Raw genomic sequence first — 57,671 nt, 5'->3', positions numbered from 1 at the left:
CAGACACCTTGGACGGGCACAAAGTCGCGAAAAGCGATCTGCAGGCCGTACAATGGCGCATACTGGAAAATACCAAGATACAAAAGCGCCGGCAGTAAAAATAAATACAACGTGCGATTTTTAAGAACTTGCCGCAGCAGCGGGCGTTTCTTAGGAACAGAACCTTCGATCATGAGTTGAATCCTCCCTTGCAAGCGATTTCATCGATGTCTTACTTATTATACCGGGGGAGCTCGCCGGGCTTGTATGGATTCGACTCAGCCTTTTTTGTAAAATACTCATATTTGAATACGGGATTGTCCAACGTTTCCGGATTACTCGTACATACGGTTGGTTTTGCGATAAACAGACGGAGAGACGCCGACTAGCCTGCGGAAGGTCGCCTTAAAATGGCTATAATCTTCAAATCCGACTTCGCCGGCGATATCGGCAAGCGAGGCTTCCGTTGCGAGCAGCAGCTCTTCGGCTTTTTCGATCCTTACCCGCAGCAAGAAGCGATAAGGAGATATGTTCATGCTATTGCGGAAAAGCAAGCGTAGATGTCCTTCGCTCGTATTGACGACGCCCGCCATATCGGATAGTCGAATCGGGCTTGCATAAGCGCCCCGGATATAAGCGCATACCCGCCGAACCCGCTCATCGATGACCGGATCTGTCGTAACCATATGCGGCTCCATCCATGCCATGAGATGAGATAGCCAGCTCAAACAGACGGCCTGCATTTTCAATTGCTCAGTCACTTGCCGAATAGATAACGAATCTCTTGTGTTATCCTTGTCGCTTGCCGCTTTAGTCCGCTCCCATGAGTAAACAAGCTTCTTCCAGCTTTTGGTCAGCTCGGCGGCTTGCGACTCCGAAGCAGACCTGCAAAGCTTAGGAAGACCGTATAATTCGGACCACTCAATACCGTGCACATACACAGCGACACATGCGGACAAATAATGGAACGGCATACGCTGACCTCTGCTCCAATGTGTTGTAAATGCCGCGTTCGGAGGAATAACGGCCAAGTCGCCAGCCTTAAGCTCGTAAGCTTGTCCATTGACGATCAGACTGCGGGCGCCATCCAGCACATACCAGAACGTAACATTCGGGTTGCTGTATACAGGGGAGTTCCATTCCGCATTCCTTTGCCATTCGAAGGCGAACCTGATCGTCGCTTTGCAATTATCGCCTAAGCTCACTGCTGCACCACCCTTTATACAAGCCGAGTCATGTTCGTTTTTTACTAGAATATCATTATTCTCTCCCTATTTGCCAAGCATGCGCTGCGTTACCATTTAGGAGAAGGCCACTATTAACGGAAAGCGATGGTGCTTATATGAGAGCGATAATGGTTATGTTTGATACGCTAAACCGGCATATGCTGCCTCCATACGGCTGCGATTGGACGCACCTGCCTAACTTTAGCAGGCTGGCCGAAAAAACGGCTGTCTTTGATCGCAGTTATATCGGAAGCATGGCTTGCATGCCAGCCCGCAAGGACTTGCAAACCGGGCGCTACAACTTTCTTCATCGCAGCTGGGGTCCGATGGAGCCGTACGATGACTCTATGCCCGAGCTTTTAAAAACCAATGGCGTACATACCCATCTGGTGACGGACCATCAGCACTATTGGGAAGATGGCGGCGGCACGTATCATACGAGATACAGTACTTACGATCTCATCCGAGGTCAAGAAGGCGACCCATGGAAAGGCCAACTGCGCGATCCTGACATTCCGCCACAGACACTGGAGCGAGCATTAACCGGCATCTATCGCCAAGACTGGGTCAATCGCGGTTATTTGAAAGACGAGGCCGACTACCCGCAGGCGCGAACGTTCGAAGCGGGTCTTGATTTTATTCGGACAAATCAGCAGGAGGATCGTTGGTTTCTGCAGTTGGAGACGTTTGATCCCCACGAGCCTTTCCTTGCCCCTGAGCGATACCGTAAATTGTATCCGCATGATTACTCAGGCAAACACTTTGACTGGCCGCCCTACGACAAAGTCAATGAAACGCCGGAGGACGTCGAGCATATGCGCTACGAATATGCCGCGCTTCTTTCGATGTGCGACCATTATTTGGGGAAAGTGCTCGATCTAATGGACGAGAACGATATGTGGAAGGACACCATGCTCATCGTAAATACGGATCACGGGTTTCTGCTTGGCGAGCATGACTGGTGGGCAAAATGCATCCAACCGCTTTATAACGAGGTTGCCCATACTCCTCTGTTTATATGGGATCCTCGCTGCGGCGTGCACGGCGAGCGAAGACAAAGCTTGGTGCAAAATATTGATCTTGCCCCTACTTTACTCGAGTTCTTTGGCGTCGATATCCCGCCCGATATGACCGGCAAGCCGCTTAAGGAAACGATCGCCTCGGATGCGTCGGTTCGCGAAGCTGCGTTGTTTGGCATCCATGGCGCGCATGTCAACGTTACGGATGGACGATATGTCTATATGCGCGCCCCTGCATCGCCGGACAACATGCCGCTCTATAACTACACCCTTATGCCAACGCATATGCGCAGCCGATTCTCTGTGCAAGAGCTGCAGCGGATTGAGCTGCAGCCGCCGTTCGCCTTCACTAAAGGCGTCTCGCTCCTCAAAATCGAGTCGGCGCGGTCGGACCGATTCCATGGCTTTGGCACGATGTTGTTCGACGTCGAAAAAGACCCGCAGCAGCAGCATCCAATCCTGGATGAGGAGCTCGAGCGTCGTATGATCAAATTGATGCTAGAATTAATGGCCGAGCACGACTCCCCGGAGGAGCAGTATGTTCGATTGGGACTGGAACGAGGTTGAGAGGCAACGCAACGTCAACAATGTGAAAATCTTGGTGATGAGCAATCCTGCGTCAACACCGACTAAATCATGATGATGAGGCTGGCTCCCTCCTCACAATAACGAGCAAGAAAACGATTTAGCCCTCTCGCTTCCGTTGGGAAGTGGGAGGGCGCTGTTTTGTTTAGAGACAATTGCTACGTTATAATACTCCCTTTCAGTCTGTTGAGATGGGGGCCAAGGATGTAAGGGGGTATACCCTACGAGCAGCCCGTCAGCGAAATCAGAAACGCCAAGTTGCCGCTGTCCTAGAAGGGCGAATATACCGCTTCGGGCAATCTTGTACGGCATCCTGCAGCTAGTTCCAGACGAATTTTATAAATGGTGTGTCTTTTTTGGAATATTTACTTTGAAACCAGTCTACAATAAAGGTATAATTCAAAAAAGGTCCTATTTTTAAAATTAGGAGATGGTTTTATGAAATACGAAAAGCTAACCAAACTATATTATAAATTGGATCAGGAAGCATTTAATATGGAACTAAATAAGCGTAAAGATGGTTATGGCAGCTATCATACCTCATTAATGATTAAAGGTTTTAGAAAAGGACAGCAAACTAAAGAAACGTTTGAATTGTTTTATGTAAATATCAATAGCTTAATGAATTTAAATAATCAGGTACTATTAAATAGTTCAACGATTTCGTTGCTTATCAATAAACTTCCTGATTTTGTAGTACAACCTTATTTCGATAAGCTCATTATTAACGAGGCTCAAAGCAATAATGAAATTGAAGGAATTCGGAGTACAAAAAAGGAGCTAGAAGAAGCTCTGAGCGAGGCGGAAAAGTCAGAGCCTAAAAACAAGAGATTTAAAGGCTTAATGAAAACCTATCGTTACATAGATCAGATTGGTTCTTTTGAAAGTGTACAAGATTTTAGAAGTTTATATGATGACTTAGTAGCAGATGAGATTAAAATAGATGACATACCTGATGGCGAATTATTTAGAAAAGGTCATGTCGAAATAAGTGATGGGTTTAGTACCACTCACATTGGCGTGAGGTCTGAGGAAAATATTATAGAGGGATTAGCTTCACTGTTGAATTATTTACAAGACGAATCTCATCCTCCGTTATATCGATTTATGGTTGCCCATTATTATTATGAATATATTCATCCATTTTATGATGGTAACGGAAGAACAGGGCGCTTGATTGTAGGGAGTTATTTATCGCGTTATTTGGAGAAGTATTCGGCTATAACTTTTTCTTATGCTGTAAATAGAGATAAATCTAAGTACTATAAGGCATTAGAAGAAATAGCTGCACCCTTAAACCATGGGGACATGACGTTTTATTTGGTTCATATGCTGGAACTGCTATCTAGTGGACAGAATGGTATTATCGAAGATCTCGAAATTAATTTAATGAAACTGGAAAGAATTAAAGAATACATTAAAAATGATAAATGGGACAATTATAGGGATGAGAAGTATTTCCTATATTTAATAGTGAGTATCAATGTATTTATAGCAGAAAATATGATTCTATCCATACAGGATCTAATGGGGTTATCTAAAAAATCCAGACACATTACCAACAAGGTAATGGATTTCCTAGAGCAAGAGGGATATGTTGAACTAGTGAGTAAGAAACCAAAATCATATAAAATTTGTGATGGTTGTATTGAAAAGATATTAGCTTATTGAAAGGATAAAAGGATGGAAGCGCAGCTCCATGGAACTTACGCATCGAGACAATCGCTCTCTGAGGCCGGCTAAGGCCGGCATCCCTACTCATTGACGATCGTGGATTAGCGTCGATGATGTCCGTTAGCGTCAAACTACTCTCGCAACGGTGGCTTCCAATTTCCCGAAAAAAGGGGAGTTGGAAGCCACCGTTTTAAGCGCTTATGCAAGTCTAACTTTGAATTCCTCGTAACCGAACTCGCGAACAACCTTGCAGTCGCCGTCAGCGTATTTGATGGCAATCGCTGGAAGCGGCATGCCGTTAAAGGTGTTGGTCTTAACCATGGAGTAGATCGCCATGTCGCCGAATACGAGACGGTCGCCCTCTTTGAGCGGCTGGTCGAACGAATAGTCGCCGATCACGTCGCCAGTCAGGCAAGTTTGCCCGCCGAGACGGTACGTGTAAGGCTTCTCGCCGGATTCGCCCGAACCTTCGAGCGGCGGGCGGTAAGGCATCTCCAGTACATCTGGCATATGGCAGGTCGCCGATGTGTCGAGGATGGCGATGTCCAGGCCGTTCTGGTGCAGATCCAGCACAGAGGTAACCAGGTAGCCCGCGTTCAGCGCGATGGCTTCGCCCGGCTCCAGATAAACTTGAAGGTTGTATTTGTCCTTCATGCGGTTGATGCAAGCGTCGAGCGTCTCGAGATCGTAATCCTCTCTCGTGATATGATGCCCGCCGCCGAAGTTGATCCATTCCATGCCGTGCAGGAACTCGCCGAATTTCTCTTCCACCGCATCCAGCGTCGTGGCGAGATCATCCGAATTCTGTTGGCACAGCGTATGGAAGTGCAGGCCCGTTACGCCTTCCAGCAGCTCCGGACGCACTTGGTCGCGCTTGGCGCCGAAGCGGGAGCCCGGGGAGCAAGGGTCATAAATTTCATGTCCGACTTGCGTGGAGCACTCCGGGTTGATGCGGAGGCCTACCTTCCTGCCGGCTGCAAGCGCTCTGTCCTTGTACTTCTCCAGTTGGGAGAAGGAGTTGAAAATAATGTGATCGCAAATCTCAATGATTCTGTCGATCTCATCTTCACGATAGGCAGGGGCAAAGACATGATTTTCTTTGCCCATCTCCTCGTGGCCCAAGCGGGCTTCGTACAAGCCGCTGGCCGTGGTGCCGCTAAGATATTGTCCGATCAAGGGATACATGGCCGTCATCGAGAAGGCTTTCTGAGCTAATACGATCTTGGCACCGGTCCGCTGCATGACGCCGTTCAGGATCTTCAGATTGCGCTCGATGAGCTCGTGATCAACTACGTAACAAGGAGTCGGGAGTTCTTCGAAGCGCATCTTAGCGAACCAGCTCCGCTTTCTTCGAATCGACGCGATCGTTGTCGACCAGCACGGGGTTGAAATCTTCAACCCATGGCAGGCCCCATTTGTTCAGCTCTTCCATGAACGGATCCGGGTCGAACTCTTCGATGTTGAATACGCCAGGTTTGTTCCACTTGCCAGTCAGGATCATCGCAGCGCCGATCATGGCAGGAACGCCGGTCGTGTAGGAGATCGCTTGGGATCCCACTTCTTTGTAGCACTCTTGGTGGTCGCAGACGTTGTAGACGTAGTACGTTTTGTCTTGGCCGTCCTTTTTGCCTTGGAAGATGCAGCCGATGTTCGTTTTGCCCACCGTGCGCGGTCCAAGCGAAGCTGGATCCGGCAATACCGCCTTCAGGAACTGGAGCGGAATGATTTTTTTGCCTTCGTACTCGATTGGCTCGATGGAAGTCATGCCGACATTCTCAAGCGCCTTAAGGTGCATCAGATAGCTTTGGCCGAAAGTCATGAAGAAGCGGATACGCTTCAGGCCCGGCATGTTAACCGCAAGGGATTCCAGCTCTTCGTGGTACAGCAGGTACATATCCTTTTGGCCAACCTCGGCGAAGTTGTACTCGCGTTTGATTTCCATCGGCTTGGTTTCGATCCATTCGCCGTTCTCCCAATATCTGCCGTTAGCGGATACTTCGCGGATATTGATCTCAGGGTTAAAGTTGGTCGCGAACGGGTAGCCATGATCGCCGCCGTTGCAGTCCAGGATGTCGATATATTCGATTTCGTCAAAATAGTGCTTGAGCGCGTAAGCGGAAAATACGCCTGTTACGCCAGGGTCGAAGCCGCTGCCCAGAAGCGCCGTGATGCCGGCTTTCTCGAAGCGCTCGCGGTAGTCCCACTGCCACTTGTATTCGAATTTGGCCGTGTCTTCCGGCTCGTAGTTTGCTGTGTCCATGTAATGCGTTTTTGTTGCAAGGCAAGCGTCCATGATCGTAAGATCTTGGTACGGCAGCGCCAGGTTCATGACGATGTCCGGCTTGAAATCGTTGATCAGCGCAATGAGCTCATCCACGTTGTCGGCATCGACTTGAGCCGTCGAAATTTTTGTTTTGCCGCCATCTAGTTTTGCTTTTAACGCGTCGCATTTGGACTTCGTCCGGCTTGCGATGCAAATTTCCGTAAAAACGTCGCTGTTCTGTACGCATTTGTGAATCGTTACCGAGGCTACGCCGCCGCAGCCGATGATTAGTGCTTTGCTCATTGTTTTTAGCTCCTAACGTTGTGGGGTGTGGTGGAACTGCGTTCCATATCATTCCGAGTCGCGTTTGTATCTGCTACCTGCCATCATTTGCCATCAACGTCCAATAAGCAAAAAAAGCAAATGCAAATACGCTTAGTCGCGCATCACACTTGCTTTGATATCATCACCAATTAAAAAGCTCGGGGCTGTCTTATTACATCAGTAATAAACAGACTTCGGTAAGGAAGCTCTTTAATATTCGGATATATCATCATTTGATCAGAGTCTATATAGCAAATAATCACTTTTACCACTCTTATTGACCGTTTCACAAGTTGATGTGCGGATGCACAGGTTGTAAAGTAACCAACTTATAAAATTTGAGCTTTTAACTCAATCAATAAGGCAACTAAAGTTGCCAATCGGCATTTGACCCGGCTGTCCGTATGGCCTTAACTCCCCCGATGGGTTGTGGTCAAAAATTATCTGCTTCAATGATCAGGATATATTGAATATCGGCTTTCTCACTTCCACTAGGATATATTATCACAAAAATCGCAATAAGCAATAGGTAATTCCAAAAAAAAATTACTCCAGGTTTTGGAGAAGGACTATAGCCGGTTATACGGAATATAGAACGTTATGAAAAAACACCATGTCATCCTTACGATCTTCGTTTTTGTATCCCTACTGACGGCTGGCCGTCTTGTTTGGCTCGATCTGTTTAAGCCTTCCGAGCAGCCTTACGCTGTAAACGGAAGGCTTGATTTGCATGGCTGGAAAGCGGCGTCCGCTGGAACGATTACCCTGGATGGGGAGTGGGAATTTTATCCGGGCCTGTTTCTCATGTCCCAGGAGCAGGCCCGTCGGCCATTATCCGAATCCGCGATTAAGGTTGGCATTCCCTCGGACTGGAATGAGTGGGTGCGAACTGGCATACAGACGCCCTACGGGTTTGGAAGTTACCGTCTGACAATCGAGGTCGATGACCCGGATGAGGTATACAGCATTCATGTGCCTAGCGCCCGCACTTCGTCGGAGCTGTATATTAACGGCAGGCGGATGGCCTCTTCCGGTCGTCCGGCGAGTACGGAGCAGGAGTATCGGGCGGAAAATTTGCCCTACACCGCGACCTTTATGGCGGACGAGCAACGTACAATCGAGCTGGTCATTCAGGTTGCCAATTATTCCGACCCGCGAAGCGGCGGACTTGTGCGATCGCTTAAATTTGGAACAGACGAAGCGATCTATCGTGAAAGGCAGCTCTCCCTGGCGACACAATATTTGATCGCCGCTGCGCTTATCATGCAGGCAGCTTACCTGATCATCTTTTTTATGATCGAACGGAAGCCATTTTGGTTATATTTTGCCCTCGTTATTTTAAGTTATACCACCATCATGTTAAACAGCAGCGATGATAAATTATTGCATCAATGGGTGCAGATTTCCTATGCCTGGGGCTACAAAATTTTATGTCTGTCCCTAACCGTATTGATGTATTCGCTGCTCCGAATGACCATCGATCAGATGTCAGCGGCATGGCGGGTTCCTGTCATGCGAGTCTACAGTGTGTTGGCCGTCATCGGCCTCGTTGCAAGCATTGCGTTGCCGCCCCAGAACAGCGATGCCTTGCAGTACGCTATCTTTCTGTGCGCTGCGCCGGTGATCTTGATTCTAACCGTGTCGGCGCTACGCAAGTCGGTGCGGGGCATGACAAACAGTTTGCTGCAATTTCTGGCTTATTTGGCGTTTGCCAATCAAATATTTTGGTGGCTGTTATTAATCTATACCGGTACCAAAACCATGTCGTACCCCTTTGATCTGATTTTGGCTATGATTCTGTTATCTTCGATCTGGATTAAGCGCTACTACGTCATGTATACCGAGCAGAGGGAGCTTGCCGCGAAGCTGGAAGAGATCAACCGGAGAAAAGATGAGTTTTTGGCCAATACGTCCCATGAGCTGCGCAATCCGCTGCATGGGATGATCAGCATGTCCCAGGTTGTGTTGGAGCGCGAGAGGGAGATCATCAGCGATACCAGCATCCACGAATTGGATACGATCTTGAAAGTCGGTCGTCGAATGTCGCTTATGCTGCATGATCTGCTCGACACTGAACGATTGAAGGATAACAGTCTACGGCTTCAGTTAACAGGTGTTGCTCTGCAGCCGGTCGTCAATGGAGTAATAGACATGGTTCGATTTATAGCTGACGGCAAACCGATTATTATAAAAAATCAAGTGTCCGAAGAGTTCCCGAACATTCTGGCCGATGAGAACCGTCTCATTCAGATATTATTTAATTTGCTTCATAATGCAGTGAAGTTCACGCACCAAGGCGAGATCGTTGTAGGGGCGCATACGGAAAAGAACAGAGCGGTTATCACCGTATCGGATACAGGCGTGGGCATGGATAAGGAGATACTGCCTCGAATCTTTGAGCCCTACGAGCAAGCCGCAATAAACGGCTATGAGGGCGGCTTCGGCCTCGGGCTGAGCATATGCAAACAGCTGGTTGAAATTCATGGAGGATCGATCGAGGTGCACTCCGTTCCCGATCAAGGCTCTCGGTTTATTTTTACGATGGCGCTTGATCACGGCGATGAGGCAAAGGGGGCTGGTACACAGACCGCGCTTGCCAGCTTGGTTTCTGTCCGGAAAGCGAATCAGGAATATGGGAAACCGATCGACTTTGTTCCAACTATAAATGCAGAAACGGTCCAGGCGCAGCCGACCACACGCAATATGACGGATAGGCCCCGCATACTGGCTGTAGACGACGACTCTTTGAACTTGAAGGTGCTCGTATCCCTGCTTTCCGTCGATGCGTATGAGGTAACGACCGTTACAAATGGTGACGACGCCTTGGCGCTGCTTCTGAAACGGTCATGGGATCTTGTCATTACAGACATTATGATGCCGAGAATGACAGGGTACGAGCTTACGCGGCGAATACGAGAGCGATATACGATGTCTGATCTGCCAGTGCTGGTACTGACTGCTCGTACAAGGCCGGAGGATATTGAGCAAGGCTTCCTGGCAGGCGCCAATGATTATGTCACCAAGCCGGTTAATGCCAGAGAGTTGCGCGTCAGAGTGCAGGCTCTGACTGAGCTCACCAGCTCGTCGCGAGAACGTATTCGCATGGAGGTGGCGTGGCTGCAGGCGCAAATCGAGCCTCATTTTTTCTTCAACACTTTAAATTCGATTGCCGCCTTGCATGCGGTTGATCCCGGGCAGATGCTGCTGCTGATTGAACATTTGGCCAATTATTTGCGAGAAAAGTTCAAGTTCCAGAGTGTTGGCGATTTGGTCAGTTTGAGAGATGAGCTCAAGCTGGTGCGCTCCTACTTGTTCATCGAGCAGACCAGATTTGACTGGTTGCGCGTGGAATGGGAGATAGAAGACGGTCTGGAGCTGCGAATTCCGCCTTATTCGATTCAGCCTCTTGTGGAGAATGCGATCCGTCACGGTTTGATAAGGCGCAGAGAAAACGCTACGGTTCGGATCAAGATCGCAAAGCAAGAAGACGGAGTCGTAATATCGGTTATCGACAACGGAATAGGTATGGAGAAGGAAAAAGCGGATGTCCTGCTGAAATCCGGTGCCGGCCAAGGTATCGCTTTGCGCAATATAGACCTTCGGCTTAATCGGTTGTACGGAGCCGGTCTTAACATTGTTAGCGAACCGGGTGTGGGGACGACTGTATCTTTTAAAATATAGGAAAGAAAGTACAACATTTCGCCACGCTTCTTTCTCTATATTCTTGGAATGAAACTTTCCGCGCCGCCAAAGGACGGCGTAGCCGTTCCACCTTGCCTACAAGAAAGCATGGGAGTTCGCTCATGCTTTCTCCATACGTTTCTCCGAAACGGAACGATAGTGTCTGTAGGAGGACACTGCAGTCATAGTAAGTCATAGTAAGTCGTAGCAAGTCGTAGCAATTTGTAACAAGGCATTGCAAGTCGTGGCAAGTCGTAAAAAGCCATTGCAAGTCATTAAGAGAATAGAGGGAAAATCTCCCTCTAATCTCGCTTCTATACCGGATTTTGCGGCTTTAAGGGGAAATCCTCCCTTTATTCTCCATCAAATGGACGTCTGACCTCAAGTCCACTTGATTTAGAGGGAGAATTTCCCTCTAACACTTCAAAGAACCGAAAGGCTAGTAAATTAAAGGGAGCTTTTCCTCTTATTTACAACAAAAGTATTAAAAGTTGCCGAGTTTGCCTTGAATGGGAAATTCTTATTACGATAAAACTTACCTCATACTTCTGAAGCGGTTTTGCTTTGCAAAGCCGGGGGTCGTTCATCTTCGAGAGGCCGAGGGTAGAGGTTTTCTCAAAATATAAGGAAGTATAAGTTTTTTTATACTTGGCATCTATTTCTCGGAATGAAACTTTCTGCGCCGCCAAAGGACGGCGACAGTCGTTTCGCCTTGTCGTACGCAAATCAAAAAACAGCCCGAAAATCCTGCAACAGGATTTTCGGGCTGTTTGGCCAAATATCGGAAAGTATATGATTTCGCCATACTTTCTCTATATTTCTCGGAAAGTAACGCGCCGCCGCCAAAGGACGACGACAGCCGTTTCACCGTGGCTCGGCAGGCATCAGCCTGTCCGATTAAGCTTTGTTGGAAGATCCGAATTCTCTGATCTTGCCGATAACCGTTTGTTTGATGGCTTCGCGGCCCGGGCCGATGAATTTACGCGGATCGTAAACTTCGCCGTCAGCAGCTAGAACCTTGCGAACAGCCGCAGTGAACTCCATTTGGTTCTCGGTGTTTACATTGATCTTAGCCGTGCCAAGAGAGATAGATTTTTTGATATGATCCGTCGGGATGCCAGTGCCGCCATGAAGCACGAGCGGAAGTTTGATCACTTGGCAGATTTCTTCCATTTCTTTAAAGCCCAGGTTCGGCTCGCCTTTGTAAGGACCGTGCACGGAGCCCAGCGCGGGAGCGAGGCAATCGATGCCCGTACGTTGAACAAGCTCGAAGCACTCCTTCGGATCCGCATAAATTACGCCGTCAGCGATAACGTCGTCTTCTTGTCCGCCAACAACGCCCAACTCGGCTTCAACGGAAACGCCTTTGGAATGCGCGTATTCAACGACTTTTTTTGTCGTCTCGACGTTTTCTTCGAACGGGTGGTGGGAAGCATCGATCATAACGGAAGTGAAGCCTGCGTCGATAGCCGCTTTACACTTCTCGAAGCTGGAGCCGTGGTCGAGGTGGATAGCGACCGGAACCGTGATTTTGGATTCTTCGATCAGGGCGCTAACGATAGCCGTAACGACCTTGAAGCCGCCCATATATTTGGCCGCGCCTTCGGATACGCCGAGGATTACCGGAGATTGCTCGGATTGAGCAGCGTCGAGGATCGCTTGCGTCCACTCCAGGTTGTTGATATTGAACTGTCCTACCGCGTAACCTTCTTTAAGCGCTTTGTTCAGCATGTCCTTCATGGATTCCAATGCCATTGTTGATTGCCTCCTACATTGTGTTTTTTAGATCATTGCTCTATGGTCTTGCCGCACTTCCCGATCGGGATACGGTCTGCGGGATCCTTCTTCAGCTTAGTCTCTTCCTCATTGGCATGTTTGCATACCAGCGCGCTAACAAACCAGGCAGTTCCCGGCAGGCTCGTCTTCCAATCTCCTGTCCAATTGTCATTCAATTGTTTATTATACATGATCTCTGCAAATTTAGCCGCAGTTCAGCGTGAAAAAACAAGCATTTCCCTGTAATTTTTGTGTCGGAGCATGTGTAAGCGTTAACTTTAGGTAAATAAAGGATGCAGGAGGTTGCGGCCGTATGAATTTTGTAAAGATGTGCTGGCTAGACGGCAGAAGGTTAAATAGAAAAGGCACCCGTAGGCGTGATGCTTCTGCTCGAAGCGTCCAACGTACGGGTGCCTGTTTCATGCCTTCCATTGTTGATGCAAAGCTTACTTCCGCTCAATAGACAGGTCTACTGCCCGAAGCAAGGCGACCAGCGCCTCGGCAAAGGTTGTCGTTCCTGCCGGCTTGAACTCATTGCCGCCGCGGCCCTTGAGCACGCCTTGTTGGTTCAAGGCGTATACGCTGTCTCTGGCCCAGGCCGGCAGCGTCTTGTCGTCGGCGAACAGCGGCGCAGAAGGAGCGGCGCCTGCCGACAACTTTAACGCCCGTGCCAGCATGACGGCCAGCTGCGCGCGCGTCACTTCACCCTGCGGCCGGAAGCTGCCATCCTCGTAGCCGGTAATGATGCCGGCTTGCACCGCTGCGGCAATGGCGCTCTTTTGCGCTTTGCCCAGGCTATTTAAGTCGGCGAAAGGCGCGGAGTCCGACGATGTCTCAAGGCCTAGCGCACGAACCAGCAGCTGTACCAAATCCGCTCTGCTGATGGGCTGGTTGGGATTAAAAGAGGGGCCGGCATCCGCCGCGTTCCATATCTTCAGCTCGGCGGCCCGTGTCAATTCTGCCTTGGCCCAATGGCCGGAGATAGCTTCGAGAACATCCTTCGTCCGTTCGTCAAGCGACTCAGACTCCGGCTCGTCGCTCACCGGCTCGGGCTCATCGTCAGACGTCCCCGTGCCCGGATCACCGTTGCCTGATCCGCTGCCGCTGCCTGGCGTGCCCGTCCCCGGATCGCCGTTGCCGGGACCGTCGTCGCCGCCGCCTGGCGTGCCTGTGCCCGGATCGCCGTTGCCCGGTCCTTCGCCGCCTGGCTCTCCCGTACCGGGGTCGACTTCTCCGTTTTTCTCCGTGCCGTAGATCACAACCTCGGTTATGCTGTTCCATCTGTTAATCGTATTCCCGGAGCCCGAGATCCGAATAAATCTTGCCTTGGCATTTTCAAGGGCAAATGGCTCCAGTTCAGTGAATCGGCTGGAGCTTTGCCCGTCGAACAGCGTGCTCCACGTTTCGCCGTCGTCAGAGCCTTCGATTTGGAAGATGGTCGACCGGATGGCGGACTGGTAGAAGGCGATGGAGATCTGCGACAGCTCCTTGCTTGCGCCCAGATCATATTGAATCCACTGCTCTCCCTCCGCCGACCAACGTGTGACGAAATCGTTATCTATCGTATTTTCCGCCACGTTGATGCCATCCACGCCGCTGGCTAGCACGCCGACCGTCGCAATCCGGTAATCCTTCATTGGATCTTTGTAATCGCAGCCGCCCTCGTCCAGCTCGCACATGTCGGAGCGAAGAGCGGATATTTTCACATCGTCATACCAGACGTAGGAGTCGTGCGCAGGCGCATAGCTCTCGGTAGCCCCTCCGTAGAAGGAGGAGAAATAAGCCTTGTCGACTTTATCGGTATTGGTCACAAATCGCAAGCCCGTCACTTTCGTCACCGAAAAGCCGTTGTACCAGATCTCGATCTCTCCGTCGGGATTCGCCTCGCCGTTCGTGACGGTATTGACCTTCAGCCGTTGCACGATATTAAACCACTCGCCCTTTGGATAATAGATCGGCGAGCCGTTGTAATAAGTCAGATCGGCTTCGGCGCCATACCCCGAGTTGCCCATGGAATAAATATAGACGGCCGCTTGTCCGTCCTTCCGCCAGATAAGGCGCGAGCTGAAGCCGTTCTCGCCCGTGCAGATCTGACCTCCCGAGCAGGAGGTTCCGACCCCGCCTGCCAAGCCGATGCCCAGCTTGCCGCCGAATTGCGTCGTGCCCCAACTAAAGTTTTCGTCGAATCTCACCCAATAGGACAAATAATATTCATCGGCAGGTTGAAATTCGAATGGAGCCTGATACCCCGAATCCGTCGGGCCGATCTTGCCTGCGGGATACAGAACCTTAAGCGATTTAAAACCGCTATGGCTGACCTCGTCATCGACAATGCTTCTGTCATTGCCAAGCAGCCATGGAGCCGTCCAATCGGCCTTCTCCCAATCCTCCAGGCCGTATTCCTGCCCGGCCTTCCCCGATTCAAAAGAATTTTCAAGCGGCGCGGCCGCAGCTGTTGCGGCTCCCAGAACGAATAATAACCCAATGACGATTCCCAGCGTTTTTGCCTTCATTGACTTACCTCCCTGAATTCGACTCGTTTTTGCGGCTTTCGGGCTTCCTGTTTCTTGCCCCCCCTTCGCTTAAGCCTCGTATGTTACGTTGGTGCGGATACGCACGGTCATAGAGATGACCTTACAAGGAGGGTACCGCCCCACTGATTGCCCGTCCATTTACCGATCTTCCAATCATTGTCTTATTTTAAGAAAGCGGAAGTTGTTATTTATTACGATTGTTTGCGATTTCGTAAAGAGCTGTTATGATGCGTCGCGGTCCCCATGCCCGACTGTCTTGGTCGACGGTTGGAGCACGAAAAAGACGGCTTAACCCCGAATTTCGACCGTTGAGTCCAAAAGTATATTAAATGGTTTGATTCCGGATTAAATTGGGAAGGAAGCAGAGTTGAGACGGAGGTGCCTCTATGAAGAGAGGAATAAAGATATTAGCCGGTGTAGTTGCGCTGGCTCTCATTGGTTATGGCGTACTGGCTATCATGAACAGGCCCATATCCAGGGAGGCCGTTAACGCCAAGATCCAAAAGCGCCTGAACGAGCTGGTGGAAGACGATCCGTTGTTGTCCAGCGTCCTATTGACGATTTACTCCAATGAGACGGGTTACTTCGGACAGTTTGCGGCGGGCACCAAAAATCACGACACGGAGGAGCCCGTTCATGTCGATGTTCCCTATCATTCCGCCAGCATCGGCAAAACGATGTGCGCCGCGATCTTTGGCAAGCTGGTTGACGAAGGCATCGTCAGTTTTGACGATTCCATCGATACGTGGCTGTCGCAGGATACGCTTGAGGGATTATTTGTAATAGAAGGAGTGGATTACAGCCATGAAGTTTCATTGAGGCAGCTGCTGAGTCATACTTCGGGAATCGCGGATTACTTCGAAGGACCTGTCTTTAGAGGGGAGACGATGTTGGAGCGTATAGCCAAAAACCCGGACGAAACGTTTACTCCGCAGACCCTGATTGCTTTTACGAGAGATAACCAGCAGCCTGTCGGCCGGCCGGGACAGCAATTCCATTATTCGGATACCGGATACATTTTGCTCGGTCTCATACTGGAAACCATTGAAGGCAAGCCGTATTCGGACATCCTGGCCGAGCAAATATTTCGTCCCTTGGGTATGGACGACAGCTACCTGATGCTCCATCATGGCGACCCGTCCGATATCATCGGAATTTATATCAACGGCATTGATTATAGCGGCAAAAAGGCATTATCGGTTGATTGGGCCGGCGGCGGCATTGTTACTACAATGAAGGACTTGTTACTGTTCATGAGGGCGCTGGAAGCGGGGGATATCGTGTCCGAGAACGTGTATGGCGAAATGAGCGACTTTGCACACAAGTACGAGAAGGGGATTTATTACGGTCTGGGCATGATGTATTTCGACTTTAGCGAGCTGTCGTTTCTACTGGGTTCCATGACCGATTTGTATGGCGGCGTAGGCGCGACGGGGACCTTTATGTTCTATGACGAGAAGAAGGACACCTACTATATGGCCAACTTCGGCTCGCTTGATTACGCCGAGAAGGGAATAGAAGAACTGGTAAAAATAAGAATGATATATGATAGAATGAGAGTGGATTAATCGACGTGCATGCTGTTATATAGGAGACTCGGGATGGTTCAATTAGTATGTTCGGATAAGGTGTACGAAAAATTAAGTCGGGAGTTGTCCAGGAACCAAATCGAGATAAACCCGAACAGCGATTGGGCGCTGGTCGAGAAGGGGTATGAAATCCCGGGCGACAAGCTTTGCATCGTATTCGACGGTATCGACTATATGGATGTCATCCGGCTTCTGGTCTCCGGGATTCGGGAGAACGAGCTGAAAACGGATACCCTTGCCGGTATCAGCGAAAATAAATATGCGGTTATGGAGCCGAAGGATGTCAGATATTTGGAAGCAGGCTCTGACGGCATTGTGGCATGCACAAAAACCAACCGATATCACATTCGGGAGACGCTGCAGTATTACGAGAACGTATGGGCAGCCAAAGGGTTTATACGGATCAATAAATCGCAGCTTGTCAATCTGCTGCATGTCAAAGAAATCATTCCTTGGTTTAATTCCAGATATATGCTGAGAATGGACAATGGCGCCGAATTGGAAGTATCCAAGATGTTCTCGAAGAAGCTTAGGCACACACTCAACCTATAGGGGAAACGATATGGAAAATATGAACCTGGCAAACGTAATAAAATCGTTTTTTCTCGGTATCGGCATTGGCATAGCGCTGCTTATGTATAACCATGAGGCCGTTCCAAGCGACGTTAGGCTGATCAGCGTATTAGCCAGCGGGAGCATCGGTTTCCTCATTGGATTCATGACAGAGTGGCTGACGGCGATGCTTCCCATTAGTTTGGCCAAAGCCCGAACCTATTTTTTTATCAATAACCTGATTGCCGTTATCGTGGCTGCTTTCTTTATGGCATTATTAATGATTTTCCCGGGCAGTAGCGTGGATGATAAGGGAGAGCTTGTGCCTGTTTTGGGAATTGTGCTCGGCGTTATATGCGCAGCCAATCTATTCGACTACCTAATGTATAGGAGAACGCAAAGAAAATTGCAATCGTATAAGTCGCAGATGCAGGACAATTGACTTCAATTCAAATGATTTGTATGCTTTGCATAAAGATCGTAACCGCATGCTTTGGAAAAAAGATTTCTAAAAGTATCCATCATTTTATCGCAAAATGATTGTATTTACGCGCGGGTTTGTTAAGCGAAGTTTAACTCATAAACTGGCAAGCATAATTCCGTAAACAGAGAAGCCGGAAATTTGGTGATTGTGTCCTTCGCCAGATTTTCCGGCTTCGTTCGTATCTACTGATTTTGTCAGATGACAAATGGCTTAATGGACCTTTTGCAGCTTATCCCTGTTTGCGAATCGTATTCGGAGAACAACCGAATTGGCGCGTAAATGCGCGGGTGTACGAATAGATATCGGGATAGCCGACGGACAAGGCTATTTCAGTTACGGACAATGAACTTTCCAGAAGTAATTTCTTGCCCTGTTCAAGCCTTGTCTTTATTAAATATTCGGAAGGCGGCATGCCGACTTCCTTGGTGAAAATTTTTGACAGGTACGTTCGGTGCAGGCCTACATACTTCGCCAGATCATCCACGGTGATTTTTTCCGTATAATAGGCATGGATGAAATCCAGGCACTTGCTTACCCATTCGCTTTGCGATTGAGTATAACTTGAACGAGCGTCGGGCAGCAGCTTGCTGAATATACGATACATCAGACTGTACATCGTCATCAGATGTTTACGGCTGTCTCCCTTGCACCACTGAAAAATTTGCTGCAGCAACAACTCCATGTCTTTATCCACTGTGCCCCTCTGATAGGGCTGTTCTTCGGAAAAACCAATCATCGACAATATTTGCCGGGCCTGGTGCCCGTCGAATGTGATCCATGTCATTCGAAGAGGATGCTCTGATTTCACAATTTGATAGGAATAGATCGTATCCGGGAATTTACAAAACATGTCTCTTTTGCCTAACACGACTTTCTCTCCGTTATAGACAAATTCAACATTTCCTTCATGGATGAAATGAATGTTGCAATAGGGAGTTTGACGCGGCCCGTTCCGATAATTGGGCTTTGCGATGTTAGTTCCAATACGGACAGGCCATACACCGCCGAGCTCGGCAAAACCATCCGGCTTGTAGTACCACAAATCTATAAACTCCACGGGTGTTTCCTGCATATGGCGCCGCCTCCCACAAGGGCTATTTGAACAAACTACTAAATGCTAAAAACAGACTACTTGTTGACATTTCCTGCTTAGAATAAGTGCGTTATGATTTAGAAGGGTTAAACGATAGTGATTATAAGGGGTTTGTAAATTTCTTATTAATTTATGTTAAGATTTTTTGAATGGAAAAAGGTGCTTGGTTTAGGGTGATTGAGGACGATAAGACAAAAGTCGAACGGAATGAGAGAATGCGTATTAAACATTTCTACAGCGTTAAAGACGTGCATTCGCTCTCTGATACCGGATCCGCGTGATTGACTAATATTTTCTTTTAAATTTATAACAGCGTTTACATTTCGTTAATAAAGCAAGCGATTAAATTGCCGAATGAACGTGAACAACAGGGAGGTGTAAGCATTCATCAAGGTAGTTCTTTATGAATGACAAGCTTTATCAAAGGATATTGCATATTGCGCAAACGGTCAATCGTTTGGGACGGAGGGAAGCTATTGAGCAGAGGATCATTGGCCAAATGGTCGGTTAAACCGTATCTATATATCTTGCCTATGGTTGTCATCTTTGGGGTGTTTAGCGTATATCCCATGCTACGCACCGTATTTTTATCATTTATGGAAACGAACGCTATCGCGACCCAAATGCAATTTGTCGGTCTTGGCAACTATTCGGACATGACTTCGGACAGGCACTTCTGGAGAGTTGTAGGGAACACGGCCATTTACGGCTTCTCCCAGGTCATTCTCACCTTGGGGCTGGGGCTGCTGTTTGCGGCGGTGGCCAACAGCAATATGGTTAAATTCCGCACTTTATTCCGGCTGTCGGCCTTTTACCCCTATGTGTTGCCCATCGCGGTGGCCGCTATGGTGTGGATCTATCTGTACAATCCTTCTCGCGGCGCCATTAACCTGCTGCTGGACCACCGCATCCAGTGGCTGAATAGCTATGAATACGCCCTGATTGCACTCATTATCGTCTCGGTATGGAAATCGCTAGGATTCAGCTTTTTGCTGATTTTGGCGGGGATGCAGAACATCTCCAAGGAGTATTACGAGGCTGCGGCGCTTGAAACAAACAACCATGTCAAACGTTATTTCATGCTCACACTGCCTATGCTGATGCCCACGCTGTTTGTCGTGTGTCTATTGTGCGTCACCAGCAGCTTCCAATCTATGGATCTCGTCGCGATTATGACCCAGGGCGGTCCGGGCCATTCCTCCAATGTGCTGATGTATTACATCTATCAGGAAGGCATCATCAATCGACGTCTTGGTTACGGCAGTGCCATGAGCACGATATTTCTGCTGGTATTAGTTGCGTTCACAATCGTTTATCTGAAGTTTGGCGAGAGGAGGGTGGAGTATGAGCGCTAAAGCAACAAATGTTGATTGGGACAAAAGCGGCGCGGCGGCCAAACGCAAAAAAATCGCAGCCACTGTGATCGTTAACGCCATTATTCTCGTTGTCAGTCTTTTGTTCCTGTTGCCCTTGGTATGGATCATCATCACCAGTATGAAAGACCAGATGGACGTGCTGAAGCAGCCGCTCGCCATTATCCCGTCGGAGTTTATGTTTGTGGAGAATATGAAGGAGGTGTTGCGCCGCGCGCCCTGGGGTGTTTTTTACAAAAACACGATCATCGTGGCGGTGGGAGTCTTGGTGGCCCAGCTTTGTATCAGCATTCCGGCGGCTTACGCCTTTGCCAGCTTTAAATTCAAGTTCATGAGCTTTTTCTACCTGTTTGTGCTGGCGCGGCTGCTGGTTTCTCCGGAAAGCCTGCTGTTGCCCAACTACCTTACCATCAACGGATTGAATCTGTACAACACCCTGCTTGGCATTGCTCTTCCAAGCATTGCCTCGGCCATTGCCATCATCATATTTCGCGGAGCGTTTCTGGAGATACCAGCCGCACTGAAAGACAGTGCACGCATCGACGGCTGCGGCGACTTCAGGTACATGCTGGTGATAGGCATTCCTACAATAAAATCTCGTATTATCGCGTTTTCGATCACATCACTGGTGTATCAATGGGACAATTATTTCTGGCCCATGGTCATCACCGAATCGGTGCAAAAGCGTACCCTCGCCGTGGGCATGGCCTACTTTGGCATTCAGGCGGAAAGCGCCTCGGAATGGGGACTGACCATGGCGGCGGCGATTCTGGTCGTTTTGCCTCTCTTAGTGGCCTTTGTGTTTTTCCAGCGGCAACTGGTGGACAGTTTCGTCACCTCGGGCATCAAGTAGCCGGCCATTAATAAAGCCCGGGATCTGCGATGCCTGTAACTTGTATTATGCACGTTGGCGTGTGTAATAAAATACCGAATGGAGGAAATCATTCATGAAGAAAAGTTCCTTGGAAAAAAACAGAAGGTTTTCACTGCTCAGCACCTTGTTGTCCCTGACGCTCGTTTTTCTGGCGGGGTGCGGTGACGGCAATTCTGTCGACTCGTCCACGAAATCCCCAAGTGACGGCAAAGCGGTTGAACTGGTCTATTATTTCCCTACACAGACCTCGGGACCATTGGCCGTAGCTATGGAGGAGATTGTGAAAGAATTCAACGCGGCGAATACCGGAGTCCGCGTGACCGCCACCTTCACCGGCAACTACGATGAAACCATGCAGAAGACCTTGACGGCCATCTCTGGCGGCAATGCCCCGAATGTGGTTCTCAGCGGCTACAGTCTCTCCAACCTGCTCAGCATTGAAGCGCTGGTGGATCTGAACACTCTGATCGCCAAAGAGCCGAAGGACTTCCTGGACGATTATATACCGGGCTTCTTCACATTATTCGAATACCCTGGCGATGTGCTGTACGGCATGCCTTTCCAGCACAGCGGCACGATTATGTATTATAACAAAGATATCTTTAAAGCCGCAGGCCTGGACCCCGAGAACCCTCCTGCAAGCTGGAGCGAGTTGAAAGCGGCCACCGAGGCGATCAAAGCCCACGATGCCAGCCTTATACCCTTTGAGTTTATGGGCGACAATTGGATGACCGAGGCTCTTGCGCTCTCCAACGGCGGCGGCGTTCATCAGGATATGGACACCATGTCCCTTGACAATCCCGAACTCATCGAAACCGTCTCTTTTTTCAAAGGTCTGATGGACTCCGGCCTGGCCGAGGATAACACCAGTTACGGCGGCGCAGCGGAGAATTTCCTGGCCGAGAGCACCGCTATTATGACCAACTCCAGCGGCTCTTTGGGCAATGTGTCCAAAACCGCGACTTTCGACTGGGGCATTGCCAAACTTCCTTCTGGCGACGGCAAAGACCCCGTTGCCCTCTTGGGCGGAGGCGGCTTCATCATCATCGACGAGCACCCTCAGGAAAAGATAGATGCCAGCTGGGAGTTTGTGAAATACATGACCAGTCCGGAAGTTTCCGCCAAATGGATGCTTGCCAGCGGGTACTTCGGGCCTCGTCAATCTGCCTATGAGCTGCCCGAGATGAAGGCCATGTATGAGGAGAAGCCTCAGTTCGCCACGACATTAGAGTTACTTCCGATCTTGAGGAGCCCTTTCATGATCACAAGTCATTTCGCCGAAGTGTCCAACACCTTCAAGTTGGCGCTGGATGAGAGTTATCTGAACAATGCCGACATCACTGCAACGCTTCAGAAGGCACAGAAAGAAGCTCAAGCCTTTTTGGACAAATGATAATGAATTGAAATGATATGAAATGACGGAAACCAGCCTCGGGATTCTGGGACTGGTTTTTGTTGTTACAAGCGGCCCGGTCACAAACCCACGATCGAAGGAGCAATGAGATGGAACCGTTTAGCTTTGGTCTATTGGCAGACATACAATATGCAGACCGCCCCATGCGGATGGGGCGGTATTACCGGAACGCCCTGGGTAAAACGCGTCAATGCATGGATAAGTTCAACGGCATGTCGGTGGATTTTTGCGTACACCTGGGAGACCTCATCGACTGGCCCGATCGGCCGGACAAAGGCCGGGAGGCACTGGCCGCCATCATGCCGGTGATGCGCGAATTTCGCGGTCCCATGTATTATCTGTTGGGTAATCACGATGTAGACTCGGTGCCTAGCGCCGAACTGGCCGCATGGTTTGAGATGCCGGGCGGACAAACCTGGTATTCCTTCGATCATAAGGGCGTGCACTTCGTTGCGTTAGACTGCAACTTCAACGCTCAGGGCGTACCCTACCGGCCGGAGGCGAACAAATGGGACGAATGTTACCTGCCACATCCTCAACTACGTTGGCTAGAGGCTGATTTGGCGGCGGCGCAATCGGACGTCGTGGTGTTGATGGTGCACGCGCTGCTGGATGATCTCGAGGACCCCCATGTGATCAAGAACGCCCCCGAGGTGCGCCGCATACTGGAAAACTGCAATAAATCCGTGGTGGTGCTTCAGGGACATATGCACACCGGGCATGAGAGCGTGAAGAACGGCATTGGCTATCACACGTTGCGGTCGATTGTGGACGGACGAACCCGCACCTGTTATTGGGTGGTGGAGGTAGGCCCAGGCGGCATAACAGCCGCGGTGTATGACAGCACACGCAACAATGGACGACCCACTCGGCGAGTATTACTCGAGTATGAATAAGTTAGCTGGAAGATACTTGGATATTAATTCAAATGTGGCTTCATGAATGGCTAATCGAGGAGGAAATTATTATGAATAATAAGTTGATCTCCATTCTGCTCACGGGTTTCTTGATTCTTACGCTATTCCCATCAGCCCCGGCATCGGCCAATGCTCTCGAATCTCAGGAAGGAGCCTTGCTGTATCAGGCAAATTTCAATGATTCTATCTGGGGATTCAGGAGTAAAGCCGACTTGCGAACGCCAGATGTAGCTGTGTCACAGGACGGTTCTTCGGTGACGATTGCCGGAGCCGCGGGATCCGGGTACTTATGGGGCGGTGAAATTCCGAATATGCCGCTTAAGAACAATAATTATACGGTCGAGTTTTCGATTACCCGAAGTACTAATGAAGCTTCGGGAAGCGCGGGCGTCCATACCTTTAACGATTCGCAGAACCTTAACGGCAACGGCGCTTTATCTTATGGCTTTCATACCTTCGGTTCCAGACAGATGTATGTGGCACGGTATCAAATCGGCAGTCGCGAACAAGGTCCTGAAGGTTATCGTTTTGTTACTTATCCGGACAAGGATACTGTTATCGATCAAGACGGAAGAGCGACCCAATACTTTAAGTATGAGGTAGACGGAGAAACAGGCGTAATCTCCTGTTATATAAGATCGGGCGGCATTTATAAATTTGTCGGGGCTACCCCTGTTTTGGATTTTGGCACCGAGAATTTATCGATGATACTGTTTACATTCGGCACCGACGTTTTTGTGAGGCTTAATGACGTAAAGGTATACGAGGGCTTGTTGGTTAGGGGCGGCATAACGCCTGTTGAAAACGGCGAGCTGCTGCTTGATCTATCGGATTTAACGCAGCCTGCAACCGGCGCGCAGGGGGCAGTATATACGCCAGGTATCTCGCACCAATCTTCCGCTGACATGGCGACCTATTCTTATGACGCGGTTGAAGGCGCGACGATATCGACTTCTAATAAAAGCGTCGTAGGCGAAACGTTATACGGACACTATGTTGCGAACCAAGCTTTATTCGGGGGCTATACCAATCTCTCTCTTAACTCTCGATCCAAATATACCATAACGTATCAAAATAAAATGCCTGTGGACGCAGGTACCGGGCTTCGAATAAGCACCAACGGTTCTTATGTAAGTTCGGCCGGCTTCGAGGACAATCCCGAGGGTAAAGGCACCCTATTGTATGGACAGAATCCTAACGGTTACGCGTCCTACGTCGATTATGACGACGCTATGAAGCAGGATGGCAGTATTTATGTTGACAATGGCTTCAATAATGTGGCTCTTGAAATCGACGGCTATCAGATGACCGTTTACATCAACGGAGTCAAGCTTCTTACTGGGGATGTAGGCAAACCGCTGCAAAGACATCTTGAATCCGGATATACCAGCGATGTCCTTGCCTTGGCTATTCAAGATGTCTTTGCCGATACCACCGCTCCGGGTACGGTAAAGTCCGCCATAAAAAACATCAAGGTATACGCCGGTCTTATCATGCAGGACACCGAGGACGAAGACACATGGGACAGCGGCATTTCGGACTATACCATTAATGGCAATCCGATCACGGCATATAAAATCGTCTACGACTCGAAATTGGTTTTTTCAAAGGAAGCGGCAAACAACGTGCGCGACATGCTCCTGAATAAAACAGGGGCGAATTTAGAGATTTTGCCCGATTCCGAACCGGAAAGCAGCTATGAAATCCTTGTGGGAAGCACATCAAGACAGGCAAGCCGAGACGTTTATACGGCGTACGACAGGCCCAATGTTTATTACACCATTAAGCCCGTGGGAGATAAGCTTCTTATCGTAAGCCAAGGCAAGATGTCGGCGGACAAGGCGGAAGACGCATTTGAAGGTTATATGAACGGACTGAGCGGCTTGGAAATAGGAACCGGCCTGGATCTGTCCGGAGATTGCAAAGTTGAGGCGTTTGCGGTGTCTCCCGTCGATACGAACATGAAAGTGATGCAAAGCAATATCTTATTCCCTTCGCCGGAGTTCGTGAACGGCTATTCATTCCAGAAACGCGCAGAACTGGCAGCGGATATCTACCTTGCGACATTGCCGGACATCATTACCTTCAATGAATATTTAAATGATATATCCTATCGGATTACGGACTTAATTAAAGATTATTATACGATTGATAAGGCTCCTTTCGAGAACGTATACGACTTGTCAGGACTGGATGACCCGAGACTAGGGTCCTATCATGAAACTCCGATCGCATACCGTACCGGAAAATATGAGGTCATCGACTCGGGTTACAGGCTTTACGGCGGGGAGCTTGTGTACTTTCATCACCATACATGGGGATTGTTTAAGGAACTGGCGACAGACCGCGTCTTCCTTGTCTCGAACAACCATTATGGCGATCAGTCAATGCCGGGAGGAAAGTTTACATTCTTTGCCGAGCAAACGATCCATAGAGTGAACGAATTGCTGGCTAAGTTCGGAGAGATTCCCGTTATCCTTAGTGGAGACTGGTACTTCTGGAAAGGTCATGCGCCTTATGATCTTGTCACCCAGAACGGATATTTAGATGCGACCGACAACGCACAAGTCCAGTACACCCCGGGATACGGTACATTCCATACTGTTGGCATCGGAGAGACACACAGGGTCAATGAAGATCTGATTTTCTATCATCCAAGCCATTTTACCGCCCTGACTCATAGGGTATATGTAAACGATAGCGCAATTAATGCTTCCGACCATTATCCGGTACTTGTTGACTTGAAGTTCAATGCATACCAGGTTTTCTACGACGCAAACGGCGGGACAGGCGCACCGGCGTCGCAGATGAAGCACAGCGGCGTCAACCTTAGTCTGTCGGGGGGGATCCCGACCCGCGCGGGCTATTCCTTTGACGGGTGGGATACCGACAGCTTGGGAACAACCAGGGTATACGATCCGACGCAAGTCTATACGGCGGACTCCAGCGTCATCTTGTACGCGGTATGGAAGCCGATCGTTCCCACGACGATAGAGGATGGCTATTATTTCATCACGAACAATACTGACGCAACCAATATAAGCGTAGCCGACTCGAATAACGGCACCCCGTTCACAACCGCCGCGAAGGGAACGGTCAGCTCCAAGGAGCAGATCTTTCTATTCCAGCGGCAGAGCGACGGCTCTTACATGATCACCAATTCCCTCACCGGGAAGGTGATGGAGAACAAGGACGGCATCCATGTTCTGGCTAACCCGGTAGCCCAGAACGAAAGCAACGATACCGAGGCGCAGCGTTGGTGGATCGTCGAGAACGGTTCGAAATACAACCTGATCAACGCGGGAAGCGGTATATTCCTGGATATCAGCTCCAGTTCGGTCACGCCGGGGGCCAATATCTTGATGTGGTTCAACTCCGGAAGCGCGAACGGTCTCAACTTCGCCTTGAATCCGGCGGGATTATCCATACGATACGACGCAAACGGCGGAACGGGCGCGCCGGCGCCTCAGATGAAGGTTAGCGGCGTCAGCTTGAACCTGTCGGGGGAGATCCCGACCCGCGAGGGCTATTCCTTTGACGGGTGGGATACCAGCAGCGCGGGAACGACTAGAGTCTACCAGCCGAAACAGGTCTATGCGGCGGACTCCAGCGCCACCTTGTACGCCGTATGGAAGCCAATCGTTCCTGCGACAGTGGAGGACGGCTATTATTTCATCACCAACAACACCAATGCAACCAATATTAGCATAGCCGATTCGAACAACGGCACGCAGTTCACAACCGCCGCGAAGGGAACGGTAAACGCCAAGGAGCAAATATTCCTGTTCCAGCGGCAGAGCGACGGATCTTATAAGATAACCAATTCCCTCACCGGAAAGGTGATGGAGAACAAGGACGGCGTCAATGTTCTGAGCAATCCGGTTGCCCAGAACGAAAGCAACGATACCGCGGCGCAGCGTTGGTGGATCGTCGAGAACGGTACGAAATACAACTTGATCAATGCGGGAAGCGGTATATTCCTGGATATCAGCTCCAGTTCGGTCACGCCGGGGGCCAATATCTTAATGTGGTTCAACTCCGGAAGCGCGAACGGTCTCAACTTCGCCTTGAATCCGGCGGGATTGTCCATACGCTACGACGCAAACGGCGGAACGGGCGCGCCGGCGCCTCAGATGAAGGTTAGCGGCGTCAGCTTGAATCTGTCAGGGGAGATCCCGACCCGCGCGGGCCATTACTTTGACGGGTGGGATACCAGCAGCGCGGGAACGACTAGAGTCTACCAGCCGAAACAGGTCTATACGGCGGACTCCAGCGCCACCTTATACGCCGTATGGAAGCCGATCGTTCCTGCGACAGTGGAGGACGGCTATTATTTCATCACCAACAACACCAATGCAACTAATATTAGCATAGCCGATTCGAACAACGGCACGCAGTTCACAACCGCCGCGAAGGGAACGGTCAGCTCCAAGGAGCAAATATTCCTGTTCCAGCGGCAGAGAGACGGATCTTACAAGATCACCAATTCCCTCACCGGAAAGGTCATGGAGAATAAAAACGGCGTCAATGTTCTGAGCAATCCGGTTGCCCAGAACGAAAGCAACGATACAGCGGCGCAGCGTTGGTGGATCGTCCAGAACGGGACAAAATATAACTTAATCAACGCTGGTAGCGGTATATTCCTGGATATCAGCTCCAGTTCGGTCACGCCGGGGGCCAATATCTTAATGTGGTTCAACTCCGGAAGCGCGAACGGTCTTAACTTCGCCTTGAATCCGGCGGGATTGTCCATACGATACGACGCAAACGGCGGAACGGGCGCGCCGGCGCCTCAGATGAAGGTTAGCGGCGTCAGCTTGAACCTGTCGGGGGAGATCCCGACCCGCGAGGGCTATTCCTTTGACGGGTGGGATACCAGCAGCGCGGGAACGACTAGAGTCTACCAGCCGAAACAGGTCTATGCGGCGGACTCCAGCGCCACCTTGTACGCCGTATGGAAGCCAATCGTTCCTGCGACAGTGGAGGACGGCTATTATTTCATCACCAACAACACCAATGCAACCAATATTAGCATAGCCGATTCGAACAACGGCACGCAGTTCACAACCGCCGCGAAGGGAACGGTAAACGCCAAGGAGCAAATATTCCTGTTCCAGCGGCAGAGCGACGGATCTTATAAGATAACCAATTCCCTCACCGGAAAGGTGATGGAGAACAAGGACGGCGTCAATGTTCTGAGCAATCCGGTTGCCCAGAACGAAAGCAACGATACCGCGGCGCAGCGTTGGTGGATCGTCGAGAACGGTACGAAATACAACTTGATCAATGCTGGTAGCGGTATATTCCTGGATATCAGCTCCAGTTCGGTCACGCCGGGGGCCAATATCTTAATGTGGTTCAACTCCGGAAGCGCGAACGGTCTTAACTTCGCCTTGAATCCGGCGGGATTGTCCATACGCTACGACGCAAACGGCGGAACGGGCGCGCCGGCGCCTCAGATGAAGGTTAGCGGCGTCAGCTTGAATCTGTCAGGGGAGATCCCGACCCGCGCGGGCCATTACTTTGACGGGTGGGATACCAGCAGCGCGGGAACGACTAGAGTCTACCAGCCGAAACAGGTCTATACGGCGGACTCCAGCGCCACCTTATACGCCGTATGGAAGCCGATCGTTCCTGCGACAGTGGAGGACGGCTATTATTTCATCACCAACAACACCAATGCAACTAATATTAGCATAGCCGATTCGAACAACGGCACGCAGTTCACAACCGCCGCGAAGGGAACGGTCAGCTCCAAGGAGCAAATATTCCTGTTCCAGCGGCAGAGAGACGGATCTTACAAGATCACCAATTCCCTCACCGGAAAGGTCATGGAGAATAAAAACGGCGTCAATGTTCTGAGCAATCCGGTTGCCCAGAACGAAAGCAACGATACAGCGGCGCAGCGTTGGTGGATCGTCCAGAACGGGACAAAATATAACTTAATCAACGCTGGTAGCGGTATATTCCTGGATATCAGCTCCAGTTCGGTCACGCCGGGGGCCAATATCTTAATGTGGTTCAACTCCGGAAGCGCGAACGGTCTTAACTTCGCCTTGAATCCGGCGGGATTGTCCATACGCTACGACGCAAACGGCGGAACGGGCGCGCCTGCGCCGCAGATGAAGGTTAGCGGCGTCAACCTGACCCTGTCGGGGGAGATCCCGACCCGCGCGGGCTATTACTTTGACGGGTGGGATACCAACAGCGCGGGAACGACAAGAGTCTACCAGCCGAAACAGGCCTATACAGCAGACTCCGGCGCCACCTTGTACGCCGTATGGAAGCCGATCGTTCCTGTGAAAATACTAGACGCGTATTATTTCATCACGAACAACACCAACGCAACCAATATTAGCATAGCCGATTCGAACAACGGCACGCAGTTCAAAACTGCCGCAAAAGGAACGGTCAACGCCAAGGAGCAGATATACCTGTTCCAGCGGCAAAGCGACGGATCTTACAAAATCACCAATTTCCTCACCGGAAAGGTCATGGAGAATAAGAACGGCGTCAATGTTCTGAGCAATCCGGTTGCCCAGAACGAAAGCAACGATACAGCGGCACAGCGTTGGTGGATCGTCCAGAACGGGACAAAATATAACCTAATCAATGCTGGTAGCGGTTTATTCCTGGACATTGCCTCCAGTTCGGTTTCGCCAGGTGCCAATATCCTGATGTGGTTCAATTCCGGAAGCGTAAACGGCCTCAACTTTATTCTGAAACGCACATGATCGTACAGATGGGAACCCGCCAATACCCAGTCAATTATTTATTTCCATGATAATGAATGTAGGAGAGAGATATGAAAATTTTATTAATTCGTCATGCTGAGCCTGACTATCCTAATGACACCATTACGGAGGCAGGACATCTGGAAGCTCAAGCGCTTGCTAATCATTTGCAAAGTATGGATATCAACCGCATCTATTCCTCGCCGATTAATCGTGCTGTCCATACCATGCGATATACGGCTGATTTACTTAACATTGAACCGGTCATTGAGCCATGGACCCGAGAATTAAGCTGGCAAGCTTCCGGCGAAAGAGACGAGTCTATGGCAGCATGGGACATTCCAGGCGAAAAGGTGCGTGCCGGCTTTCCGTATCCGGATCATTCGATTTGGCCGGGGCAAACGCCTTACAAGCACTTCATTGATCCTTACAATACCATCAAACGGGATTCTGACGATTTTTTGCGGCGGCACGGTTACTCAAGGGAAGGCGGGCGCTATCGAATCGACGCTTCGAACGAAGAAACGCTTGCCGTCTTTTGCCACATGGGCTTCGGACTTACATGGCTATCGCATTTGTTAGAGCTTCCGTTCCCGCTTGTTTGGTCCGGCTTTTGGCTCCCTCCAAGTTCGGTGACGACCATTCTATTGGAGGAAAGAAGTCCGCATTGGGCCGTTCCGCGTTGCACCGGTCTAGGCCAGGTCTCTCATCTTCATAAGGTCGGACTACGCGTATCGACGTCGGGCCTAAAGGCTAATGTATAACATATGGACTGAAGCGGATTCTAAACGACACACGAGACACTATTAGCCGGTTTTGCTCAAGAATCAAATTCTAGCTAAGATGAACATACAAACAGTGACAGCCCTCCGTATTTGCTAAAGATCGTAGGTTAAAAATGGATAGTGGGGAAACCAACCATTTCAGAACTACATAGCAAAAGGAGAGCTGTTACTATGCATTCTGCCACAAAATACGTCGGTTTAGATGTGTCAAAAGAAAAAATTTCTGTTGCCATTGCGGACGCTGGGAGTCGCGACCTTCCTCGTTACTTCGGTACCATACCACATACGGCAGCAGCACTGAGGAAACTCATCAAAGAAATCGGGCCAGCCGGTACACTTGCATTTTGTTATGAGGCGGGACCTACCGGTTACGAGACCCACCGCTGGATTGAATCTATGGGAGCTAGTTGTACTGTCATCGCACCGTCCCTCATGCCGAAACGGCCAGGCGACCGAATTAAGAATGATCGTCGTGATGCGGAGCAGCTTGCTCGACTCTTCCGGTCAGGCGAATTGACGCCAGTCTATGTGCCAGATCGGGAAGACGAAGCGCTCCGCGAACTTGTACGTGCTCGTGAAACGGCGAAGGAGGATATCCATCGTGCTCGTCAGCGCGTACTCAAATTTTTGCTTCGCTACCAAGTCAATCCACCGGAAACGATCAAGCGCCGCTGGACAAAGAAGTATCATGTGTGGCTCACTCAGCTAACGTTTGCTTTTGATTCGATGCAAATCGCGTTTACCGAGATGCTTCATGCTTTGAATGAGGTCGAACAACGTATGGGGCGAATTGAGAAGGCACTCCTAAGTCAAGCGTCAGTCGGGACAAAAGCATCTATTATTCAAGTGCTTCAATCTTTGCGTGGAATCGGTCTCATCACAGCCATTACGGTTGCTGCTGAAATCGGCTCATTCGCTCGCTTCCGTTCACCCGCTCAGCTAATGGCATACTTAGGCTTAGTTCCTCGCGAGCATTCCTCAGGTGTGAGCATCAGAAGAGGCGCAATAACGAAAGCCGGTAATGGCCGTCTCCGTCGAGCATTAGTAGAATCGGCATGGAGCTACCGTCACCGTCCGGCAATCAAGGGTGATTTGGCCATTCGTCTGCAAGGCTTACCTGCCGTCGTACAACAAATATCTTGGAATGCACAAGTGCGACTGCATAAAAAATATCGCCATCTTGTATTCGGAAAAAACAAGCATAAAAACGTAGCAATTAGTGCCGTTGCACGAGAATTGACGGGATTTATTTGGGCTGTGGCACGCTCCGTAGAGCATATTTAACTGTAAGAAAAGCGTAATTAGATCCATAGATCAGTAGCTACATCGCCCGAGCATTAGGCCCGGGGGCAAACGAAGGTTCAGGAGAGAATTTGCGTTGTCCGTTTGCACTAGGTTGAAAGACTGAACGTGCGTTTCTAGCTGGCACTCGCTCTCCTTGACGAAGGCATAACATGTGGTAACCAACCCACGGATAGCAGCGTGCCGACCGTCGCTCGCATATTTGCCCCCGTGCCTAATGCTTGGGTTAGAGTAAATCCGAAGGGTTTGACAAAAATGTTCATAGCAACGGACAGGTGAGACGTTATATGGCCGAAATATAGCAAATCGAACTATCGAATCACCCGCAAGGGTGATTTTTTTTTTATTATTAAGCTCCCTCGGGCAGGATAGCGCAACAAAACGAAATCATACACGTCTATATATTGGATATAAGTGGAAGAAAAGGAGTGGTATTATGAAAAGGATTTTTATCCTTTTGATGTTGATGGCTTTATTTATGTCAGCCTGCCAGAGTGGTGACAATAAACCGATTAGCTCGTCCTCACAAAATGAAGCTAACGTAACCGATAACCGTGAGAATAACGTAGTGAAGGAGGGGGAGGAAGAAAGTGAATCTGTGGATTCAAAAATGAAAATCGATGATCAAATAACCGATGAGGTAGTCGAGGTAATTCAGAATCATATTTTCGCCGTTCAGACAAGAAATGAAGAATTGATTAAATCAACTGTACAAAAGGATCTTGATTTTGACGAGCGAGTGTACGCATTGTGGAATGATAGTTCCAAGGAATATGAACTTAAAAAATTAGATTTCGGGCACGGGGATGAGAAAAACGAAGTTGTGACGGTTACTTTCATGAATGATGTATTATTATCGTTTGCTTTAACAAAAACTAGTGATGGCTGGAAGTTATACGACATAGACTGATGGTTTGATACCAGAGAGCAATTAACGAGCGATGTATCGGATCGCAACATTGCAGCTAGAAGCGTTCAAACTTTGTAAGCCAGAAGCTTGAGCAGAAGATCGATCTCGTTAGCAGCAAACGATTGTGTAGGTATACGGTGATTCGCAAATCCGTTCTTGCTATCAGGTGGTAGTAACGGCTACAAGTTTTTATATTAAAAATAACGATCGCTTGGCATTTGTGGAAGTTCTTTATTAGCTTAAACTCGTCTCTAATCGGATAGGTTCGTATCAAGAACAACGACATCGTTTACAATGTGTTGTTATATGATCTTGACAAAAATCTCGAATGATACCATAATAAAGCTACGGATTTGCTCGCACGTTGTGTACGACTAAATCAGTACTTAAGACATTCCATTTGTAGCTCAAACGTTGGGTTTGACCTATGAACGGAATGTCTTAAATTTTTATAGCATACTTGACCCGGTTTATGGATACTATGGTAATAGGTCGCACGTTGTGTACGACCAAAGAGAGGAGTTCGCACGTTGTGTGCGAACTCCTCTTCCTATTTGTATTCCCATTTGATTATTTTATGGTTCAGATGTCTTGAATAGAAATCAAGAATTTGTGACTGGTGTCTCTTTCTTGCTGGAAAACCATAAACGTCGCGGAAGTGGATTGAAGTGATGAAATTTATCATATCAGCCAGTTGTATCAAATTGCAATTTTTGTCATGTGACAGTTTTACCTGAAGGTCTGGATATACCCTTGTGTTTGCGGGATTACTTAAAGCGTCACAGAAATTATTTATTTCACTTGGTTTACCGTCGTCGCAAATTATAAAAGCATAGGAATCAGAATTACCTAATTCGGATGAGATACATTTAACAAGCTCCGTGTAGGAATGAATATGCATCCGATTATGATTAGTATCTCCCGTATTGGTTTGATAGAGTTGTTTATTAGTTATTGCTGCTACAATCTTTACGTCAGTAGTATTAGCCAAAGACAGCAAATCGTTAACGACTTTGAACCGCTCCACATCCGATAAATTATAATAGAAGTCTTCCCCATCAATAAATGCTTTTCCGTGGATCTCGAATTTCTTGAAAAAGTCGATAGTTGAAAACTGGTCGACTGGAATGCCATGAATTTTAGCTTTTATATCTTTTTCTAAATTGTCTTTTATTTTCTGAACCTCATTATGCAAAAATATTTGATAGTGAATGGGGACTAATATTCCCGCATAACAAAGGACTGGCTGGTTTCTTAAATCGCCAAAACCATTATTTCCAGACTCATCTGTATAAAATCCATATAAAGTCACTAGAACGCCTACTTTCAAATCAATAATGGACTAATTATACCAAATAATGCGGAGATTGTGAGATGAAAACAAGATTTTGCTTTGCCATTATGGTCACGGTGAACCATACCATAGGTATCGGCAAAAAATGCATTCTAGGATTTGTGCGAAGAAAGTCAACAGGTGCTCGTTCACCTATGAACGGAACGCCTTTCTTGTTCCAACCACTTGAGATATCTTGACTGAATCAATAAAGCGCCAGTAGAAAGAGCGTTAAGCTATCGTAAGAACGTTAGTTTCAATAAAATAGCGACAGTCCAGGACTTTATTTTCTCGTCCTTTGGCTGTCGCTGCTTCGATTTATAGGGTCAGCCTTCTGAATGACGAAGTTGACACCGCTGTTTATACTCCGCGATAATAACATCTATCACGTGCTGCCCCCACACCGAGAGCTCCGAGCCCCGCTCATTCCCGACATAGGTAATGAGAGCCTTCCATAAAGCCCAGCCCCGAGCCCGATTAATCATATCTTCGTCAACGTTCATGTGCTCCAGAAAAACAGCGCGGCTGTCATCGTCGAAAAATGTCCAAGCCATGACAAGGTCGCTCGACGGGTCTCCCACTCCCATGGTTCCAAAATCGATGACGCCGCATAAGCGCCCCTCCTGGACGAGCAAGTTGCCTACGGCGATATCGCCATGCAACCATACCGGAGCGGATTGATATCGTGTAGAGAGGGAGAGCTCCCATATGTCCGACAACAACTTCCGATCGTATGAGCCGGCGAGCTTAGCGATGGCGGATAACGTTTCGTCATGGTAGATTCTGAGGTTTCCTCCGCGATGAAAGTTTTGAACGCCCGCGGGGATCCCCTTGCTTGCGTCTATGGCCTGCAACTCGAGCAGAAATCGCGCAAGATCCTCGGCCAATTGGTTTTGGCTGCGGATATTGCCATGAGTGACAGTTTCGCCTTCAATCCATCGGTTGACGGACCAAGCAAATGGATACTCTTTCGAAGGTTCTCCTTTCGCAACGGGAGCGGGGATCGGCAAGGACAGCAGAGGCTTGAAGACAGGCAGCCACTTCATCTCTTTCTCGACAGCCGAAGCGTACCGTTTATGGCTTGGAAGCCTGACGGTCATCTCGCTGCCCAGACGGAAGGTGCGATTGTCATGTCCGCTTTTATCGACCGGAGTAATGCTGTGATGCTTCCATTGAGGAAACTGGTTGTCTATAAGTTCGCGTACCAATAGAACGGTAATATCCATCTTCCGGATTCCCCCTAAATTTCACTGATTAGCACCTTTATTATAAGCTAACAGCGTTTAGACTCTCCAAGGATACAACGGTTATAAAAAAACTTACCCCCGGCTTCTTCAATATGCTCTAAGATCAAAGTAACTTTTTCTGCAGCAATGAACCTTTTATCCAAAACGGACCAATACATAATGTAACACCTGAATGGAGGCCGGTCCTATGAAGGATATTGATTGGAGCCCATGGCTTATCCGGATGAGCCGGGGCGACGAGGAGGCATTTCGTACGGTATACGAAGCGACGCGCAATCATGCTTACAGGCTGATTCATTATCTCTCTCCCCGCAAGGAAGATGTGGGGGACATCATGAGCGAGGTTTATATCGAGTTGATGAGAAGCGCGGACAAGTATCGATCGGAGCAGCCTTTTACAGCATGGTTTAACGGATTGATTGTCAGGCAAGTGCGTAATTGGAAAAGAAAGAGCTGGAGAATTTTTCGAATCGCGGAGAAGCTGCAAACGTTAGCGGGGCAGTCCTGGGACGGCCGGGCCGAAGCGCGGTTGTCCGCTGTAGGCGACCGAATGGAGCTTGAGCCGCTTCTGGGAATTCTATCCCATAAAGCAAGGGAGATTCTTGTTCTCAGGTACTACCAGGACTGTTCGCTGGAAGAGATTGCGGAGCTGTTGGACATCCCCTTGGGAACGGTCAAATCGAGACATCATCACGCCCTGAAGCAGTTGCGCCGTCGATTCGAGGAGATCCAGGGGGGAAAGGAGAGAAATGGCTATGTCTATTGAACGGAAGTTGACGGAAGCGTTCAAGCGCGATCAGGCCGAGCTGGAATGCCCTCCTTCGCTGGATGAGCGAATCATGGCCGATTATGGACGGATGGCGATGGACGGAAGGAGAAATAAACATATGAAAAACAAACGAGGTTTATCCAGAATTGCCATTATTGCTGCTGTAATAGCGGTTCTGAGCGGATTCGGTTATGCGGGCACGCAGCTGCTGTTTTCGGACTCGCTAGGCAAGTATTCCATTCGTATGCAATCGAATGAGGCGCTGACAATTAGCCCCGAAGTGTTGGATTATGCCCGGGCGTCGTTAAAGGCGGTACAAGATGAGCTGGCGCCGGGTACTACGGCTGTTGTTTATCTGCCGGAGGTTTTCTCGGAGTACCGCGGCGCTCCATTGCCTATCGGAGTCACAAGTCCGGACTGGATTGCCGGTGCCCTGGAGTGGCGGGCCGTATTGGAGGAAAAAGGCGTGACGGAAACGTTGCCGGACTCCCTGCTTGGAGGCGCCTACACCCTGAAGGCAGGATCCTTGAAAAGTCCGTTCCATGTTCTTATGGGATTGGATGCCATGGATCGTATGAATGAAATGATAGCCGAACATAATGCTACGAATGGCGAAGGACCCCTGTGGCGCTTGACGGAGCCGTCCTCCGAAGGTCCGGAGTCGTACTATACTTCGGTCTACAGGGATGTCAATGACGAGGCTCTGTACTATACCTGGCAGATTATTAGCGATGCTTCCATAAAGACGGAAGCTTTAACCTCGCCTTCAACCGTATACGAAGAGCTGGATTTAGACGGATACAAGGCGCATTACACCAAAAATGATCAATCGCTGTTCGGAGAGAGCAACGTGCTGCAAGGAATCATGTGGATGGAAGAGAATGAGGGCGAAACGATTGTCCATCATGTGGAGTCGGATTCGGCCAGTATGACAAAGGAACGGTTGGTCGAGGTGGCTTCAAGCCTTCAGTAAAGGTAAATAATAAGCAATTAGGGGTTTCCTGAAAAGGGAAGTCCCTTTTTTTTCGGAGGCCGGCATTGCAGCCTGAGGCAACAAAACGCGGCCTTGCCCCGTCTAATGAGGGTATAACCACGGCCTAATGCTAAAGGAGAACCTTCATGAAACGTAATTTCGGCAAAATAGTCGTAATCGGAATCGCCGCGATCGTGCTGGTGCCTATCCTGCTGTATGTGGAATTCCAAAACGGTTTCTATCAGAAGTTCCGATTCGAGCAGCGAACGGAACGTTACTTGGCGCAAAACTACGATGAGTCCATGAAGGTGGTGAGCACTCGTTACCTCTGGGACAACATCGAGCCGCTTGTCGCGACCGTACAGCCTGCCTCGGATCCTTCGCTGCAATTCTACGTGTATGTCAGTAAGAATCGCGAGAAAGGATTATCGGATGACTACGCCACGACGTTATGGAAGAAGCAGGCGAAGCAAGAAGCGGAGTCGCTGTTGCAGACCGTGCAGACCGACTACGCCCGTTTTATCGACATCGACTTCTCTTGTTGCAAGGTCGCCGAATATGATTATGCATCCATTCGGGGAGAAGTGCCTCATTACGGTACGACAGAACTGCCGTTCGATCTAGTCGTAAATATGGAGCGGCCGGCGGAAGAAGCTGATCTGGCCAATATGTATCATTCGGTAATGGCGCTCCGCGAGTCGAAGTCGTTGTTGCTGGACAAGCTGATCTTCCGCTTTCCTCATCCGGTTACGGGCTCGACCGTGAGCTTTGAGATCCCCGGCGAGGCGATGGACGGGGTCTCATCGGTTAAAGAGATCGAAGCTTATAACGTTACGAGATTTCCCGCGTCGTACATAGCGGAGGAGATTCGTGCAACCCTGTCATGGAACGAGGAGAAAAGCGAGGCGGTATTTAAACGCGAGGACGCGTCCTTGGTTGTCCGAAGCTGGGGCAATGAAGCGATATGGAACGGCACGCCGCTAGACGATCCTATCGGCGCATATATCGGAGATTCGATGGAGCTCCAGGTTCCCGTTCTATTAATCGAGAGGACATTTGGCCAAAAGCTCGCGCTGTGGTCTCCATGACTGCCAAAGAGCAGCCCTTCCCGTTCAGGGGAAGGAGCTGCTCTTTGGTTTTACCCTTCCAGACAGAGTCTGATCAGGTCGTCCACATGGGCGGTAGCGAGGCATTCCACCGTGTCGGCGGCTCCGTAATAGATTTTTACTTCTCCATCCTCCTCCAGCACCATGCCGCCTGGGAAGATGACGTCGTTACGGAAACCTCCGTCCGTCTCGTACGGCGCTTCGGGCGCCAGCAACGGCGATGAGCTCATGCCGAGGATCTTCTTCGGATTGTCGAGATCGAGCAACATAATGCCGGCCGTATACCGCTTCTTCCAGGTCGGCTCCCAGCCGTTTTTCCCTCTGGCGGGATCGATATCCACCGCATGGAACGTGGTGAGCCAACCCTTATCCGTCTTAACGGGCGGCGCGGCCGGGCCGATCTTGTCATTGGCGAACGGCACCTGCTCCACCGCCAGCAGCAGCTCGGAACGGCCCCAATAGACCAGATCCGGCGACTCCGAGATCCAGGTGTCGAACCGGTCGGCTCCACCGCGGCTGTATACCGTGAACGGTCGCTCCAGCCGGACGTAGTTGCCGCCGATTCGCTCCGGGAACAGCACCATGTTACGCAAATCCGGCGTCGACAAGCTCAATACTTCAAAGGATTCGAAGTCGTCCGTCACCGCGACGCCGCCCCGAATGCCGTGTTTTGTATCGACGGCGAAGCACATATAACATCGTCCGTCGATGACCGTAAGACGCGGATCGTAGGCGCGCACGATCTCCTCGTCGCGCATCTTGAAGATCGGCTTCGGTCCCGCCGTCCAGTTAATGCCGTCGTCGCTGAAGGCGATGCCGAGATCCGTCGTATGAGACGGTTCGATGGTCTGCTGCTCCAACGAGCCGTAGTCGTTGCGGAATACCATGACGTAGCGGCCGTTCATCTTGGCTACTCCCGCATTGAAGACAAGCGCGGTGGGATAGGGCACGCGTGCCGCGTCCAGCACGGGATTGGCCGGATGACGGGTAATGAGCGGGCTCGACGCCAGCGCTCCAATCATCTTGTTCTGCATCGATTAACTTCCTCCTCTATCTCTTCTAAACAAGACGACCATGTCCTGCGAACGGATAGTCGATCGTAATACGCCCAGCCTGGCAATCGCCAATGCCGCTGTACAGATCCGCCTTGCCGTCCGGACGCATCACAATGCCCGAGGCAAAGACGCAGTCGACCAAATATGGCATCTTGGCGGGGCCCGGCGGGTAGCAGGGACGACTTCCGATCAGATGAAGATCCGAGGATTCCCGGGTAATGGGATCAAAGATGAAGGACATGTTCAGATACACCCGCAATTCCCCGTCATTTTCGTCCTGGTCTCGGTAACAGATGTGGCCGATGACGCCGATTTTGCCGCTGTCGAGCAGGTAAGCCTGATTGACGCCGCCCCATTCGCCCTCTCCGAAAATGCCGTGAATGTAAGGCGCATTTTCGATGACGTCCGCTGTCAGATCATCCAAATTGTCGATGACCGTAAAGCCGATCATGGATTCGCTGCCGTATTTGCTTCTCATGTCGGCGTGCCGCGGACGCGAGAAGACGCCGATCTTGCCGTCCGAGAGCGGAACAAGGCGAATATCCTTCATTTTGTTAGGTCCGGTCGTGAAGTAGTACAAATCGTGGAGATTGGCGCCGCGGAAGAAATAGCCGAAAAACGTGCTGTACTTCCCTCTCTCGTATTGCACATGAGTCCCGCCCAGTATAAGCTCGTCGCCGATCTCGCTGATGTAAGGATCCTCCAGCGTATAGATCATGCTGTCTTTGACCACGGTCCATTCATCTTGTCCCGTCTCCTCGAAGAGGCGGACCCAAGAGCGGGCCCACTCCTTCCGACGTTCAACCCGTCCGAACAGGTAACGTTTTCCGTCCCGTTCAAAAGGAATCGAAATATTGTAAACATCAAACCCGTCTACGCCATGAAAGACCAATGTCGCGCTTTCATAGATGTTTTTTGCCGCTTCAAATGCTAGTCTTTGCTGCTTCAAGGTCAACTTTTTCAACGCCTTCCGGTTTGTTTTCGGCTCGCTTACTTTTGAGAAGCCTGATAGGCCTCGAATTGCAGCTGGTATTCGGCCATGACTTTTTCCAGACCGGCTTTCTTCATTTTCTCCAGCGCGGCCGGGAAGGCCTTGTCGTATTCCTGCACGCCCATATAAATCGGAGTAATGCTCGCGGAAGCTTCGGACAAAATGTTGGTGTACTCGGTTCTCACATTTGTCGGGTCGAAAACGAAGTTCGCCGCGATACTGTTAATGGCATTCGGATTTGGCTCAAACAGAACCTTGTTGTTGTCGGGAATGCTTGTCTCCAGGTCAAAACGCATGAAGTTTACGTTGCCGTTTTGCGAATCGGATCCTCTGTATCTCGAATTGTTATTGTTCTCCGGATCCCGGATCGGCTTAAAGCCTTTCTCGCCGTCCTTGGTGTAATGCTCGCCCTCGATGCCATATTGAACCAGATCATAATTTTCTTGGCTTGCCAGCATCCAATCCATAAATTTGACGGCCGCTTCCGGATTTTTGCTGTTCACCGGCACGGCATTGCCGTTTTTGAAGGTGAGCGGGCGCATATATTCTTTCTCCGGGTTGAACCATACCACGCCGATATCGTTTACAGTGGCTTCCGGATTGTATTTCTTAAGTCCGTTCAGGCTTCCGCCGGTTCCCAGGCGGACGAACCATTCGCCGCTGTCGAGCTGGGCATCGACCTGCTCCTGCTTCATGACCAGGATATCCGGATTCGTAATTCCCTTCGTGTACAGTTCGCGCATAAAGGCGGCATCCTTCTTGAATTCCTCGGTCTCGATCCAGGACTTGATCTCGCCGTTCTGATTCACGTAAAAGAATTTATCCTTCACTGTAAATGGGAAGGTATCATAAGTCCGGTGCAGCATAGACGTATGCAGGAAGATGGGGTCGAAGTCCGCCCGTGTGCCCAGATAAGGCTTGTTGCTTCCCTTCCAGTTCTTCATGACAACTTCCCAAGCGCTGATCAATTCTTCCGGAGTCTTTGGCTCTTCAAGATTGTTCTCGCGGAGAATGTCGCGACGAATATTGAACTGGCCTTCGCTTGCCATTTCAACCCAATAAGAAGGTACGACATAATAGTTTCCATTAATTTTGGCGCCGTCAAGAATATCGTCCGGGATGGATTTCTTCAGATTCTCTCCATACTTGTCGATCGCATCCGAGATATCCGCAAGCGCGCCGCGATTATAGTAGCTGGAGAACGGCGTACGGTCCTGCATGACGTGGAACAGATCGAATTCTTCGCCGGTAGACAACATCAGGTTGAGCTTCTGATCCCATGCATCCCACGGGATATAGACCTTCTCCACCTCAACGCCGACACCGTCCGCAGCCAGCTTCTCATTGACCTTTTGGTACACTTCCTTGTAGTCTTTCGGCTCTGTGCCGGGAACCAAATATTTGATTTTGACCGTCTCGGCAGCCTTCTCGTTATTTTCCGACTGCGGCTCGGAAGAGTTGCCGCCGGTATTGCCCGTGGCCTCCGGATCGGATGCCTTGCCGCATCCCATCAATGTCGAAAGGGCAAGCACTGCTGTTAATACAAACGCGTGATGCTTTTTCATAAAAATTGACCTCCTTATATCGAGAATTTATTTATATAAACCCCTGAGGGAATATATCCGTCTTTAGCCATCAGCCTTTGACCGAACCGATGACCAAGCCTTTTACGAAGTACTTCTGCAAATACGGATAGAGGAAAACGATCGGACCGATCGTTACGATCGCCGTCGCCATCTTGACCGATTCCGATGGCAGCGTCATATCGCTTGTCCCAGCCAGCATCGTCATCTCGTTAAGCATGCTGATCTCCGATTGCAGCTGCAGAAGCATAAATTGCAGCGGGTACAAATCCTGGTCGTCGATCAGCATGATCGCATTCCACCAGTTGTTCCAGTAGTCCAGTCCGTAAAAGAGCGCAATTGTCGCCAGAACGGGCGTGCACAGCGGAAGATAGATCCGGAACGCGATCGTAATATCGTTGGCCCCGTCAATGGTCGCCGACTCTCGAAGCGAATCGGGCACGCCATTCATGAAGTTGCGCACCAGGAACAGGTTAAACGGACTAAACAGCAGAGACGGAATAATCAGCGCCAGAATATTGTCGGTCAGACCGAGCATGCGGTTCATCATATACCAGGGCACGATCCCGGCGGAGAAAATCATGGTGATAAAAAAATAAAGCGCCAGCAGATTCCGGTATTTCACATGTTTGTTCGCCAGCGTATAGCCGGCCATCGACGTTACCAGTATGGCCAGAAGCGTGCCGACGACCGTGACAAAGATGGAGATGGTGTAGCTCTGCATCACCTGAGAGCCGCCCGTAAAGATCAGTTTATAGGCGTATAAGGAAAACTTCTCCGGGAAAAGACTGTAGCCGTTCTTTAATACGGCATCCTCGTCCGTGATCGATATCATCAGCACCAGCAGCATCGGAATAAAGCAGATCGCCGAATAGATCGAGATCAGCGCATACATCACCGTCTTGCTAAGGGAAAACTTCTTCATGACTAATCCTCCTGAAACCTCGCCGCGGCAGATGCCTGCCGATGCGGGATCTTAATACAAAGCGCCGTCTCTGAAAAATTTGCGAGTAATCGCGTTCGTGCCGAAGACGAGAATGAACCCGATGACGGACTGGAACAGCCCGACGGCCATCGCTTCGGAAGGGTCGCCGATCTGACGCAACGAGCGGAAGACATACGTATCGATAATGTCCGTGGTCGAATACAAGGTGCCGTTGTCGCCGATCAAGGCATAGATCATGCCGAAGTCCCCATACATAATTTTTCCAATCGAAAGCAATGTTAGAATGATGACAGTCGGCATCATGAGAGGAAGGGTGATGCGCAAGCACATCTGCCATCGATTGGCCCCATCGATCTCGGCCGCTTCATACAAGGTTTCGTCGATGCCGGTAATGGTTGCCAGATAGATGACGGCGCTCATGCCCGCACCCTTCCATACGTTCATCGCAGTGAGGATGGCAGGCCAGACCTCCGGCTCCGTGTACCAGTTGACAGAGGCGATTCCGAGCATATTCAACAATTTATTGATAAGTCCCATATCCATGGAGAAGAAGGCATACAGCACATAGCTGACGACGATCCAGGAGATGAAATGCGGGAAAAGCATGACCGATTGGCTGATCTTGACGAACAGCTTCTTGCGCAGCTCGTTCAGCACGAGCGCAATCACAAGAGCCGTCAGCGTACCAAAGGCAATAAAGAGCAAATTCAGGAAAATGGTATTAAAGGTGACTGTGACGGCTTTGTAGGAGCGAAAGAAAAACTCAAAGTTCTGCAGCCCCACCCATTCGCTATTGAAAATCCCCTTTGTATAATTAAATCGTTGAAAAGCAATGATCATATACGGATAAGTCATGTACCCGAAAATAAATGTATAAACCATCGCCGGGAGGACCAGCAAGTAAGACGTTCCGTTCTTGCGGATATCCATAAACATGCCGAATGTCTGTCGCTGTCTTTTTTCCAATTTCGTATCCTCCTATAAGTTTTGTGAGCGTTGCATTAACTCTATATCAGAGTCCGGGTGCTGCCAATTTTAAATACCGGATTTCGCTTTCACTATTCGTACATTGGCTTTCAAATATCCGAAATGACCATCATTTATAAGGAATGAAGTATCTTTTTAAGCGGGTTTATTCTATATTGGTTAGATTACACTAGCTAACTGGAACGGAGGCTTCTCATGCGACTTACTATGGATCGGCTTGTTCGATATAAGGCATTCCAGAAGCTGACCATATCCTACTTTCTGCTCATCCTTCTCACAGTCAGTCTGCTCTCCACCTATCTCTTTTATTTTTTTTCGAGGAGCGCTATCCAAGAAATAGATCGCAATTCCAAAGCCGTGTTATCCCAAATAAGCTACGCATCCGATGTCGTCTATAACCAAGCCATGACGATCGGCAATTCCTTGCTCACCCAACCGGAGATTACTTCATTTTTGCATGATACGCAGGAGGATAAGACGAGGAATTACCATGTCTTTCAACAATTGTCCCAGATTCAAAGCTCGTATCCGTATATCCACAGTATCGGGATTTATCGACCGTCCACGGCGACGGTCGTCGATACGGCAGGGCTTCCGTTTGATGCTTCGCTCTACGCCATCAGCGCCGAACAATATATGGAGTTTTACCCGAGGAGTCTGACCGTTCCTAATAGCAATCAGAGGGCGCCGCTGCAGTTCCTGACCTTTCTGTTGTACCCGGACTTCTCTCTGCGAGCCACAAATAATCCGCTTATCTACATTAATGTAGAAGAGCAGTCCATCCTGACGACGATCCGCAAAATCGGAAAAACGGATTCAACCAACAACGTGTTCGTCATCAACAAGGAAGGCAAGGTGCTGTCCCATACGGATTCGAATCAGTTTCTGGAGGATTTGTCGGGTACGGGGCACGTGCAGCGGATTTTGGGTCAGGATGAGACGGAGAACAGCTTTACGACGACGATTGATCATAAGAAGCATCTGGTCGCTTATGTAAAGTCCAGGGAACTGGACTGGTATTTTGTGAGCGTTACTCCCTATTCCAGTCTTATCTCTGACATTAACCATCTTCGCAATGTTACGCTGCTTGTGACGGGAGTAATCGTGCTGATCGGCTTGCTTGTATCCATTTTTCTGAGCAAAAGCATCTATAGGCCGCTATCCGCGTTGTTCGAGAAAATCATGCAGAAAACATCCGCTCCGCAGTCGTCGTTTATCGACGAATACCAGGTCATGGCCGATATGTTCGCTTCGCAGGAGGAGAGAGAAAAGTCGATGCAATTCGTGATTAACCGATCATCGCGAACGATTAGAGACCATTATCTGCATTCGCTGCTCAGAAGCCAATCGCCCGACACCTCCGTGCCCGAAGAACTCATTCGGGACATCGACGAGGAGCTTGCCGGGTCCTATTTCTGCGTGATCGTGTTTAAGTTCGATGATTTGGAGCCAGCGAGAGGAGGGGCGGAAAGCGGGCAGAAGTCGCTGCTGCGCTTCGCCCTGGGCAATATTGCGAAGGAAATGCTGGAGTCTCTCGGTACATGCGATTATCTGACTACAGGGGAGAACGAAGGAGTAGCCATTTGCCAGTATGCAAAAAACGAGCGGCCAGAGGAGCTGGTACCCGCCTTGCGCAACGTACAGAGTTTCCTGAAGCGATACTTTAAGCTTACGGTCTCTATAGGGATTGGCGATATAAGCTATGGCAGAAAAAACATCTCGTTTTCCTATAACTCGGCACAGCAATATGTGAAGTATCGACTGATTTATGGAAAAGAGTCGATTCTGGACGCCCAGATAACCCGCCCGCATATCATGACGACCACAAGCTACCCGACCGATTGCGAGAAGAGACTGATCGAAGCCGTTCAATCCGGCAAACCGGACGCCATTCGGGAAGCCGTCGAACAGTTTATCGAGCAAATTTCAGACGGCTCGGTCAATCAGGTGATTACGTACAGCACGCAATTCATGCTTTCCTTGCTCAAACATTTTGATTATTTGCGGCATATTCCCGACTCTAATTTCACGGAGTATCTGGACGCGGTTACCGAAATCGAGGCTGCCGGGAACCTGGAGGAAATCAAGAACCTCTTCAATCGATATTGCGCCAATATTTGCAGTCTGATCGAGGAGAAAAACCACTGGATAAACGCGCAAAAGCACAATATTGTTATTGAGAAGGTTCAAAACTATATTCAGGAGCATTACGCGGAACCCAATTTGTCCCTGGAGCTCGTCTCTAATATTGCCGACTTGTCTCCAAGTTATCTGGGCAAGTTGTTCAAGGGATCGACAAGACAATCGTTCAGCGAATATCTGAATTGTATCCGATTGGAGAAGGCCAAGGAACTTCTGACTTCGACGAGCGAGACGGCCGCAAAAATCAGCGAATCGGTCGGTATTTACAATACGACATACTTTTCGACATTGTTTAAGAAAAAGTACGGCCTGTCCCCTTCGGCTTTTCGGGAGCAGGAGGCGTTGAGGAAAAAAGAAGACGGCAACCAATAAATCCATGATTAAGAATGCACATGATACCGTCCCTTTGGCACGACCATAGGGGATCCCGATATCGGGTCCGGTATAACCGTGCAGTCCAGTCCGAAGATGTCCTTAACGAGCGTGCTGGTCACGACCTCGGACGGCGTGCCTTCGGCCACGAGGTTGCCTTCGTGCATGGCGACAATATGATCGGCATATCGCGCGGATAAGTTGATGTCATGGAGGACCATGACGATCGTTGTGCCTGCCTTGCGGTTTAAGTCGGTGAGCAGGTCCAGAATTTCGACCTGATAAGTAATATCCAGGAAGGTCGTCGGCTCGTCCAGGAAAAGAATATCCGTTTCCTGCGCCAGTGCCATCGCAATCCAGACGCGTTGCCGCTGACCGCCCGACAGCTCGTCGATATTGTGGTTGGCGAATTCGGTAATCCGCATCGTTTCCATCGCTTCGGCTACCGCCGCGTAGTCCTTCTTCGTCCAGTTGCCGAACAAGGACTGGTGGGGGAACCTCCCCCGCCCGACCAAGTCCGTCACGGTAATACCCTCAGGGACGATAGGGGATTGCGGCAGCAGTCCAACCACCCGGGCCAATTGCTTGGGCGGAATTTTGCCCAGCGGTTTCCCGTCGAGCGTGATGGTGCCGGACTCGGGCTTGATCAGCCTCGCCATCGTCTTAAGCAGCGTGGACTTGCCGCACCCGTTGGAGCCGATAATGACGCTTATCTTATGGCTGGGTATGACAAGATCCACGCCATGAATGACTGTTCGATTCTCATAACCGGCGACAACCCGTTCGACCTGGAAGTGATGTGTCGGCTTCATTATAATTCTCCCTTTCGATTCATTCGGACTAACAAGAAGATGAGATACGGCGCTCCAAGCAATCCGGTGATGATGCCTACAGGGAATCTGTAAGGGGTAGCGAATTGTCCGATGAGATCCGCCGCTAGTACAAGGTTAATGCCTACCAGACCCGCAGGGATAATGTTCGAGAAGCCGACTCCGACTAACCGCTTCGCGATCGGCCCGGCAAGGAAAGAGACGAAAGCAATGGGTCCCGTAGTGGCGGTCGCGATGGCAATCATACAGACGGAGGCCACAATAAGCGCGATTCGGGTCTTGTCCGTATCGACGCCAAGGGAAGTAGCCGCTTGCTCTCCTAGCTCCAATAGATTCAACTGTTTGCCAAGCACGATGATGATAGGCGTGCAGATCAATACGGTTATCATCAGGGGCGGCAGCCTGTCCATCTGGGCGCCATTGAGGCTGCCCGTAAGCCACCTTATTGCCGCGGGCAGATCTTGTTCCGCGCTGACCAGCATCAGGTAGGAGATGAGGGCATCAATCATCGCTTGTATGCCGATCCCGACTAGAATGAGCCTTCCGATCGAAAAGGATCTTCCTCGGGACAATACATAGATCAAGATGACGGTGGCAAGTCCTGCAATGACGGATGCTATGGACACGATGGCCCCGCCGGCTTGAAGAATAACGATGCAGAAGACGGCTGCCACGCTGGAGCCTGACGTAATGCCGATCAAGTTGGGATTGGCAAGCGGGTTGCGCAGCATGGTTTGGAACGTATATCCCGCAATACCGAATGCAAATCCCGCAAAAAGCCCTGCCAGCATTCTCGGCAGGCGAATCGTGCTCACCGCGAAGGATACGCCCTTTAGCTGTTCGCCCGACAGCGCACGGATGACGTCCTGTACGGGATAGATGGTGTTGCCTAACATAAGCATGGCGCAGCACAACATACATGCCAGTACCGCAAGCAGGCTCGTCACAAGTATCCATCGGCCGCGTCTCTGTCGCCGGCCTGCCATTATTAGAGCAATTGTCGAATGATTATTGGTCATAATGAACGCACTTTCGATCTCATAGCGACTATGATTAGTATGGGTGCTCCGATAAACGCCGTCACGACGCCAACCTCGAGCTCCCCGGGTCTGCCGATGAGCCTGCCGCCCACATCCGCTATGGTAAGAATACCGGCGCCGGCAATGGCTGACATCGGGATAACAAAACGCAGGTCGGGTCCTATCATTAAGCGGATGACGTGAGTGGATAACAGTCCGATAAATCCTATCGGTCCTGCCAGCGCGGTAGTCGCGCCGCATAATAACACGCCGGCGAGCGCCGCGGCGAATCGGAGCGCTCCTGTCCGAACGCCGAGTCCGGTCGCGGTGTCGTCTCCCAGCGCCAATGCATTGAGGGCGGGCGCCGCGAGGAAGCCGACCAGGAGTCCGACGGCCAAAAACGGGGCGAATGTGCCGATGCCGCTCCAACTGGCCGAACCCACGCTTCCGACTTGCCAGAACCGGAATTGGTCCATGACGTAAGAACGCGGAATCATGATAGCGGTAACTAAGGAGCCGAGGGCGGCGCTTGTGGCTGCCCCGGCCAGAACAAGCTTAATGGGCGTGGCACCGCCACGCCCCATTGAGCCGATTCCGAACACGAACACTGCAGTAAGCACAGCGCCGGCCAAAGCTAGCCATATATATTGATTCGCCGTGCTTATGTTCCAGAACGCGATGCCGCACACCACGAATAACGATGCCCCCATGTTGACGCCCAAAATGCTGGGATCCGCAATGGGGTTGCGCGTGACGGCTTGCATCAGCGCTCCGGACACGCCGAGCGCCGCTCCGCAGCATAAGCTGAAGACGGTGCGCGAGATTCGCTTGCGTACGATGTTGGCCGAGTAGGAGTCCACGTCGGAACGGAATAATCCGTCCATGATTTCCTGGAATCTCAAGGGCTTGGAGCCTAGGGCGAGCGAAGCCAACACGCATACGACAAGCAAAACTATACAAGCGGCCAGAACCAAAGCAAAGTTTTTAGGTATATGCGAGTTAAGCCTGCCCGTGTTCGGAATCGAAGAGCTACTCATTGAGCTTGTCGATTGCTCCGCCGATTAATGCCAGATATTCGTCCATCGTATAAGCGATGGAGAGCGGATTCGGGTTGCCGGATGCGGCCAGCGGCGTGCCGTTGCCGATAAACACGACGGATCCTCGTTGGATCGCAGGGATTTTGCCCAGCAGGGAGTCTGCTTTTACTGCTTCATATAAGCTCTCGTCGCCATAACCGATGATGATATCGGCATCGTTCAGCGCTTCGGCATTTTCGGCGCTCAAAGACAGCGAGTAGGCAGATGGGTCTGTGATTTGACTCGTGACGCTCTCCGGATATTCCATGCCAAGCTCGATAAGGAATGCGCCGCGGGGGTCTGCAGGCGTATACAGGTGCAGCTTGGACATATCTTTAGCCGAGAAGTTGACCCAAACGACTTTTTTGCCTTGCATTTGCGGGTATTTGCTCGCCTCATCCTTGATCAAAGCTTCGGTTTCTTTGATGAGCTTCTCGCCCTCTGCCTTCATGCCCATGCCTTCAGCGGAGAAGAGAACTTGCTCACGCCATGTTGTAGCCCACGGCTTGGATTGGTAAGCGACAACCGGAGCGATTTGGCTCAGCGTTTCATAGTCTTCCGGGGTAATGCCGGAGTAAGCGGCAAGGATGACGTCCGGATTCGCGTCGGAGATGGCTTCGAAGTCCAGGCCGTCTGTATCTTGGAAGATATTTGGATCCGTAACGCCAAGATCCTTGAGCTTCGCGGCTGTCCAAGGCAGCAACCCGCTGTCGTCTTGAACGCCGTAGTTCGCTGCCGAGAAGCCGACGGGAACGACGCCCAGGGCAAGAGCAACGTCATGGTTCGCCCATTGGATGGTTACAACTCGCTCAGGCTTGCTTTCGATAACGGCTTCGCCGAGAGCATGCTTGATGACGATCGGATATTGCGTATCGTCTTTAGCCGGCGTTTCGGTCGCAGCGGCAGGCGCTTCAGCGCTTGTTGTCGGGGAAGGCGACGGAGTGGAAGTAGAGGCTTGACTGGAGCAGCCTGCCAGCGCGATGGCAAGCAATGCGGCAACGAACAACGTGGATAATGAGTACTTGCGTTTGGAATTCATTTGTGTACCTTCCTTATCTTGAAATATATTTTAGCTAACGCTAATTCATGGGATAATAAAGCTTATTAACGATAATGATTATCATAATCATAAAATATATAGTCTTATCGGTGGGTTGTCAATCAAAAATATCCCGAGGCCGGCAGTGGGGATTTATTTGCTGTTTAAAGGCGCGGATGAGACCATATGCGTCTTGTCGCGGAAAAAGCGTTGTCAAATGTGACAAAATGAGCGAGAAGTGGTTGAACGCCATCCCCAGTATGAGTACAATAAAAATGGGCGAAAGACAACACGCTTTGGCCTTCAGGCAAGGATGATCCCTAGTGGAGCAAGTGAAGTCAGTAATAACAGCAATCGGCTGGGGCCTTTCTTGCGCGCCAGGATTAACGATGTGTTCGTAGATTGGGATGCGCATCTCGCTAAGAGCGTCATCGTCTTCGCTCTGCAACCCGTGACATATAAGGTATTAATGAACCAGAGACAGTGCTGGACATAAGCCTGGATAGAAGCTCTGCGAACAAGAGCTGCTATTTGGGCCTTTTTGTCTATATTCCCATAAGAAGGAGGTACAATAATTGTCTTCATTTCAAGAACGCGAGCAACATCAAGTCAGCGAGTCCGATCTAAGACTGGACAGGCTGGCATCTGTCGGCCAGATCGCCGCGGGCATCGCCCATGAGGTTAAGAATCCCCTGACCGCGGTTAAAGGCTTTCTTCAATTGCTTAAACACGAAGCGCCGCATAAGTATTTGGACTTCGCCTACGCGGAGCTGGAAAACGCTATCGATACCATGCAAAATTTATTGCATGTCTCGAAGCCGGATCTGGAGGACGAGCCCTTCGATGACATCCAACTGTGTTCCGAGCTGGAAGCCTTGCTGTACCTCTTTCAAGAACGATCCTATGAGGTATCCATTCAAAAGCAATTCTCGGATTGCGATACGAGAATTTACGGCAAACGGAATCAGTTGAAAAAAGCTTTTTTTAACCTGCTCAAAAATGCCTTCGAAGCCACTGGCGACCACGGAACCATAACCGTCAAGCATTATAAATCGGGCGACAAACTGTTTGTGAAGGTTTCGGATACGGGCGTCGGGATCCCGGAGGGGAAGCTCAAGCTGCTGGGCACGCCATTCTATACGTCGAAATCAGAGGGCACCGGGATGGGACTGACGCAAGTGTTCGCTTCCGTATACGAGCATAACGGGATCATAAGGGTCAGAAGCGAGGTGGGAGCAGGAACGGAGTTTTCTATCGAATTTCCGGTTCATCATCCGACATCGAATCAGTGGGAGGCAATTCCGATGAACGTAAAGTATGTTCAGAACCATAGCTTTCCGGAATTTTATTTAACGAATCAGCCTGAGTTTCTCGAGACGCTCAAGCTGCAGGGCAAAGAAATCTTCGAGCTCATCAATGTGTCCGATATAAGCCCTGCCTCCATACTGGAATCGGCAAATACCGTCGTGATGCTGCTGAATGAACGCAACGAGCAAGGTCTTATCGCGCACGCCAAGGAACATGGGAGGAATTGGGCCAGCCATAACCTGGACTTGATACTGAAGCTGGAATGGATCCAGATGCTCCGCAAAACCTATTGGGATTTGTTGCACCACTACTACGCCAATGTAGAACAGACCGAAATTGAGTTTTTTCAGCTGGAGAGGCAGATCAACTATACGCTGGACACCTACCTGAAACATTTCGCATCCAGCTATGCCGAGTTCAAGAACGAAGTGCTGCGGAATCAACGCGTTATGATCGAGGAATTATCTGTTCCCGTCATTCCGTTGTATGAACATACGGCGATTCTCCCCATCATGGGCACCTTGGACACGGCTCGCATCAAGAAGATTCAGGAGCATGCCTTCGATCGGATCTATCAGCTGAAGCTGAAAGAAATCATCATCGACTTATCCGGCGTTGCTTATATGGACGACAAGATAATGTCGCAGTTGTTTAAAATCGTTAACGGCGCCTCCATACAAGGCTGCAAGGCCATTATGACAGGCATCCGACCAGAAATGACAAGCACGATGGTCGAATTGGGAATTTCGCTGCACGAAAGAGTTGAGACAAGAGGGTCCTTGCAGCAAGCATTAGAAGAATGCGTGCGATCTTACAAGCTTTGACCTTGCTAATTAGGCATAAAATCATTAAGATTAAGTGAGGGTAACAGATATGATGCTATTACCTTATTCTTTCACGCGATAAAGGCTCTCATTCTAGCAATAGCATTTATACGAACTCGGAATTTAGCTGGCCGCAATGAACCAGAGATAGTGCTGGACATAAGCCTAAATAAATGTTGCAATCGCGACCTTTGTTTAGGCTTTTTTTTATTTTTATGGAAATTTCAGGACACAGACTAAGGATGAACTTACAGCATATGAATGATAATCATTTCCAGAACGAAATAGCAAGCCATATTGGGAAAATGCTGCGAGATGCATTCGGCAAAGGGCCTCAGTCCATCTATGTAAGCGTAGACAGGCCTTATATTGTGATCTATCTGCGTAATTTCTTGACGCCTACAGAGAGAATCCTGCTGAATCAGGGACAGCAACAGACCATACGACATACGCGGGACATTGTGATGTCTTGGTTAGTCCCCGAGATTAAGGCCTATTTGCTGGTATTAACCGGTATAAGCAACCTCGATTTTTATTATGACTGGGAGTTGCCTTATCATTCCGGGGTCTTCGTAGGACAGTGGTCCGATGAGAATGCCGCGATAGAAGAGAGTGCTGCGGCAGAAGAGGCCAGGGAGCCCTACACAGGCCAGGAGGAGCTTCATCGCGAGCTGATTCTGATGAGCGGCCGTATTCAAAAGGAGCCGGAACACATTTACTCCCGCCAGTTGAACAAGCGAACGCTGCTGGTGGTCCGGAACGGGATCCTGATCGATCTGAGCAAGGAGCTGATCCGGCTTCGCGACGAGGAACACTTGAAGGAGGCGTTGACTCGTCTCGAGAAACAATTTGTGCGGGATAATAAACATGTGGAGCAAATACTTAATGCGCGAATCGTCGACGTATTCGTTGATTGGGACTTTGGGAGAGATCGAAGCGTCATCGTACTTATCTTAAGCCCGTAGGCATGCTTGGTCAGCTTTACAAGGGCAGCGCCAGGCGGCTGCCAGACCATAGAGAAGGCCTCGGTCTTTATGGAAAGACCGAGCCTCTTTAATGAAATATAGGAAAGCATAAGTTTTTTCTATACTTGGCCTCTATTTCTCGAAATGAAACTTACTTCGCCGCCAAAGGACGGCGACAGCCTACTTACCTTGATCCAGCAAGTGCTTCGTTAGCCACGGTTTGATAAGGGGCAGAACTGTATCCGGCTGCATTGCCTTCGTATGGTCCATATCCTCCCCCTGCAAAAGCGCAATATCCCAGCCCTGTTCTGTCAAAGCCGCTTCATGCGTGCGCAATACCCCCGCGATATCTACCGTCACGCCTCCAAAGTTTTCCCCATATACGATCGTGTCCCTCTCCCCCGCGAAAGCAAGTCTCGGCAGCTTCAACTGCTCATGTATGGACTTGTCATCGAACTCCCGCAGATGGTCATACAAGGTGTAGAATTGTTTCGTTTGTTTGGGATCCAAAGCTATCTGGACGCTGCTCCAATCGAAGCCCTCCGGGCCTTCGGATGTCTGGACGGTTGTATGAGCGTTGTTCTCCTGCCGCAAGGCCTGCTCGTGCGTTCGGGTTGTTACGGTCAGCATCTCCTTGTACGGCCCTTCGAGCGGCGGGAATCCCCCCATGATCAAGCTTTCCAGCCGATCACTTCGAATAGCCAATTGCAAGCCGGCGAGAGCGAGCCAGGAGTAGCCGTAATAGCTGAAGACCGGTACATTCATTTCGTCTGCGATTTGCAGGAAGTCCTGGCAGATGGAGTAAGGAGTCAGCAGCTCCGGTCTGGGATTGCCCATGAGGTGCCCCTCATAGTCGAAATATAAAATCCTGAACCGGTCCGACAGCCCCTCGACCATGTGTTTGCCCAGCTCGGGATCGACGCCCCACATGCGCAAGTTGTCGGCATCCTTGCCGTACACCGATTGCTTGAACACCGGAAGCATAACGACCGGATTTGCAGGATTGCCGGCCAAACCGACCGCTAGCGCCGTACCGTCGCTTAACGATATGTTTTTTTTCAATGCGTTCATTCCTCCTCAGCGGTATCTGTTTCATCTTCTACGATACAACATGGATGCAATCGTTCGGTTTGGTCCGGCAGAATGTAGGTGGTATAATGCAGAGTAGGCTGAATAGTTAACGAAGCACTTTAAGGTATGGCTTGAAGGATGGAGGCGCTAGAGCATGGCGAAGGTCTACACGCCTAGTCAAGTGGCACGGCGTCTGGGTGTCAGTACCACCACCTTAAGAAGATACGAAGAGCAAGGGCTGCTTCCCGACGTGCCTAGAGGCGGGGGCAATCACCGGTGTTATGCATCCGTTCATCTCCAGGCTTTTATCACCATCCGGTGGTTATTGAAGGGCTTTGAAATCCCCTTGGCTTACGATGTCATGAGAAAGATCAAGGGCGGGGAGACAACGGATGCCCTTTGGTTGGTAAACGGGCAGCTGCATATCGCCCAGGAGGAGAAACGGCGCGTCGAGGATATCATTCGAATGGTCCGGCATACGGCATTCGATCGTTATCGCAACGTAAAGCTGACGGATGGGATGAGCATCGGACAGGTGGCGGAGCTAGCCGGAGTCAACGCCTCTGCCATCCGGCATTGGGAGAAGGAAGGGCTGATCGTATCGGCACGGGATCCGGGCAACGGTTACCGGACCTTTACGATAGCCGAGCTTCGCAAAATTTTGGTCATCAGCAGCTTAAGGAAGACGATCTATTATATCGAGACTTTAAAGGATCTTCTGAACGAAATCGAAGGACATCGTTATGCCACGGTCGATCAATCGTTCCAGTACGCCCTTCAGCGGCTGAACGGCAAGCTTGAGGCGCAATTCCATGCGATAGCTGAGCTTATGAAATACATCGGGTTGGTTAGGAGCAATGAGGCATGAAGAAGTGGATGCTTATCGGGCTGTGCTGTCTGTTCGTGCTTCAAGGCTGCGCGGATTCTGACGGCGGAGCTGCAGAAAATCGGGATGAGGAGAGTTGGAGCATGAACGGGAGTCTGAATGAAGAGCTGCTGGCTGCGGCGAAAGCGGGACAAGTGGATGCCATTGCAAAGCTGCTGCAGGACGGGGCAGACATCAATGTACAGGATGGAGAAGGGCGCACGCCTGCCATGATCGCGACCTACAACAACGATATCGGGATGGCGAAGGCGCTGATCGAAGCGGGGGCGGACGTCAATATACGGGACGGGATGAAAAACTCACCGTTCTTATATGCCGGGGCGGAAGGGTATCTGGAAATTCTCAAACTTACGATCGAAGCGGGCGCCGATCCCGCCATTACGAACCGTTACGGAGGTACCGCTCTAATTCCCGCCTCCGAGCACGGTTACGTGGAGGTTGTCCAGGAACTGCTGACGAAGACGGATATCGACGTCAATCATGTCAATAACCTGGGCTGGACGGCGCTGCTGGAGGCCATCATTCTAAATAACGGGAACGAGAGGCAGGAGCGGACCGTGGAATTGCTGATTCGGCATGGAGCGGATGTCGACCTGGCGGACAAAGAAGGCGTGACCCCGTTGCAGCATGCCCGCTCGAAAGGCTTCGCAGGCATCGAGAAGCTATTAGTGGAGGCTGGGGCCAAGTAGGCGGGAGACAGCATATAGGAGGTGTGGCCATGTATTTGGTATCCCAATCGTATCCGCTGCTTGAGCGGGGCGGGCAGATTCCGGAAGAAAAGGCGACAGCCGTGTTCCCGCCGGGATATATGCGGTTTCTCCAGCGCTTCGGCGCGGGGACGTACAGAGGGTGGATGAACGTCTATTGGCCCGATGCGGAAGTGCTGAAGCCATTCGTCGATTACGACCTGTGGGAGCATGACGAGGACAGCCCCATTACCCAGCAGCAGATCGGCGAGCTGATAGCGATCGGGAGCTCGGTGGACGGCGATTTCCTTGCGGTGCATCCACCGACCGGTCAGGTGCTGTGGCTCCCTCGGCATGGGGACCAGTTGCAGCGGCTCTCGCTGGATGTATCGGAGCCGGAAGACGACGAGGCTTATGCGCGTTCGCTGGATGAAATTTTTCGCGTGGTTTACGGCAATGTTCAAGAGGATGAAGTGTATTACGAGCCGCGGTCGGATACAAGGAATCATCTCTTCCTGCGCTTGCCGCCCGATCAAGACAGACTTACGCTGCCGCAGCTGGCGGGTTTGTGCCGCGAAGCCTTTCCGCCGGATCTGGTCATCGAGAACGAATACGGGTGCAAGCTGTTCAATCGCCGGTTAGGCGGTTATATCCGTTTCAATTATGCTAATCGGCAGGAAGTAGCCATGATTTACGAGAAGGATGCCGGACAGCTGCTCGCCGACATCAAGCAGTGGCTACTGTCCCAGGGCTGCGTGCAGTTTGGGCAGTGAATAGCGCAAGTTGACAACGGCTGAAGACGCTGGCGGATCAGGCGGGCGACCAACTAGGCCGGACACAGTGGCCGCGGGTGGCGACCTGTTGCCGGGTGCCCCGGTGCCCAAATAAAGCGGGAAACACTCCGCTATAAAAGGCCGGGCTCGTGCTAGACGGCCGGATAAAGCAGAAAATTCTGCTATAAAAGACTGGGCTCGTGTTAGACGCAGAAATTTTGCAAAGAGCTAGCCTACCTAGATAGAGCCTACCGAAATGGCTATTCGTTGTTCTCGGATTCTCGTGGCACAAGTTGGGCCAAGGATTTTCATAAACAAAGTTGAGTTTCTGACAGAGGGTTGTACGTCAAAAGACACAAAAAGGCCATCCTCAAGTGAGCAACGACAATCCCTCCATTTTTTTAGGTGTGCCTGATTCAGTTGTGGGTGACTTTACCAATATAGGATGCGCTTTGGCTTTAATCGTTTTGGATGCTTACGTGGCCGGCCGCCCTTTTTGCGTCTACCTCGACTCGTTCGCTGCTTCGGCTTCTGTAAGTTCTCTAACATCTTCGACCATGGCTGCTCTAGATAGGCACGAAGCAGACAGATCCATTCGCCGC

General features: G+C 50.2%; 43 protein-coding genes (1 of these 43 running past the window's edge). 23 read left to right on the top strand and 20 right to left on the bottom strand.

The window, feature by feature from the left end:
* Both B1748_RS12925 and B1748_RS12920 read right to left on the bottom strand, forming a co-directional pair.
* Window positions 1-173, bottom strand: partial view of an ABC transporter permease gene (locus B1748_RS12925; protein ID WP_087568337.1) — the start only. Its footprint begins 757 nt before the window's first position; only the first 173 of its 930 coding nucleotides appear in the window; the start codon lies at window positions 171-173; its stop codon lies beyond the left edge, outside the window.
* A 141-nt stretch (window positions 174-314) separates the two neighbouring features.
* Window positions 315-1,184: an AraC family transcriptional regulator gene (locus tag B1748_RS12920; RefSeq protein WP_087568336.1), complete on the bottom strand. Its 870-nt coding sequence runs from the start codon at window positions 1,182-1,184 to the stop codon at window positions 315-317.
* Between the two features lie 155 nt (window positions 1,185-1,339).
* Here B1748_RS12920 and B1748_RS12915 point away from each other — a divergent pair, with 155 nt between their 5' ends.
* Together B1748_RS12915 and B1748_RS12910 are read left to right on the top strand one after the other, a co-directional pair.
* Window positions 1,340-2,791, top strand: coding sequence for a sulfatase (locus B1748_RS12915; protein ID WP_256975646.1), 1,452 nt, complete (start codon window positions 1,340-1,342; stop codon window positions 2,789-2,791).
* A 456-nt stretch (window positions 2,792-3,247) separates the two neighbouring features.
* Window positions 3,248-4,480, top strand: coding sequence for a Fic family protein (locus B1748_RS12910; RefSeq protein ID WP_087568334.1), 1,233 nt, complete (start codon window positions 3,248-3,250; stop codon window positions 4,478-4,480).
* Between the two features lie 201 nt (window positions 4,481-4,681).
* On the opposite strand, the gene nspC is transcribed toward B1748_RS12910, so the two are convergent.
* Together nspC and B1748_RS12900 are read right to left on the bottom strand one after the other, a co-directional pair.
* Complete coding sequence (gene nspC / locus B1748_RS12905) at window positions 4,682-5,809, bottom strand: carboxynorspermidine decarboxylase (RefSeq protein ID WP_087568333.1); 1,128 nt, start codon at window positions 5,807-5,809, stop codon at window positions 4,682-4,684.
* 1 nt (window position 5,810) lies between these two features.
* Window positions 5,811-7,049, bottom strand: a complete 1,239-nt coding sequence (locus B1748_RS12900) for a saccharopine dehydrogenase family protein (protein WP_087568332.1) — start codon at window positions 7,047-7,049, stop codon at window positions 5,811-5,813.
* A gap of 621 nt (window positions 7,050-7,670) precedes the next feature.
* Between B1748_RS12900 and B1748_RS12895 the strand changes: the two genes are divergently transcribed.
* On the top strand, window positions 7,671-10,751 hold the full coding sequence (locus tag B1748_RS12895) for a hybrid sensor histidine kinase/response regulator (protein ID WP_087568331.1): 3,081 nt from the start codon (window positions 7,671-7,673) through the stop codon (window positions 10,749-10,751).
* Between the two features lie 897 nt (window positions 10,752-11,648).
* On the opposite strand, the gene B1748_RS12890 is transcribed toward B1748_RS12895, so the two are convergent.
* The 3 genes from B1748_RS12890 to B1748_RS12880 form a co-directional block, all read right to left on the bottom strand.
* Window positions 11,649-12,506, bottom strand: a complete 858-nt coding sequence (locus B1748_RS12890; protein WP_087568330.1) for a class II fructose-bisphosphate aldolase — start codon at window positions 12,504-12,506, stop codon at window positions 11,649-11,651.
* Window positions 12,507-12,538: 32 nt separating this feature from the next.
* Entirely contained in the window at window positions 12,539-12,718 is a 180-nt protein-coding gene (locus B1748_RS12885; RefSeq protein ID WP_087568329.1) for a hypothetical protein, read from the bottom strand.
* A gap of 255 nt (window positions 12,719-12,973) precedes the next feature.
* On the bottom strand, window positions 12,974-15,040 hold the full coding sequence (locus B1748_RS12880) for a polysaccharide lyase (RefSeq protein ID WP_087568328.1): 2,067 nt from the start codon (window positions 15,038-15,040) through the stop codon (window positions 12,974-12,976).
* A gap of 407 nt (window positions 15,041-15,447) precedes the next feature.
* Between B1748_RS12880 and B1748_RS12875 the strand changes: the two genes are divergently transcribed.
* From B1748_RS12875 to B1748_RS12865, 3 genes are read left to right on the top strand one after another with little or no spacing between them, the layout of a single operon-like run.
* Complete coding sequence (locus B1748_RS12875; protein WP_087568327.1) at window positions 15,448-16,629, top strand: serine hydrolase domain-containing protein; 1,182 nt, start codon at window positions 15,448-15,450, stop codon at window positions 16,627-16,629.
* 33 nt (window positions 16,630-16,662) lie between these two features.
* Entirely contained in the window at window positions 16,663-17,202 is a 540-nt protein-coding gene (locus B1748_RS12870; protein ID WP_087568326.1) for a LytTR family DNA-binding domain-containing protein, read from the top strand.
* Between the two features lie 10 nt (window positions 17,203-17,212).
* Window positions 17,213-17,644, top strand: a complete 432-nt coding sequence (locus tag B1748_RS12865; RefSeq protein WP_087568325.1) for a hypothetical protein — start codon at window positions 17,213-17,215, stop codon at window positions 17,642-17,644.
* 271 nt (window positions 17,645-17,915) lie between these two features.
* Here the strand turns inward: B1748_RS12865 and B1748_RS12860 are convergent, their stop codons facing one another.
* Complete coding sequence (locus tag B1748_RS12860; RefSeq protein ID WP_087568324.1) at window positions 17,916-18,758, bottom strand: AraC family transcriptional regulator; 843 nt, start codon at window positions 18,756-18,758, stop codon at window positions 17,916-17,918.
* A gap of 497 nt (window positions 18,759-19,255) precedes the next feature.
* Here B1748_RS12860 and B1748_RS12855 point away from each other — a divergent pair, with 497 nt between their 5' ends.
* The 8 genes from B1748_RS12855 to B1748_RS12820 all read left to right on the top strand — a co-directional run bounded on the left by B1748_RS12855 (window position 19,256) and on the right by B1748_RS12820 (window position 33,088).
* Complete coding sequence (locus B1748_RS12855) at window positions 19,256-20,134, top strand: carbohydrate ABC transporter permease (protein WP_179215561.1); 879 nt, start codon at window positions 19,256-19,258, stop codon at window positions 20,132-20,134.
* Window positions 20,124-21,005 carry a carbohydrate ABC transporter permease gene (locus B1748_RS12850; protein ID WP_087568322.1) on the top strand — a complete coding sequence of 294 codons (882 nt, stop codon included), beginning with the start codon at window positions 20,124-20,126 and terminating at the stop codon, window positions 21,003-21,005. Before B1748_RS12855 ends, B1748_RS12850 begins: the two co-directional genes overlap by 11 nt.
* Window positions 21,006-21,099: 94 nt before the next feature.
* Window positions 21,100-22,419, top strand: a complete 1,320-nt coding sequence (locus B1748_RS12845; RefSeq protein WP_087568321.1) for an ABC transporter substrate-binding protein — start codon at window positions 21,100-21,102, stop codon at window positions 22,417-22,419.
* 110 nt (window positions 22,420-22,529) lie between these two features.
* Window positions 22,530-23,336: a metallophosphoesterase gene (locus tag B1748_RS12840; RefSeq protein WP_087568320.1), complete on the top strand. Its 807-nt coding sequence runs from the start codon at window positions 22,530-22,532 to the stop codon at window positions 23,334-23,336.
* A gap of 71 nt (window positions 23,337-23,407) precedes the next feature.
* On the top strand, window positions 23,408-30,091 hold the full coding sequence (locus B1748_RS12835; protein ID WP_179215560.1) for an RICIN domain-containing protein: 6,684 nt from the start codon (window positions 23,408-23,410) through the stop codon (window positions 30,089-30,091).
* A gap of 71 nt (window positions 30,092-30,162) precedes the next feature.
* On the top strand, window positions 30,163-30,855 hold the full coding sequence (locus tag B1748_RS12830; RefSeq protein WP_087568318.1) for a histidine phosphatase family protein: 693 nt from the start codon (window positions 30,163-30,165) through the stop codon (window positions 30,853-30,855).
* Window positions 30,856-31,047: 192 nt separating this feature from the next.
* Window positions 31,048-32,160 (top strand): IS110 family RNA-guided transposase, encoded by a 1,113-nt coding sequence (locus tag B1748_RS12825; RefSeq protein WP_087568317.1) that lies wholly within the window; start codon window positions 31,048-31,050, stop codon window positions 32,158-32,160.
* 454 nt (window positions 32,161-32,614) lie between these two features.
* On the top strand, window positions 32,615-33,088 hold the full coding sequence (locus tag B1748_RS12820; protein ID WP_087568316.1) for a midas domain-containing protein: 474 nt from the start codon (window positions 32,615-32,617) through the stop codon (window positions 33,086-33,088).
* 550 nt (window positions 33,089-33,638) lie between these two features.
* Here B1748_RS12820 and B1748_RS12815 read toward each other — a convergent pair.
* A complete protein-coding gene (locus B1748_RS12815) occupies window positions 33,639-34,400 on the bottom strand; it encodes a DUF3800 domain-containing protein (RefSeq protein ID WP_087568315.1) in 762 nt (253 codons plus the stop codon).
* A 347-nt stretch (window positions 34,401-34,747) separates the two neighbouring features.
* A complete protein-coding gene (locus B1748_RS12810) occupies window positions 34,748-35,647 on the bottom strand; it encodes an aminoglycoside phosphotransferase family protein (RefSeq protein ID WP_087568314.1) in 900 nt (299 codons plus the stop codon).
* 208 nt (window positions 35,648-35,855) lie between these two features.
* Between B1748_RS12810 and B1748_RS12805 the strand changes: the two genes are divergently transcribed.
* The 3 genes from B1748_RS12805 (at window position 35,856) to B1748_RS12795 (ending at window position 38,498) form a co-directional block, all read left to right on the top strand.
* On the top strand, window positions 35,856-36,434 hold the full coding sequence (locus B1748_RS12805; protein ID WP_087568313.1) for a sigma-70 family RNA polymerase sigma factor: 579 nt from the start codon (window positions 35,856-35,858) through the stop codon (window positions 36,432-36,434).
* Window positions 36,424-37,410, top strand: a complete 987-nt coding sequence (locus tag B1748_RS12800; protein ID WP_087568312.1) for a hypothetical protein — start codon at window positions 36,424-36,426, stop codon at window positions 37,408-37,410. The genes B1748_RS12805 and B1748_RS12800 overlap by 11 nt, the downstream gene beginning before the upstream one ends.
* A gap of 146 nt (window positions 37,411-37,556) precedes the next feature.
* Window positions 37,557-38,498 carry a stalk domain-containing protein gene (locus B1748_RS12795; protein WP_087568311.1) on the top strand — a complete coding sequence of 314 codons (942 nt, stop codon included), beginning with the start codon at window positions 37,557-37,559 and terminating at the stop codon, window positions 38,496-38,498.
* Between the two features lie 50 nt (window positions 38,499-38,548).
* On the opposite strand, the gene B1748_RS12790 is transcribed toward B1748_RS12795, so the two are convergent.
* The 5 genes from B1748_RS12790 to B1748_RS12770 all read right to left on the bottom strand — a co-directional run bounded on the left by B1748_RS12790 (window position 38,549) and on the right by B1748_RS12770 (window position 44,027).
* Window positions 38,549-39,550, bottom strand: a complete 1,002-nt coding sequence (locus B1748_RS12790) for a glycoside hydrolase family 130 protein (RefSeq protein ID WP_087568310.1) — start codon at window positions 39,548-39,550, stop codon at window positions 38,549-38,551.
* 25 nt (window positions 39,551-39,575) lie between these two features.
* Complete coding sequence (locus B1748_RS12785; RefSeq protein WP_087568309.1) at window positions 39,576-40,526, bottom strand: MTP-1 family protein; 951 nt, start codon at window positions 40,524-40,526, stop codon at window positions 39,576-39,578.
* Window positions 40,527-40,561: 35 nt separating this feature from the next.
* Window positions 40,562-42,127 (bottom strand): extracellular solute-binding protein, encoded by a 1,566-nt coding sequence (locus tag B1748_RS12780; protein WP_087568308.1) that lies wholly within the window; start codon window positions 42,125-42,127, stop codon window positions 40,562-40,564.
* Between the two features lie 70 nt (window positions 42,128-42,197).
* On the bottom strand, window positions 42,198-43,070 hold the full coding sequence (locus B1748_RS12775) for a carbohydrate ABC transporter permease (protein ID WP_087568307.1): 873 nt from the start codon (window positions 43,068-43,070) through the stop codon (window positions 42,198-42,200).
* A 51-nt stretch (window positions 43,071-43,121) separates the two neighbouring features.
* Entirely contained in the window at window positions 43,122-44,027 is a 906-nt protein-coding gene (locus B1748_RS12770; protein ID WP_087568501.1) for an ABC transporter permease, read from the bottom strand.
* A gap of 246 nt (window positions 44,028-44,273) precedes the next feature.
* Here B1748_RS12770 and B1748_RS12765 point away from each other — a divergent pair, with 246 nt between their 5' ends.
* On the top strand, window positions 44,274-46,592 hold the full coding sequence (locus B1748_RS12765; protein ID WP_087568306.1) for an AraC family transcriptional regulator: 2,319 nt from the start codon (window positions 44,274-44,276) through the stop codon (window positions 46,590-46,592).
* A gap of 8 nt (window positions 46,593-46,600) precedes the next feature.
* Here B1748_RS12765 and B1748_RS12760 read toward each other — a convergent pair whose 3' ends face one another.
* The 4 genes from B1748_RS12760 to B1748_RS12745 are packed head-to-tail and all read right to left on the bottom strand — an operon-like array spanning window position 46,601 to window position 50,556.
* On the bottom strand, window positions 46,601-47,404 hold the full coding sequence (locus tag B1748_RS12760) for an ABC transporter ATP-binding protein (protein WP_087568305.1): 804 nt from the start codon (window positions 47,402-47,404) through the stop codon (window positions 46,601-46,603).
* Window positions 47,404-48,441 (bottom strand): FecCD family ABC transporter permease, encoded by a 1,038-nt coding sequence (locus B1748_RS12755; RefSeq protein WP_087568304.1) that lies wholly within the window; start codon window positions 48,439-48,441, stop codon window positions 47,404-47,406. Before B1748_RS12755 ends, B1748_RS12760 begins: the two co-directional genes overlap by 1 nt.
* The gene (locus tag B1748_RS12750) at window positions 48,438-49,478 is read right to left on the bottom strand and encodes a FecCD family ABC transporter permease (RefSeq protein ID WP_087568303.1); all 1,041 of its coding nucleotides are present in this window, start codon (window positions 49,476-49,478) and stop codon (window positions 48,438-48,440) included. Before B1748_RS12750 ends, B1748_RS12755 begins: the two co-directional genes overlap by 4 nt.
* Complete coding sequence (locus B1748_RS12745) at window positions 49,471-50,556, bottom strand: iron-siderophore ABC transporter substrate-binding protein (protein ID WP_087568302.1); 1,086 nt, start codon at window positions 50,554-50,556, stop codon at window positions 49,471-49,473. The genes B1748_RS12750 and B1748_RS12745 overlap by 8 nt, the downstream gene beginning before the upstream one ends.
* Window positions 50,557-51,131: 575 nt before the next feature.
* Between B1748_RS12745 and B1748_RS12740 the strand changes: the two genes are divergently transcribed.
* Complete coding sequence (locus B1748_RS12740) at window positions 51,132-52,688, top strand: ATP-binding protein (protein WP_087568301.1); 1,557 nt, start codon at window positions 51,132-51,134, stop codon at window positions 52,686-52,688.
* A 257-nt stretch (window positions 52,689-52,945) separates the two neighbouring features.
* Window positions 52,946-53,653 (top strand): Na-translocating system protein MpsC family protein, encoded by a 708-nt coding sequence (locus tag B1748_RS12735; protein WP_087568300.1) that lies wholly within the window; start codon window positions 52,946-52,948, stop codon window positions 53,651-53,653.
* A 180-nt stretch (window positions 53,654-53,833) separates the two neighbouring features.
* Here the strand turns inward: B1748_RS12735 and B1748_RS12730 are convergent, their stop codons facing one another.
* On the bottom strand, window positions 53,834-54,715 hold the full coding sequence (locus tag B1748_RS12730; protein WP_087568500.1) for an alpha/beta fold hydrolase: 882 nt from the start codon (window positions 54,713-54,715) through the stop codon (window positions 53,834-53,836).
* Between the two features lie 163 nt (window positions 54,716-54,878).
* Between B1748_RS12730 and B1748_RS12725 the strand changes: the two genes are divergently transcribed.
* From B1748_RS12725 to B1748_RS12715, 3 genes are read left to right on the top strand one after another with little or no spacing between them, the layout of a single operon-like run.
* Window positions 54,879-55,592 carry a MerR family DNA-binding transcriptional regulator gene (locus tag B1748_RS12725; RefSeq protein ID WP_087568299.1) on the top strand — a complete coding sequence of 238 codons (714 nt, stop codon included), beginning with the start codon at window positions 54,879-54,881 and terminating at the stop codon, window positions 55,590-55,592.
* The gene (locus B1748_RS12720; protein ID WP_087568298.1) at window positions 55,589-56,299 is read left to right on the top strand and encodes an ankyrin repeat domain-containing protein; all 711 of its coding nucleotides are present in this window, start codon (window positions 55,589-55,591) and stop codon (window positions 56,297-56,299) included. Before B1748_RS12725 ends, B1748_RS12720 begins: the two co-directional genes overlap by 4 nt.
* A gap of 29 nt (window positions 56,300-56,328) precedes the next feature.
* Entirely contained in the window at window positions 56,329-57,069 is a 741-nt protein-coding gene (locus tag B1748_RS12715) for a hypothetical protein (RefSeq protein WP_087568297.1), read from the top strand.
* Window positions 57,070-57,671: the final 602 nt, after the last annotated feature.

The sequence above is a fragment of the Paenibacillus sp. MY03 genome (assembly GCF_002165585.1).
Taxonomy (GTDB): Bacteria; Bacillota; Bacilli; order Paenibacillales; family Paenibacillaceae; genus Pristimantibacillus; species Pristimantibacillus agaridevorans.
The sequence above is the reverse complement of the archived record's forward strand: the minus strand, read 5'-3'. Positions and strand labels throughout refer to the sequence as shown.

Bases quoted from the DNA above. Each gene is read 5' to 3' on its own strand.
- B1748_RS12910 (WP_087568334.1), top strand. From the start codon at position 3,248: ATGAAATACGAAAAGCTAACCAAACTATATTATAAATTGGATCAGGAA.
- B1748_RS12885 (WP_087568329.1), bottom strand. From the start codon at position 12,718: ATGTATAATAAACAATTGAATGACAATTGGACAGGAGATTGGAAGACG.
- B1748_RS12860 (WP_087568324.1), bottom strand. From the start codon at position 18,758: ATGCAGGAAACACCCGTGGAGTTTATAGATTTGTGGTACTACAAGCCG.
- B1748_RS12900 (WP_087568332.1), bottom strand. From the start codon at position 7,049: ATGAGCAAAGCACTAATCATCGGCTGCGGCGGCGTAGCCTCGGTAACG.
- B1748_RS12770 (WP_087568501.1), bottom strand. From the start codon at position 44,027: ATGTTTATGGATATCCGCAAGAACGGAACGTCTTACTTGCTGGTCCTC.
- B1748_RS12765 (WP_087568306.1), top strand. From the start codon at position 44,274: ATGCGACTTACTATGGATCGGCTTGTTCGATATAAGGCATTCCAGAAG.
- B1748_RS12790 (WP_087568310.1), bottom strand. From the start codon at position 39,550: ATGCAGAACAAGATGATTGGAGCGCTGGCGTCGAGCCCGCTCATTACC.
- B1748_RS12835 (WP_179215560.1), top strand. From the start codon at position 23,408: ATGAATAATAAGTTGATCTCCATTCTGCTCACGGGTTTCTTGATTCTT.
- B1748_RS12845 (WP_087568321.1), top strand. From the start codon at position 21,100: ATGAAGAAAAGTTCCTTGGAAAAAAACAGAAGGTTTTCACTGCTCAGC.
- B1748_RS12750 (WP_087568303.1), bottom strand. From the start codon at position 49,478: ATGAGTAGCTCTTCGATTCCGAACACGGGCAGGCTTAACTCGCATATA.
- nspC (WP_087568333.1), bottom strand. From the start codon at position 5,809: ATGCGCTTCGAAGAACTCCCGACTCCTTGTTACGTAGTTGATCACGAG.
- B1748_RS12865 (WP_087568325.1), top strand. From the start codon at position 17,213: ATGGAAAATATGAACCTGGCAAACGTAATAAAATCGTTTTTTCTCGGT.
- B1748_RS12800 (WP_087568312.1), top strand. From the start codon at position 36,424: ATGTCTATTGAACGGAAGTTGACGGAAGCGTTCAAGCGCGATCAGGCC.
- B1748_RS12755 (WP_087568304.1), bottom strand. From the start codon at position 48,441: ATGACCAATAATCATTCGACAATTGCTCTAATAATGGCAGGCCGGCGA.
- B1748_RS12840 (WP_087568320.1), top strand. From the start codon at position 22,530: ATGGAACCGTTTAGCTTTGGTCTATTGGCAGACATACAATATGCAGAC.
- B1748_RS12830 (WP_087568318.1), top strand. From the start codon at position 30,163: ATGAAAATTTTATTAATTCGTCATGCTGAGCCTGACTATCCTAATGAC.
- B1748_RS12725 (WP_087568299.1), top strand. From the start codon at position 54,879: ATGGCGAAGGTCTACACGCCTAGTCAAGTGGCACGGCGTCTGGGTGTC.
- B1748_RS12720 (WP_087568298.1), top strand. From the start codon at position 55,589: ATGAAGAAGTGGATGCTTATCGGGCTGTGCTGTCTGTTCGTGCTTCAA.
- B1748_RS12850 (WP_087568322.1), top strand. From the start codon at position 20,124: ATGAGCGCTAAAGCAACAAATGTTGATTGGGACAAAAGCGGCGCGGCG.
- B1748_RS12795 (WP_087568311.1), top strand. From the start codon at position 37,557: ATGAAACGTAATTTCGGCAAAATAGTCGTAATCGGAATCGCCGCGATC.
- B1748_RS12820 (WP_087568316.1), top strand. From the start codon at position 32,615: ATGAAAAGGATTTTTATCCTTTTGATGTTGATGGCTTTATTTATGTCA.
- B1748_RS12780 (WP_087568308.1), bottom strand. From the start codon at position 42,127: ATGAAAAAGCATCACGCGTTTGTATTAACAGCAGTGCTTGCCCTTTCG.
- B1748_RS12825 (WP_087568317.1), top strand. From the start codon at position 31,048: ATGCATTCTGCCACAAAATACGTCGGTTTAGATGTGTCAAAAGAAAAA.
- B1748_RS12775 (WP_087568307.1), bottom strand. From the start codon at position 43,070: ATGAAGAAGTTTTCCCTTAGCAAGACGGTGATGTATGCGCTGATCTCG.
- B1748_RS12805 (WP_087568313.1), top strand. From the start codon at position 35,856: ATGAAGGATATTGATTGGAGCCCATGGCTTATCCGGATGAGCCGGGGC.
- B1748_RS12760 (WP_087568305.1), bottom strand. From the start codon at position 47,404: ATGAAGCCGACACATCACTTCCAGGTCGAACGGGTTGTCGCCGGTTAT.
- B1748_RS12745 (WP_087568302.1), bottom strand. From the start codon at position 50,556: ATGAATTCCAAACGCAAGTACTCATTATCCACGTTGTTCGTTGCCGCA.
- B1748_RS12875 (WP_087568327.1), top strand. From the start codon at position 15,448: ATGAAGAGAGGAATAAAGATATTAGCCGGTGTAGTTGCGCTGGCTCTC.
- B1748_RS12915 (WP_256975646.1), top strand. From the start codon at position 1,340: ATGTTTGATACGCTAAACCGGCATATGCTGCCTCCATACGGCTGCGAT.
- B1748_RS12895 (WP_087568331.1), top strand. From the start codon at position 7,671: ATGAAAAAACACCATGTCATCCTTACGATCTTCGTTTTTGTATCCCTA.
- B1748_RS12870 (WP_087568326.1), top strand. From the start codon at position 16,663: ATGGTTCAATTAGTATGTTCGGATAAGGTGTACGAAAAATTAAGTCGG.
- B1748_RS12735 (WP_087568300.1), top strand. From the start codon at position 52,946: ATGAATGATAATCATTTCCAGAACGAAATAGCAAGCCATATTGGGAAA.
- B1748_RS12810 (WP_087568314.1), bottom strand. From the start codon at position 35,647: ATGGATATTACCGTTCTATTGGTACGCGAACTTATAGACAACCAGTTT.
- B1748_RS12715 (WP_087568297.1), top strand. From the start codon at position 56,329: ATGTATTTGGTATCCCAATCGTATCCGCTGCTTGAGCGGGGCGGGCAG.
- B1748_RS12880 (WP_087568328.1), bottom strand. From the start codon at position 15,040: ATGAAGGCAAAAACGCTGGGAATCGTCATTGGGTTATTATTCGTTCTG.
- B1748_RS12890 (WP_087568330.1), bottom strand. From the start codon at position 12,506: ATGGCATTGGAATCCATGAAGGACATGCTGAACAAAGCGCTTAAAGAA.